41 protein-coding genes, 2 other RNA genes, 5 pseudogenes and 1 riboswitch (1 of these 49 cut by a window edge) are annotated in these 56824 nt (G+C 66.9%); of the genes and pseudogenes, 26 read left to right on the plus strand and 22 right to left on the minus strand.

All coding sequences use genetic code 11. The features are described 5' to 3' along the window. Nucleotides 1-92: 92 nt before the first annotated feature. Nucleotides 93-608, plus strand: coding sequence for a peptide deformylase (def, locus tag XarbCFBP7408_RS02525; RefSeq protein ID WP_104561106.1), 516 nt, complete (start codon nt 93-95; stop codon nt 606-608). Nucleotides 609-670: 62 nt separating this feature from the next. Here def and ettA read toward each other — a convergent pair whose 3' ends face one another. After that, on the minus strand, nt 671-2332 hold the full coding sequence (ettA, locus tag XarbCFBP7408_RS02530) for an energy-dependent translational throttle protein EttA (protein ID WP_104561108.1): 1662 nt from the start codon (nt 2330-2332) through the stop codon (nt 671-673). 226 nt (nt 2333-2558) lie between these two features. On the opposite strand from ettA, the gene XarbCFBP7408_RS02535 reads away from it, so the two are divergent. From XarbCFBP7408_RS02535 to ribD, 5 genes are all read left to right on the plus strand, one after another. Next, nucleotides 2559-3074 (plus strand): RcnB family protein, encoded by a 516-nt coding sequence (locus tag XarbCFBP7408_RS02535; protein WP_104561110.1) that lies wholly within the window; start codon nt 2559-2561, stop codon nt 3072-3074. A 183-nt stretch (nt 3075-3257) separates the two neighbouring features. After that, the gene (gene glyA, locus XarbCFBP7408_RS02540; protein WP_104561112.1) at nt 3258-4574 is read left to right on the plus strand and encodes a serine hydroxymethyltransferase; all 1317 of its coding nucleotides are present in this window, start codon (nt 3258-3260) and stop codon (nt 4572-4574) included. Nucleotides 4575-4675: 101 nt separating this feature from the next. Next, nucleotides 4676-5200: a transcriptional regulator NrdR gene (nrdR, locus tag XarbCFBP7408_RS02545; RefSeq protein ID WP_006453216.1), complete on the plus strand. Its 525-nt coding sequence runs from the start codon at nt 4676-4678 to the stop codon at nt 5198-5200. Nucleotides 5201-5205: 5 nt separating this feature from the next. Continuing rightward, the gene (locus tag XarbCFBP7408_RS02550; protein ID WP_104561376.1) at nt 5206-5682 is read left to right on the plus strand and encodes a GNAT family N-acetyltransferase; all 477 of its coding nucleotides are present in this window, start codon (nt 5206-5208) and stop codon (nt 5680-5682) included. After that, nucleotides 5679-6773: a bifunctional diaminohydroxyphosphoribosylaminopyrimidine deaminase/5-amino-6-(5-phosphoribosylamino)uracil reductase RibD gene (gene ribD / locus XarbCFBP7408_RS02555; RefSeq protein ID WP_104561114.1), complete on the plus strand. Its 1095-nt coding sequence runs from the start codon at nt 5679-5681 to the stop codon at nt 6771-6773. Before XarbCFBP7408_RS02550 ends, ribD begins: the two co-directional genes overlap by 4 nt. Nucleotides 6774-6868: 95 nt before the next feature. Here ribD and XarbCFBP7408_RS02560 read toward each other — a convergent pair whose 3' ends face one another. Next, nucleotides 6869-7492: a hypothetical protein gene (locus XarbCFBP7408_RS02560; RefSeq protein ID WP_104561116.1), complete on the minus strand. Its 624-nt coding sequence runs from the start codon at nt 7490-7492 to the stop codon at nt 6869-6871. A gap of 218 nt (nt 7493-7710) precedes the next feature. Beyond that, a riboswitch (FMN riboswitch) is annotated at nt 7711-7887 on the plus strand. Nucleotides 7888-8049: 162 nt separating this feature from the next. Here XarbCFBP7408_RS02560 and XarbCFBP7408_RS02565 point away from each other — a divergent pair. From XarbCFBP7408_RS02565 to XarbCFBP7408_RS02600, 6 genes are all read left to right on the plus strand, one after another. Further along, a complete protein-coding gene (locus XarbCFBP7408_RS02565; protein ID WP_104561118.1) occupies nt 8050-8652 on the plus strand; it encodes a riboflavin synthase in 603 nt (200 codons plus the stop codon). Continuing rightward, nucleotides 8649-9788, plus strand: a complete 1140-nt coding sequence (gene ribB, locus XarbCFBP7408_RS02570; protein WP_104561120.1) for a 3,4-dihydroxy-2-butanone-4-phosphate synthase — start codon at nt 8649-8651, stop codon at nt 9786-9788. The genes XarbCFBP7408_RS02565 and ribB overlap by 4 nt, the downstream gene beginning before the upstream one ends. A 313-nt stretch (nt 9789-10101) precedes the next feature. Then, nucleotides 10102-10566: a 6,7-dimethyl-8-ribityllumazine synthase gene (gene ribH, locus XarbCFBP7408_RS02575; protein ID WP_005997267.1), complete on the plus strand. Its 465-nt coding sequence runs from the start codon at nt 10102-10104 to the stop codon at nt 10564-10566. Then, nucleotides 10563-11042 (plus strand): transcription antitermination factor NusB, encoded by a 480-nt coding sequence (gene nusB, locus XarbCFBP7408_RS02580; protein WP_104561122.1) that lies wholly within the window; start codon nt 10563-10565, stop codon nt 11040-11042. The genes ribH and nusB overlap by 4 nt, the downstream gene beginning before the upstream one ends. Before the next feature lie 110 nt (nt 11043-11152). Further along, nucleotides 11153-12127, plus strand: coding sequence for a thiamine-phosphate kinase (gene thiL, locus XarbCFBP7408_RS02585; RefSeq protein ID WP_104561124.1), 975 nt, complete (start codon nt 11153-11155; stop codon nt 12125-12127). Between the two features lie 377 nt (nt 12128-12504). Next, nucleotides 12505-14085, plus strand: a complete 1581-nt coding sequence (locus tag XarbCFBP7408_RS02600; protein ID WP_104561128.1) for a CocE/NonD family hydrolase — start codon at nt 12505-12507, stop codon at nt 14083-14085. Between the two features lie 440 nt (nt 14086-14525). Here the strand turns inward: XarbCFBP7408_RS02600 and XarbCFBP7408_RS02605 are convergent. Next, nucleotides 14526-15470, minus strand: a pseudogene (locus XarbCFBP7408_RS02605) (DegV family protein). 116 nt (nt 15471-15586) lie between these two features. On the opposite strand from XarbCFBP7408_RS02605, the pseudogene XarbCFBP7408_RS02610 reads away from it, so the two are divergent. After that, a pseudogene (locus tag XarbCFBP7408_RS02610) lies at nt 15587-16401 on the plus strand (GH12 family glycosyl hydrolase domain-containing protein). A gap of 500 nt (nt 16402-16901) precedes the next feature. Here XarbCFBP7408_RS02610 and XarbCFBP7408_RS02615 read toward each other — a convergent pair. The 5 genes and pseudogenes from XarbCFBP7408_RS02615 to XarbCFBP7408_RS02635 all read right to left on the minus strand — a co-directional run. Beyond that, nucleotides 16902-18302, minus strand: a pseudogene (locus XarbCFBP7408_RS02615) (rhamnogalacturonan lyase B N-terminal domain-containing protein); the annotation flags it as partial. Nucleotides 18303-18399: 97 nt separating this feature from the next. Next, a complete protein-coding gene (locus XarbCFBP7408_RS02620; protein ID WP_181106150.1) occupies nt 18400-18726 on the minus strand; it encodes a hypothetical protein in 327 nt (108 codons plus the stop codon). 144 nt (nt 18727-18870) lie between these two features. Next, complete coding sequence (locus XarbCFBP7408_RS02625; protein ID WP_104561132.1) at nt 18871-19257, minus strand: DUF2809 domain-containing protein; 387 nt, start codon at nt 19255-19257, stop codon at nt 18871-18873. Between the two features lie 28 nt (nt 19258-19285). Then, nucleotides 19286-20567: pseudogene (locus tag XarbCFBP7408_RS02630) on the minus strand (amidohydrolase family protein). After that, nucleotides 20564-21963, minus strand: a pseudogene (locus XarbCFBP7408_RS02635) (amidohydrolase). Before XarbCFBP7408_RS02635 ends, XarbCFBP7408_RS02630 begins: the two co-directional pseudogenes overlap by 4 nt. Nucleotides 21964-22103: 140 nt before the next feature. Between XarbCFBP7408_RS02635 and XarbCFBP7408_RS02640 the strand changes: the two are divergent. Continuing rightward, a complete protein-coding gene (locus XarbCFBP7408_RS02640; protein ID WP_104561134.1) occupies nt 22104-22664 on the plus strand; it encodes a DUF924 family protein in 561 nt (186 codons plus the stop codon). A 520-nt stretch (nt 22665-23184) separates the two neighbouring features. Here XarbCFBP7408_RS02640 and grxD read toward each other — a convergent pair. Further along, nucleotides 23185-24111: a Grx4 family monothiol glutaredoxin gene (gene grxD / locus XarbCFBP7408_RS02645; RefSeq protein WP_104561136.1), complete on the minus strand. Its 927-nt coding sequence runs from the start codon at nt 24109-24111 to the stop codon at nt 23185-23187. A gap of 45 nt (nt 24112-24156) precedes the next feature. Here grxD and XarbCFBP7408_RS02650 point away from each other — a divergent pair, with 45 nt between their 5' ends. Both XarbCFBP7408_RS02650 and XarbCFBP7408_RS02655 read left to right on the plus strand, forming a co-directional pair. Further along, entirely contained in the window at nt 24157-24948 is a 792-nt protein-coding gene (locus XarbCFBP7408_RS02650) for a polysaccharide deacetylase family protein (RefSeq protein WP_181106152.1), read from the plus strand. A gap of 284 nt (nt 24949-25232) precedes the next feature. Next, a complete protein-coding gene (locus XarbCFBP7408_RS02655; protein WP_104561140.1) occupies nt 25233-27422 on the plus strand; it encodes a TonB-dependent siderophore receptor in 2190 nt (729 codons plus the stop codon). 943 nt (nt 27423-28365) lie between these two features. On the opposite strand, the gene XarbCFBP7408_RS02665 is transcribed toward XarbCFBP7408_RS02655, so the two are convergent. Genes XarbCFBP7408_RS02665 through XarbCFBP7408_RS02675 form a run of 3 tightly spaced genes read right to left on the minus strand, consistent with a single transcriptional unit; the run spans nt 28366 to nt 31058 of the window. Beyond that, on the minus strand, nt 28366-29037 hold the full coding sequence (locus tag XarbCFBP7408_RS02665; protein WP_104561142.1) for a methyltransferase: 672 nt from the start codon (nt 29035-29037) through the stop codon (nt 28366-28368). A gap of 57 nt (nt 29038-29094) precedes the next feature. Beyond that, nucleotides 29095-29787, minus strand: a complete 693-nt coding sequence (locus XarbCFBP7408_RS02670) for an SGNH/GDSL hydrolase family protein (RefSeq protein WP_104561144.1) — start codon at nt 29785-29787, stop codon at nt 29095-29097. Beyond that, entirely contained in the window at nt 29787-31058 is a 1272-nt protein-coding gene (locus XarbCFBP7408_RS02675) for a pyridoxal phosphate-dependent aminotransferase (RefSeq protein ID WP_024938954.1), read from the minus strand. Before XarbCFBP7408_RS02675 ends, XarbCFBP7408_RS02670 begins: the two co-directional genes overlap by 1 nt. A gap of 153 nt (nt 31059-31211) precedes the next feature. On the opposite strand from XarbCFBP7408_RS02675, the gene rsgA reads away from it, so the two are divergent. The 3 genes from rsgA (at nt 31212) to XarbCFBP7408_RS02690 (ending at nt 34483) form a co-directional block, all read left to right on the plus strand. Next, nucleotides 31212-32303, plus strand: coding sequence for a ribosome small subunit-dependent GTPase A (rsgA, locus tag XarbCFBP7408_RS02680; RefSeq protein WP_104561146.1), 1092 nt, complete (start codon nt 31212-31214; stop codon nt 32301-32303). Beyond that, on the plus strand, nt 32303-33565 hold the full coding sequence (locus XarbCFBP7408_RS02685) for a flavohemoglobin expression-modulating QEGLA motif protein (protein WP_104561148.1): 1263 nt from the start codon (nt 32303-32305) through the stop codon (nt 33563-33565). Before rsgA ends, XarbCFBP7408_RS02685 begins: the two co-directional genes overlap by 1 nt. Nucleotides 33566-33802: 237 nt before the next feature. Then, nucleotides 33803-34483 carry a type 1 glutamine amidotransferase domain-containing protein gene (locus tag XarbCFBP7408_RS02690; RefSeq protein WP_104561150.1) on the plus strand — a complete coding sequence of 227 codons (681 nt, stop codon included), beginning with the start codon at nt 33803-33805 and terminating at the stop codon, nt 34481-34483. Nucleotides 34484-34548: 65 nt separating this feature from the next. Here XarbCFBP7408_RS02690 and XarbCFBP7408_RS02695 read toward each other — a convergent pair. From XarbCFBP7408_RS02695 to XarbCFBP7408_RS02705, 3 genes are all read right to left on the minus strand, one after another. Further along, nucleotides 34549-34625, minus strand: a non-coding RNA gene (locus tag XarbCFBP7408_RS02695) — sX9 sRNA. Between the two features lie 334 nt (nt 34626-34959). Beyond that, nucleotides 34960-36879 carry an alpha-amylase family protein gene (locus XarbCFBP7408_RS02700; protein WP_104561152.1) on the minus strand — a complete coding sequence of 640 codons (1920 nt, stop codon included), beginning with the start codon at nt 36877-36879 and terminating at the stop codon, nt 34960-34962. A gap of 34 nt (nt 36880-36913) precedes the next feature. Next, nucleotides 36914-39370 carry a TonB-dependent siderophore receptor gene (locus XarbCFBP7408_RS02705; RefSeq protein ID WP_181106154.1) on the minus strand — a complete coding sequence of 819 codons (2457 nt, stop codon included), beginning with the start codon at nt 39368-39370 and terminating at the stop codon, nt 36914-36916. Nucleotides 39371-39636: 266 nt separating this feature from the next. Here XarbCFBP7408_RS02705 and XarbCFBP7408_RS02710 point away from each other — a divergent pair, with 266 nt between their 5' ends. After that, the gene (locus tag XarbCFBP7408_RS02710; protein ID WP_104561156.1) at nt 39637-40962 is read left to right on the plus strand and encodes an MFS transporter; all 1326 of its coding nucleotides are present in this window, start codon (nt 39637-39639) and stop codon (nt 40960-40962) included. Between the two features lie 223 nt (nt 40963-41185). On the opposite strand, the gene XarbCFBP7408_RS02715 is transcribed toward XarbCFBP7408_RS02710, so the two are convergent. From XarbCFBP7408_RS02715 to XarbCFBP7408_RS02735, 4 genes are all read right to left on the minus strand, one after another. Then, the gene (locus XarbCFBP7408_RS02715) at nt 41186-42217 is read right to left on the minus strand and encodes a LacI family DNA-binding transcriptional regulator (RefSeq protein ID WP_104561158.1); all 1032 of its coding nucleotides are present in this window, start codon (nt 42215-42217) and stop codon (nt 41186-41188) included. Nucleotides 42218-42573: 356 nt separating this feature from the next. Next, nucleotides 42574-43314 carry an acetoacetyl-CoA reductase gene (gene phbB, locus XarbCFBP7408_RS02720; RefSeq protein ID WP_104561160.1) on the minus strand — a complete coding sequence of 247 codons (741 nt, stop codon included), beginning with the start codon at nt 43312-43314 and terminating at the stop codon, nt 42574-42576. A 128-nt stretch (nt 43315-43442) separates the two neighbouring features. Next, nucleotides 43443-44771 carry a CitMHS family transporter gene (locus XarbCFBP7408_RS02725; protein ID WP_039519049.1) on the minus strand — a complete coding sequence of 443 codons (1329 nt, stop codon included), beginning with the start codon at nt 44769-44771 and terminating at the stop codon, nt 43443-43445. Nucleotides 44772-45004: 233 nt separating this feature from the next. Then, a complete protein-coding gene (locus XarbCFBP7408_RS02735; protein WP_104561162.1) occupies nt 45005-46198 on the minus strand; it encodes an OprO/OprP family phosphate-selective porin in 1194 nt (397 codons plus the stop codon). 239 nt (nt 46199-46437) lie between these two features. Between XarbCFBP7408_RS02735 and XarbCFBP7408_RS02740 the strand changes: the two genes are divergently transcribed. From XarbCFBP7408_RS02740 to XarbCFBP7408_RS02755, 4 genes are all read left to right on the plus strand, one after another. Then, nucleotides 46438-47139, plus strand: coding sequence for a response regulator transcription factor (locus tag XarbCFBP7408_RS02740; RefSeq protein WP_104561164.1), 702 nt, complete (start codon nt 46438-46440; stop codon nt 47137-47139). Continuing rightward, nucleotides 47132-48517: a sensor histidine kinase gene (locus XarbCFBP7408_RS02745; protein ID WP_104561166.1), complete on the plus strand. Its 1386-nt coding sequence runs from the start codon at nt 47132-47134 to the stop codon at nt 48515-48517. The genes XarbCFBP7408_RS02740 and XarbCFBP7408_RS02745 overlap by 8 nt, the downstream gene beginning before the upstream one ends. Beyond that, complete coding sequence (locus tag XarbCFBP7408_RS02750; RefSeq protein WP_104561169.1) at nt 48517-49578, plus strand: ABC transporter substrate-binding protein; 1062 nt, start codon at nt 48517-48519, stop codon at nt 49576-49578. Before XarbCFBP7408_RS02745 ends, XarbCFBP7408_RS02750 begins: the two co-directional genes overlap by 1 nt. Before the next feature lie 176 nt (nt 49579-49754). Continuing rightward, a complete protein-coding gene (locus XarbCFBP7408_RS02755; RefSeq protein WP_024938967.1) occupies nt 49755-50393 on the plus strand; it encodes a response regulator in 639 nt (212 codons plus the stop codon). On the opposite strand, the gene XarbCFBP7408_RS02760 is transcribed toward XarbCFBP7408_RS02755, so the two are convergent. Further along, nucleotides 50362-51447, minus strand: coding sequence for a DUF1460 domain-containing protein (locus tag XarbCFBP7408_RS02760; protein ID WP_258071991.1), 1086 nt, complete (start codon nt 51445-51447; stop codon nt 50362-50364). The two genes, XarbCFBP7408_RS02755 and XarbCFBP7408_RS02760, sit on opposite strands and share 32 nt — an antisense overlap. Before the next feature lie 88 nt (nt 51448-51535). Continuing rightward, nucleotides 51536-54181: a hybrid sensor histidine kinase/response regulator gene (locus XarbCFBP7408_RS02765; protein WP_104561174.1), complete on the minus strand. Its 2646-nt coding sequence runs from the start codon at nt 54179-54181 to the stop codon at nt 51536-51538. A 109-nt stretch (nt 54182-54290) separates the two neighbouring features. On the opposite strand from XarbCFBP7408_RS02765, the gene XarbCFBP7408_RS02775 reads away from it, so the two are divergent. Continuing rightward, nucleotides 54291-54366: non-coding RNA, sX9 sRNA (locus XarbCFBP7408_RS02775), on the plus strand. Nucleotides 54367-54482: 116 nt separating this feature from the next. Here XarbCFBP7408_RS02775 and XarbCFBP7408_RS02780 read toward each other — a convergent pair. Further along, a complete protein-coding gene (locus XarbCFBP7408_RS02780) occupies nt 54483-55655 on the minus strand; it encodes an OprO/OprP family phosphate-selective porin (RefSeq protein WP_104561176.1) in 1173 nt (390 codons plus the stop codon). Between the two features lie 286 nt (nt 55656-55941). On the opposite strand from XarbCFBP7408_RS02780, the gene XarbCFBP7408_RS02785 reads away from it, so the two are divergent. Further along, nucleotides 55942-56824, plus strand: partial view of a dicarboxylate/amino acid:cation symporter gene (locus XarbCFBP7408_RS02785; protein WP_046344222.1) — the 5' portion only. 491 nt of this gene lie beyond the right edge of the window; the window shows 883 of its 1374 coding nt (coding positions 1-883); the start codon lies at nt 55942-55944; its stop codon lies beyond the right edge, outside the window.

The following is a 56824-nucleotide window of genomic DNA, read 5'->3' on the forward strand; positions in this document are numbered from 1 at the left end:
GTAAGCAATGTTCGATGAGGGCAAATTGTGCTGGCGTGATCTCCATGTCCAATAGTTTAACCTCCCCAGCCACTAGCGTTAACAGGACCTAGATGATTCGCGAGATTATCCGCATGGGCGACAAGCGCCTGCTGCGCGTGGCGCCGCCGGTGACCAACCTGGGCAGTGCCGAGCTGCGCGCGCTGGTGGCCGACATGTTCGAGACCATGGACGATGCGCGTGGCGTGGGCCTGGCCGCACCGCAGATCGCGGTGGACCTGCAGCTGATGGTGTTCGGCTTCGACGCCAGCGAACGCTATCCCGACGCGCCGGCGGTGCCGCGCACCGCGTTGGCGAATGCGCAGATCGAACCGCTGTCCGAGGAAATGGAAAACGGCTGGGAGGGGTGTCTGTCCATCCCCGGCCTGCGCGCCGTCATTCCGCGTTATCGCCACATTCGCTACCGCGGCTTTGCGCCGGACGGCAGCCCGATCGAGCGCGAGGCCGAAGGCTTCCACGCACGCGTGGTGCAGCACGAGTACGACCATCTGGTCGGCCGCCTGTATCCCTCGCGGATCGAGAACTTCGCCACCTTCGGCTTCGAAGACGTGCTGTCCTACGAGCTGTAGGCCATCGGTGCCGCAGCTGCACCCGGATGTGACAAGGGCGCCTTGCGGCGCCCTTGTCGTGCTTACTTGAGCGCCTTGAAGCGCAGGCGCTTGGGACCTGCGTCATCGCCCATGCGGCGGCGCTTGTCTTCTTCGTACTCGCGGTAGTTGCCCTGGAAGAACTCCACGTGCGAGTCGCCTTCGAACGCCAGGATATGCGTGGCGATGCGGTCCAGGAACCAGCGATCATGCGAGATCACGAAGGTGTTGCCCGGGAACTCCAGCAACGCATCTTCCAGCGCACGCAGGGTCTCGATGTCCAGGTCGTTGGACGGTTCGTCGAGCAGCAGCACGTTGCCGCCCTGCAGCAGGGTCTTGGCCATGTGCAGGCGGCCGCGCTCACCACCGGACAGCGAGCCGACCAGCTTCTGCTGGTCCTGGCCCTTGAAGTTGAAGCGGCCGATGTAGGCGCGCGACTGGATCTCCACGCCGTTGATGTTGAGGATGTCCAGGCCGCCGGCGATCTCCTGGAACACGTTATGGTTGCCTTCCAGCTTGTCGCGGCTCTGGTCCACGTAGGACAGCTGCACGGTCGGGCCGACCACGATCTCGCCGGAATCGGGCTTCTCCGCGCCGGTGATCATCTTGAACAGGGTCGACTTACCGGCACCGTTGGGGCCGATGATGCCGACGATGGCGCCGGGCGGCACGATCATCGACAGATTGTCGATCAGCAGGCGGTCGCCGAACTTCTTGGAGACGTTCTTGAACTCCATCACCGCATTGCCCAGGCGCTCGCCTGGCGGGATGAAGATCTCGTTGGTCTCGTTGCGCTTCTGGTAGTCCACCGACTGCAGTTCTTCCAGGCGGGCCAGACGCGCCTTGCCCTTGGTACGGCCGCCCTTGGCATTCTGGCGCGACCATTCCAGTTCCTTCTGGATCGCCTTCTGGCGTGACTTTTCCTGGTTGTCTTCCTGCTTGAGGCGTTCGTCCTTCTGGGTCAGCCAGTCGGTGTAGTTGCCCTTCCACGGAATGCCGCGGCCGCGATCCAGTTCCAGGATCCACTCGGCGGCGTTGTCGAGGAAGTAGCGATCATGCGTGACCGCCACCACGGTGCCGGTGTAGCGCGCCAGGAACTGCTCCAGCCATTCCACCGATTCGGCGTCCAGGTGGTTGGTCGGTTCGTCGAGCAGCAACATGTCCGGCTTCTGCAGTAGCAGCCGGCACAACGCCACGCGGCGCTTTTCGCCACCGGACAGCTTGCCGACCACCGCCTCCCACGGCGGCAGGCGCAGCGCATCGGCGGCCACGTCCAGCTGGTTTTCCAGGGTGTGCGCATCGCCGGCGGCCAGGATCGCTTCCAGGCGTTCCTGTTCCTTGGCCAGGGCGTCGAAATCGGCGCCTTCCTCGGCATAGGCCAGGTACACCGCATCCAGCGCAGCCTGGGCCTGCAGCACGTCGCCCACGCCTTCCTCGACCGCTTCGCGCACGGTGTGCTCGGGGTTGAGCTGTGGTTCCTGCGCCAGGTAGCCGACCTTGATGCCGGCCTGCGGGCGGGCTTCGCCCTCGAAATCGGTGTCCACGCCGGCCATGATCTTCAGCACCGTGGACTTGCCGGCGCCGTTCAGGCCCAGCAGACCGATCTTGGCACCGGGGAAAAAGCTTAGCGAGATGTCCTTGATGATCTGCCGCTTGGGCGGGACCACCTTGCTGACGCGGTTCATGGTGTAGATGTATTGCGACATGGGTGCTCCGTGGACGCAGGCAGCCCACCGGCCGGGGCCGGAGGCAGCGGAAAAGGGATTGCGCCGATTATACGGGCAAGCGGCCCGGCCCGCGGCGGCGATGCGGCGGCTAAACGGCAGCTTACTTACCACCTGAATGGGCGTTTTCGTAATCGATTCCAGCAAGAATGCGTTAAGGCGGTCAGCGCCTTAATGAAATTGCGACATCGCAGACAGGAGCAATCCCATGAACCGCAAACGCATCGTGACTGTTGTGCTTTCCTCCATCCTGGCGCTGGGCTCGGTGGCCCCGGCAGCGTTTGCCGACGACTGGGGTCGCGGCCACGACCGTCGTGGTCATGACCGCGACGATCGCCGCGACCGCGATCACCGTGGCAATTGGCGCAACGACCGCCGCGACTGGCATGACGATCGCCGGGCCGACCGCCGCGATGATCGCCGCTATTACAGCAACGGCTACCGCGAGGGGTATCGCGATGCCCGCTATCAGGACCGTCGCTACGACCGCAACCGGGTCTATGTCTACGATCGCCCCGGCTACTACCGCGCCGGCCCGCCGCCGCGCCCGTACTGGGCCCGCGGCCAGCGCTACCACGGCCCGGTCTACGTGATCAACGACTACGATCGCTACAACCTGCGCCGCCCGCCGTATGGCTACCGGTGGCAGCGCGATAACACCGGCAACCTGCTGCTGGTGGCCATCGCCACCGGTGTGATCGCCGACCTGGTGCTCAACAACTAGGCCTCGGCGCTGGCTCGGCCAGCGGGCAGGGCATCCGCAAAGGCGCACTCCGGTGCGCCTTTGTCGTTCAGGGCGGAACCCGCCATGGCGCGCCTGGCCTCGCCAGCGTCTCAATTGGTCACCTGTCCATGCGGGGGCTTACAATCTGCGCCCCTACTGGCAACAGCTGCCCCGGAGCTCTGCATGTTCTCGCGCGACGTTCGACTGGAAACCTACGACCCCGAACTGGCCAAGGCCATTGCTGCCGAAGCCGGCCGCCAGGAGGATCACGTCGAGCTGATCGCCAGCGAAAACTACTGCAGCCCACTGGTGATGGAAGCCCAGGGCAGCCAGCTGACCAACAAGTACGCCGAAGGCTACCCAGGCAAGCGCTACTACGGTGGTTGCGAGTTCGTCGACATCGCCGAGCAGCTGGCGATTGAGCGCATCAAGCAGGTGTTCGGCGCCGACTATGCGAACGTGCAGCCGCACAGCGGCTCGCAGGCCAATCAGGCGGTGTATCTGGCGCTGCTGCAGCCGGGCGACACCATTCTGGGCATGAGCCTGGCGCACGGCGGCCATCTGACCCACGGCGCCAAGGTCAATGTTTCCGGCAAGTTGTTCAACGCGGTGCAATACGGCGTCAACGAGCAGGGCCTGATCGATTACGACGAGGTGCAGCGCCTTGCGACCGAGCACAAGCCGAAGATGGTGGTGGCCGGTTTCTCTGCGTACTCGCAGAAGATCGACTGGGCGCGTTTCCGCGCCATCGCCGACAGCGTCGGTGCGTATCTGTTCGTGGACATGGCGCATGTGGCCGGCCTGGTCGCCGCTGGCGTGTATCCGAGCCCGCTGGAGCATGCGCACGTGGTCACCTCGACCACCCACAAGACCCTGCGCGGCCCGCGTGGCGGCATCATCCTGGCCAAGAAGGCTGACATCGATCCGGTCGATGCTCCCCTGCATGAAATCAGGCAAGCACGCGGGACTGATATCGAGTTCGAAGAGCTGCAGAAGAAGCTGCAGTCGATCGTGTTCCCCGGCATCCAGGGCGGCCCGCTGATGCACGTGATCGCGGCCAAGGCGGTAGCGTTCAAGGAAGCGCTGGAGCCGCAATTCAAGACCTACCAGCAGCAGGTGGTCAAGAACGCGCAGGCCATGGCCAACACGCTGATCACGCGCGGCTACAAGATCGTGTCCGGCGGCACCGAAAATCACCTGATGCTGGTGGACATGATCGGCCGCGACGTCTCCGGCAAGGATGCAGAGGCCGCGCTCGGCAAGGCGCACATCACCGTCAACAAGAACTCGGTGCCCAACGACCCGCGCTCGCCGTTCGTCACCTCCGGCCTGCGCCTGGGCACCCCGGCGATCACCACCCGCGGTTACCTGGAGCAGGACAGCATCGACCTGGCCAACTGGATCGCCGACGTGCTCGACGCGCCGAGCGATGAGACCGTGCTGGCGAAGGTGCGCGACGCGGTGACTGCGCAGTGCAAGAAGTATCCGGTGTATGGCTGATACGGGAATGGGGAATAGGGAGACGAGAATGGTAAAAGCAACGCTGCGATAGCCGTGCTGTTCCGATTCCCCATTCCCCTCTCCCTATTCCCGGACGCCTGATGCACTGCCCCTTCTGCCAGCACAACGACACCCGCGTGATCGATTCGCGGGTGTCCGAAGACGGGACGACGATTCGTCGGCGTCGCGAGTGCGAGGCGTGTGGCGAGCGTTTCAGCACCCTGGAGACGATCGAGCTCAAGCTGCCGACCGTGGTCAAGAGCGACGGCGGGCGCGAGGCGTTCGATGCGCGCAAGCTGCGCACCAGTTTCGACCGCGCGCTGCAAAAGCGCCCGGTGTCCGAAGAACAGATCGAAGCGGCGGTGCGCGCGGTGGTGCATCAGTTGCGCATGTCCGGCGAGCGCGAGGTCGGCTCGCTGCGGGTGGGCGAATACGTCATGGTCGAGCTGCGCAAGCTCGATCATGTGGGCTATGTGCGCTTCGCCTCGGTGTACCGCAGCTTTCAGGACGTGGCCGATTTTCGCGAGGAAATCGAAAAGCTCGAGCGCGAGCTCCCGGTCGGCATCGAGCAGCTGCCGTTGCTGGAAGCGGCGCTGGAGCGCGCCGGCAAGCCCGGCAAGCGGTGAGCGCGATGCGCATCGCGTGCGTGGCCGACACGCCGCAGCTGCTGCCCGCCATTGCGCAGGCGCATCTGCAGGCCTTCGGCAGTCTGTTGCCGGACTGGAATTTCGATCAGGCCTTGAGCGAGTTGCGCAGCCACACCCGCGACGGGGTGATCCCGACCACGTGGGCGGCGCTCGATCGGGCGCAGTGGCTCGGGTCGGTCAGCCTGCTGGACAACGACGATTCGCGGATCCGGCAATGGTCGCCATGGCTGGCGTCGCTGTACGTGCAGCCGCAGGCGCGCGGGCAGGGCATCGGCGAGGCGCTGGTGATGCACTGCGTGCAGGCCGCCGCGCGCATGGGCGTGCCGGCGTTGTATCTGTATTGCCAGCCTGCACTGGTCCCGTTTTATCAGCGGCTGGGCTGGCAGACGCATGCAGAATTACTGCTGGGGCCGATGCAGATCGTGGTGATGTGTATCGAACCGCAAGCGGCAACGCAATGAGCGCAACGGCCGACGACCATCGCTGGATGGCACAGGCATTGCGCCTGGCCGAGCGTGGCGCCTACACCACGCGCCCCAATCCGATGGTTGGCTGCGTGATCGTGCGCGATGGCGTGTGCGTGGGCGAGGGCTTTCATCAACGTGCCGGCGGCCCGCATGCGGAAGTGTTCGCGCTGCGCGCGGCCGGCGCGCTGGCGCGTGGCGCCACCGCCTACGTCACGCTGGAGCCGTGTGCGCACTACGGACGCACGCCGCCGTGTGCCCTGGCCTTGATCGATGCCGGCGTTGCGCGTGTGGTTGCGGCGATGGCCGACCCGTTTCCGCAGGTCAACGGCGGCGGGTTTGCGCTGCTGCGCGAGGCCGGGATCGAGGTGCTGAGCGGCGTCCTGCAAACACAGGCGCGCGCGCTCAATCGTGGGTTTCTGTCGCGGGTGGAGCGTGGGCGGCCGTGGTTGCGGGTCAAGCTCGGCGCCAGCCTGGACGGACGTACGGCGTTGGCCAGCGGTGAATCCAAGTGGATCACCGGCGCCGATGCGCGTGCGGATGTGCAGCGCTGGCGCGCGCGTGCGGGCGCGATCCTCACCGGTGCCGGCACGGTGCTGGCCGACGATCCCTCCATGACGGTGCGGCTGGGCGATGACACGCCGGTCGTGCCGCCGCTGCGCGTGGTGCTCGATGCCGGGCTACGGACGTTGCCATGCAGTAACCTGCGTCAGGGCGATGCGCCCACGCTGTATCTGCATGGCGAGAATGTGGCCGCGCCGGCGCTGGACGCTGCGCAGTTCCTTGCGATGCCGTTGCATGCCGGCCGCTTCGATCTGGCGGCGGTGTTGGCCCTGCTTGGCGAGCGCGGCATCAACGAGGTGCAGGTGGAAGCCGGCGCAACGCTGAGTGGTGCGCTGCTGCAGGCCGGGCTGGTCGACGAACTGCTGGTCTACATGGCACCGCTGCTGCTGGGCGATACCGCCAGGCCACTGCTGGCCGGGCTGGGCATCGAGACGATGGCGCAGCGCGCCGCGCTGCAGCTGCTGGATGCGCGCCAGCTGGGTCAGGATCTGCGTCTGCGCTATGCGCCGGTTGTTCCCGGGTGAGCGCTGCATGGCGCGCCCGATACCGCGCGGCTGCACCGTTGCGCGCATGAAAAAGGCCCCGCATGCGGGGCCTTGGTGTATCTGCGACGCGCCGATCAGAAGCTCGCGCGCACGCCGACCTTGTACTGGTTGGCGTTGTCGACGAACTGTGCTTCGGCGACCAGGCCCCAGGTGCGGGTGAAGTTGACCTGACCACCCAGAGTGCCGACGAACTCGCCTTCGTCCACGTCGCTGCCGTCGATGTAGCCGGCCTTGATCCAGGCTTCGGTCCGCGGCGAGGGCTTGCCGCGCAGGCCCAGGTTGGCGAAGCCCAGGTTGGTCGAATCGGACGCCTTGTCGATCGAACGGCCACGCAGGCGCAGATCGGATTCGACCTTGGTGCGCAGCACGCTGATGTCGGCGGTGAACTCGACGCGCTCGGTCATTTCCTGGCGGTAACCGATACCCAGCGTGGCCTGCTGCAGGGTGCCGTCGATCACGAAGCCGCTGCCGAGGTTGTAGTCCTTGGTGGCACGCTCGTAGCTGGCCAGCAGGTAGACCGGCTGGGCAATCTGCCAGGAGCCGCGGATGTAGCCGCCATCGATGTCGTCGGACGCGTCGTCGACGTTGATTTCGGTCCGGTTCCAGCCGCCTTCGACATAGGAATAGCTCAGGCCTTCGGCCGCGGCGGCAAACGGTGCGGCGGCCAGCAGGGCAGCCAGAATCAGGGTGTTACGCATTGGATGTCTCTCTCCGAATTGATGTCCGTGTCTCCGTCCCGTTGCGGGAAGGAAAATGCGACGTCTCCCGTCGCGGCGACTAAATTAACAGATCCTTCACAACGCTGGATATGGGGGATTTCCTGACATGACGCAGTGTCCTGCCAGCCTGCGCTCGCCCCCGGCCATCGCGCCGGTGTGCCCTGTTAGACTTTGCGCACCGGTTCGCCGGTACTCACGAACGTCTTCAGGGCGGGGTGCGATTCCCCACCGGCGGTAGGCATGCGCAAGCATGCGAGCCCGCGAGCGCTTGCACGCAGGGTTGAGCGGATCCACGCGAAACCCCTGCCGCAAGGTCAGCAGATCCGGTGCGATGCCGGGGCCGACGGTTATAGTCCGGATGAAAGAAGACGGCCAACGCGCAGCCTTGCGGTTGTGCGCGCGCCTGTTTGCCTTGTGGCGTTTTTCGCTCAACTCCTGCGAGAAACGACTATGTCCCTGCGTTACCCGTCGCGCCGCGTCGCGATCTTCCACCGCACTCCGTCCGCGCTGTCCTCGTCAAAGACGGAGGTGCGCTGATGTTTACCGGAATCATCGAAGGCGTCGGCAAGCTGGCGGCGCGCCAGCCGCAGGGCGGCGATGTGCGTTTCACCTTCGCCACCGGCAACCTGCCGTTCGAGGCGGTGCAACTGGGCGAGAGCATCGCGGTCAACGGCGTGTGCCTGACCGTGATCGCCTTCGATGCCGGCAGCTTCCAGGCCGATGCCTCCAACGAAACCCTGTCGCTGACCACGTTGGGCGCCTTGCCGGAAGGCGCGTTGCTCAACCTGGAGCGCGCGATGCGCCCGACCGACCGCCTTGGCGGGCATCTGGTCAGCGGACATGTCGACGGTCTGGGCCAGGTGCAGTCGGTGCATGGCGATGCACGGGCGCAGCGCTGGCGGTTTGCCGCGCCGCCGGCGGTGTTGCGCTATGTCGCCAAGAAGGGCTCGATCTGCGTGGACGGCGTCAGCCTCACCGTCAATGAAGTGGACGAGGACGGCTTCGAGGTGGCGTTGATTCCGCACACGGTGGCCAACACCGCGTTTGCGCAGACGGCGGTTGGGGCAGCGGTGAATCTGGAAATCGATCTGGTGGCGCGCTACGTCGAACGCCTGCTCGGTACGCGGGGTGCGGCATGAATTTCGCACCCGTTCCGGAATTGATCGAGGAACTGCGCGCCGGCCGCATGGTGGTGATCGTCGATGACGAGGATCGCGAGAACGAAGGCGATCTGATCATGGCCGCCGAGCTGGTCAAGCCGTCGGACATCAACTTCATGGTGACCCACGCGCGCGGGCTGGTGTGTCTGTCGCTGACCCGCGAGCGCTGCGCGCAGCTCGGCCTGGCGCCGATGGTGCGCAACAACACCGCGCAGTTCCAGACCAACTTCACCGTCAGCATCGAGGCGGCCGAAGGCGTGACCACCGGCATCTCCGCCTACGACCGCGCACACACCGTGCGCACCGCGGTGCGGCCGGATGCCAAGCCGCAGGATCTGAGCCAGCCGGGGCATATCTTCCCGTTGATCTCGCAGCCCGGCGGCGTGCTGACCCGCGCCGGCCACACCGAAGCGGCCAGCGACCTGCCGATGCTGGCCGGGCTGGAACCGGCCGGCGTGCTGGTGGAAGTGCTCAACCCGGACGGCAGCATGGCGCGCCGCCCGCAGCTGGAAGTGTTCGCACGCGAGCACGGGCTGAAGATGGGCTCGATCGCCGACCTGATCGCCTACCGCCTGGCCAACGAGCACACCGTCGAGCGTGTGGACGAGCGCGAGATCGGCACCGAGTTCGGCGCGTTCACGCTGGTGACCTACCGCGACCGCATCGCCCACGACCTGCACTTTGCGCTGGTGCGCGGCACTGCCGATCCGGCCACGCCGACGCTGGTGCGGGTGCAGGTGGAAAACCCGCTGGCCGATCTGCTGCACTGGCAGCGCGACGATTTCGGCGTGGCGGCCACCGATGCCTTGCGTGCGATCGCCGCCGAAGGGCAGGGCGTGATGGTGGTGCTGTCGGCACCGCGCGACAGCGACTCCTTGCTGGCGCGGCTGCGCCAGCAACCGGAGGCGGCCACCAACGCCAAGGACGTCAGCCAGTGGCGGCGCAACGGGGCCGGGGCGCAGATCCTGGCCGAACTGGGCCTGGGCAAGCTGCGCGTACTGGGCACGCCGCGCCGTCAGGTGGGCCTGGCCGGGTTCGGGCTGGAGGTGGTGGAGTACCTGGAATGCCACCCCGGCGAGGGCATGCGCTCGGTGCCGCCGTCCGCCGTCCCCTGAGCGGGCTGCGAGCCGTGAGCGCAGCCCCGCCGACGCGTCCCGACGGTGCCGGCCAGGGCCGACGCTGATGCTCGGCCGGCACTGCGCAACCGTGAGCTGCCGCGGTGCGTGTGCCGACACCGCGGTGGCCCCGGTGTCGGCTACCGGTTCCAGCGTCGGGCTACGCCAGCGGCAGCGCAGTCGGCTGTTTGCCATTCCATCGGTTCTTGAAGCCCGTGGCCGGGCCTGCTCTAGCGGACCTGGCCGGCACGCGGCGGCCGGGCCCGGGCCCGGCAGCTGTTAAACTTGCCGCCCCCTCGAGTTGCCGACCCGCATGACCCACTACGAAGGCGATCTCCGCCCCACCACCGCGCGCTTTGCGATCATCGCCAGCCGCTGGAATGCCCGCATCACCGACGCGCTGGTCACCGGTGCGCGCCAGAGCCTGGCCGGCAACGGCATCGGCGAGGACGCCATCGACGTGATCCGCGTGCCGGGCGCCTGGGAAATTCCGATCGCCGCCAACCGCCTGGGGCAATCCGGGCAGCATGCGGCGATCATCGCGCTGGGCTGCGTGATCCGCGGCGACACCCGCCACTACGAACACGTCGCCGACCTGTGCGCCGAAGGCCTGATGAGCGTGCAGTTGCAGACCGGCGTGCCGGTGCTCAACGGCGTGCTGGCGGTCGAGCGGGTGGAAGATGCCGAGGCGCGTGCCGGTGGCAGCCATGGCAACAAGGGCGAAGAATGCGCGCTTGCGGCATTGGAACTGGTCAATTTGATGGAGTTGTTGCCATGAGCAAGTCCGGTGGACATGCCCGCCACGTCCGTCGCGACGGCATCGACCCGGTGCTGCGTTCGCGCGCGCGTCGGCGTGCCTTGCAGGCGGTGTATGCCTGGCAGATTTCCGGCGGGTTCGCCAAGCAGGTGATCTCGCAGTTTGCGCATGAGCAGGCGCACGAAGTGGCCGACCTGGCCTATTTCGAAAACCTGGTCGAAGGCGTGCTGAGCAACCGCGCCGAGCTGGACACCGCGCTGAGCCCGTACCTGGATCGCGGCGTGGAAGAGGTCGACGCGATCGAGCGTGCAGTGCTGCGCCTGGCTGCCTACGAGCTGCTGTATCGCCAGGACGTGCCGTACCGCGTGGTGATCAACGAAGCGATCGAAACCGCCAAGCGCTTCGGCTCCGAGCACGGCCACACCTACGTCAACGGCGTGCTGGATCGCGCCTCGGTGGAGTGGCGCAAGGTGGAGTCGGGCGCTAGCGGCGCCTGAGGCGCTGCGGGAATGGAGAGTCGGGAATGGGGAATCGTAAGAGCACCATCTCCGATATCTCCTGACGCGCTTTTGCGATTCCCGATTCCCTTCTCCCGATTCCCGCCCACATGCCCGAATTCGATCTAATTGCCCGTTTGTGCGCGCGCGTCGCGGCACGTGCGGATGTGCCGTTGGGGATTGGCGACGATGCGGCCCTGCTGCAGCCGCCGCCGGGCGAGCAGCTGGCGATCACCGCCGATACGCTCAATGCGGGCGTGCATTTCCCGCACGAGACGCGTGCCGAGGATCTGGGCTGGAAGACGCTGGCGGTCAATCTGTCCGACCTGGCCGCGATGGGCGCGCAGCCGCGCTGGTGCACCCTGTCGCTGTCGTTGCCGCACGACGATGCCGCATGGGTCGACGCGTTTGCCGATGGATTCTTCGCACTGGCCGATGCGCATGACATTGCGCTGGTCGGCGGCGACACCACGCGCGGGCCGTTGGCGTGTGCGGTGACCGCGATCGGCAGCCTGCCACCGGGTGCGGCGCTGCGTCGCGATGGCGCGCGTGTGGGCGACGACGTCTGGGTCACCGGCGCGCCGGGTGAGGCGGCGGCGGCGTTGTCGCTGTGGCAGGCCGGCCAGCTGGACGTGACCTGCGCGGCGGCCGATCCGTTGCACGAACGGTGGCGCGGCCGCCTGCTGCGCCCGCAGCCGCGCGTGCAGGCCGGGCTGCGCCTGCGTGGGCTTGCGCACGCCTGTGTGGACATCTCCGACGGCTTGCTGGCCGATCTGGGCCATCTGTGCGAACGCAGCGGCGTGGGCGCGCAGCTGGCGCTGGCGGCACTGCCGGCGATGCCACGCAGCACCGGGGTCAGTGCGCTGCAATGCGTCGGCTGGCAACTCGGCGGCGGCGACGACTACGAACTGTGCTTCACCGCCGCCGTGCAACACCGCGACGCGGTGGCGCAGGCGATGGACTTCGCCGCAGTCGCGGTGACGCGTATCGGCCAGATCGTCGCCACGCCGGGCGTGGTGGTCCACGACGCCGACGGCAACCCGTGGCAGCCGCCACAACGCGGATATCAGCACTTCGTGGGCTGAGTTGAGCGCGCGGGAAGCGTTGCGTGGGCGTGCTGCAGTGCAGCCAACGTCTGCGGGCCGGGATCGGCCAGACGATAAGCACACGCTGTCTTCAGTTGCGGGCCGGGCCCGCGATTGCGGCGCACCCGCCTCCCGCCTCCCGCCTCCCGAATCCCGCCTCCCGCCTCCCGAATCCCGAATCCCGAATCCCGAATCCCGAATCCCGAATCCCGAATCCCGAATCCCGAATCCCGAATCCCGAATCCCGAATCCCGAATCCCAGCCCTTGAACCATACCGTACCGTCTTGTACGGTCGCGACATTCTCCCCCAGAACCACGGATGCATGGCAGTTGCCGCTGGGCCATCCTGGCCCGGCCTTGCGTGGGAGAGATCCGCATGAACAAGCGTTGGATCGGAGGCATCGCCGCATTGGCGTTGCTGGTGGCATCGGCGTCGGCGGTGGCAGGCGCTTTCAGCAAGACCTACGAACGGATTCCCGGCTGGGACGGCGCGCCGATGGGCGCGTTGGTCCTGGTGCCGCAAGGGCAGGGCAGCGGGCCGTTTCCGCTGATCGTGATGCCGGCCAGCTGGTCGTTGCCGAATCTGGAGTACCTCGGCCGCGCGACCCAGTTGGCCAGCGATGGCTACGTGGTCGTCAGCTACACCTCGCGCGGGTTCTGGGATTCGGCCGGGCAGATCGATATCGCTGGCGCCGACACGGTGGAAGACGTCAGCGCGGTGATCGACTGGGCGCTGGCGCATACGCCGGCCAATGCGAATGCGATCGGCGCGTCGGGCATCTCGTACGGTGCGGGCATCAGCCTGCTGGCGGCCGAGCGCGATCCGCGCATCAAGGCCGTGGCTGCGCTCAGCGGCTGGGCGGACCTGGAAGCGTCGCTGTATTCCAACCGCACCGTCAGCCAGCAAGGCGTTGGGCTATTGGTCGGTGCCGGCGCGTTGACCGGACGTCCCGGCCCGGATCTGGCGCAGATCAGCACACGGGTTGCCGTTGGCGATTACGACGGCGCCGTGCAGGGCTTCCTGCCGCAGGCCGCGTCGCGCAGCCCGGCGAGCGATGTGGCCGCGCTCAATGCGCGTGGCACGGCGGTGCTGCTGGGCAATGCCTTCAACGACGGGCTGTTTCCGCCGAACCAGGTCATCGCATTCTTCAACCAGTTACGCGGGCCCAAGCAGTTGCTGCTCAGCCAGGGCGATCACGCCACCGCAGAACTGCCGGGCGCGCTTGGCCTGCCCAACGAGGTCTATACGGCGACCACGCGCTGGTTCGATCGTCATCTCAAGCAGCTGCGTAACGGCGTGGACAGCGAAGCGCCGGTGCGGTTGTCGCCGCGCGCGGGGCAATGGCTGGAATACGCGGACTGGGCGTCGGTGCAGCAAGGCAACACGCGCCTGGGGTTATCCGCACCGGCCGGATTGCTCGGCCCCACCGGCGGCCTGATCGGCGGCACCGCCAGTGGCTGGCAATCGCGCATCGCCACCGATGTGCCGACGTTGGCCGATTCGGGCGTGGTCCTGGTCAGTGGCCTGTTGCAAGGCATCGGCGTACCGGTCACCACCTCGATTCCGTTGGTCAATCGCATCGGCGCGGCAGTGTGGGTGGGTGCGCCATCGAACACGCTACGGCGGCTGGCCGGCAGTCCGTCGCTGCGCGTGACCGTGGTACCCAGCCACTCGCAGGTGAGCCTGTTCGCCTATCTGTATCGCATGGACGCGTTAGGCGTGGCGCAACTGATCACGCATGCGCCGTACTCGCTGCGCGGGGCGACACCTGGCCAAGCAGTGACGCTGGATTGGCCACTGCAAGCAGTTGCTGCGGAGATTCCGGCAGGGCAGCGCCTGGTGCTGGTGATCGACACGCAGGACGTGCGCTACACCGATGCCAGCGATGGCGGCGGCACGGTGACGTTTACCTCGCCGGCGGCAACGCCATCGGTATTGAACGTGCCGCTGCGGTAACGCTGCGCGGGGCTTGCTCGGATGGCGCCGCGTCCGGTCATCGTCCAATGCAAGCCTAGCAACGCGCAAGCTCTGGAAAGTATCGATTAACTCTCTGGTGCGGTGTCCTCGCCGCTTGCGGGATCCTTGGCGGCATGGATGCCGCCCACTGAGCTTCCAGGGATGGATTCACAGTGTGGCTCACGCCGGCTCTCGACACCTACGCTGCCACATTCCGAACAGATAAGGCGCTTACGCGGCATCCATGCCGCGTAAGGTCCCGCGACGGTGAGCGGGCAAGGACCTATCGAGATGGTCGGTGTGCGCGGGCAAGCAGGGCATGACATGTCGAGATGGTCGGTGTGCGTGGCTGTCTTTGGAGATCCGGGGTGCGCGGATAGGCCAGCTGTAGATCGGCGTGTCCCGAGACCGGCGGGGACGCCGCGCCCTCGGCCATGTCTTCAGGCCGAAAACGTATGCGGTTCGGCCGCAAATGCCACGGCCAGTGCGCCCTTGCCGACGTTGACCATGCCGGTCAGGCTCATCACGCTTTCGAACAAGTCCACGTTGTGGGTCTGACAGGCGCTTTGCAGGGCGGCGTAGCCGGGCAGGGCGTGCAGCTCGGCCAGTTCGCCGCCGTAGCCCACGCAGACGGTCGGTGTCATCAAGCCCTCGCGGACCTTGCGCACGCTGAAGCCGAACAGCTTTTCGGCCGACGGCTCGAAGCCCTTCAACTTGGCCACCGGCTCGGTGACACCGCGGTAGGCGCGCAGCACTGGCTTGATATCCAGCGCATTGCCGAGCGCGGCACCGATCAGGCCCACGCTGCGATCGCCCTTGGTGCGTGCACGCGCACGCAGGTACTAGAGATCGCGCGGAATCATGTAGCCGTAGGTGTGCTCGGCCAGGTGTTCGAGCCGGCTGCGGATTGCCGCCACGCCCTGACCCTGCGCGCGCAGGCGTACCGCTTCCACTGCGGTGATGCCCTGGCCGGCGAACAGGTTGAGCGTATCGATCACGCGCAGCGCGAACGGCGAGGTGTGGCCGGCGGCCTGCCGGATCGGCTTGTAATCGTTGAGGATCGCGAAGCTGGCCTGCATCGCGTTATCGAAGATCTGGCTGCGCAGCTTGGAGATGGTCAGGCAGAACACGTGGTCGTAGTCGATGACCAGCCGTTGCAGGAACAGGTCGCGAATCTGGTTAACAGAGAACGGCGTGGTTTCCGCTTCGTGTCCGCGCTCGGCCACATGCGCCTGCAGAAAGCTCAGCGTCGCTTCCTGATCGCGGTGATCGGCCAGCACCGCTTCGCCGATGCGTACGCTGATCGGCAATACGATGACGTTGTTGCGTTGAATGAAGTCCTGCGGCAAATCGCAGGCACTGTCCACCACGATTCCGATGCGCATCGTCGCCCCCTCCGGCTGTTGCGTGATCTGTAAGGGTCCGACGCGACCGCTGCAAAGCGGCTCTCGACGCTGCCGCACCGGCATCGCCGCGCTGAACTTACTCGGAGAGAGTCAACATGCAAAACAGCCAATCCAGCATCCTCGCTCAGACCGGCACTCGGGCGCCGACCACACGGCGGCGCGCATCGCGCTGGTGGACGGCTGCACTGGCCGTGGGTCTGGCCGCCCTGGCGCCGGCGGCGCTGGCCGGTCCCTACAAGATCTTCGGCAACCACTATGCGTGAGTCAATAATTTCAACGACCCCAACAACATCATCCAGGGCACGTTCGGCACCGGCAGCACGCCGGAGCTGACCGTCACCTTCAACTTCGCCGACTACAACCTCTATGGCTACCTGGCGATCGTGCGCGGCTGGCATTACGACTGGAACCCGACCAGCGACACGCTGTTTCCGCGGCAGATTTCCTCGTTGAGCAAGATCCCGCTCAAGTTCACCTACAGCGCCGGTGGGACCAATCTCGCGGGTGATTTTGCCTACGACATCTTCTTCCGTTGGGATACCGCCAAGGGCAACCCGCAGCTGGAGGTGATGATCTGGTGCGACCACAACTCCTGGCCGATCGGCACACTGACTGCCAGCAAGGTGATCACCGCGGGCGGGCGCACCTTCGACCTGTGGGAGGGCTTCAACTCCGGTGCCGGCTATTACGTCTGCACCTTCATCCCGACCGGCACCGCCGGGCAGGCCACGCTCAAGACCAGCGGCAGCCTCAACGTGGATGCCAAGCCCTTCCTCAACTGGCTGCAGACCAACCGGTCCAAGGATGGCGCTACAACAACAGCATGTATCTGCATGCAGTCGAAGCGGGTTTCGAAGTGGTGCGCGGCAATGGCTGGGCCAAGGTGAGCGCAACGCTGGACGCGCAGTAAGCACGATGCCCATCGGCGACATGGCCGAGGGTGCGTCATTAGCGTAGAGACCGGCGTGCAGCACACCGCACGCCGGTGATCGCACCTGCGGCGCTGGCCTGACAATCGTCGACGATTGCAGGCCGCTCGAGAGCCAACGAGGTGGCATGTGCGCGACGCATGCATTGCATGCCTCGCGTCCTGGTTGCCGACGGCTCGCGCAGCGGATCGACTGACGGCAGTCGGGCAGGCCGAGTCAGCGCGCAGGTCATGTGCATGGCGACGTGCATCGACCGTGCAGTGTGAGGGCCTGCCGCTTCCGGAATCTCATGCGCCGCCGCAATCACCGCACGCAGTTGCGCGCGGTGATTGCCATATCGGTGTGGCTGGCGCTGCCATCGCCAGCTTTGCACACGTGCCGGGCGAGTGCGGGCAGTGCCACGGTCTCTGCAATGGGTGCGAGGCGTTGTTACGTGCAGCCCTTGCTTGTCCGACCACCGCTCGCTGGATCGGCGGATTGCTTACAGCACCACCAGCTGGATACTGTCGAACACCACAGCCGGACTGAGAAAGCCATTGTCCGCCGATCCCGAGGCAATGCCGATCTCGATCCGGTTGCTGCCCGATTGCAGCGCAGATGCCGGGATGTCCACCTCATACAGCGTGTTGTTGCCGCGCCATGTGCCGCGGGTGATGCCGCATGTCCTGGGTTGCGTAGGCGCGGCCGGCACCGGGCCATTCCAGCGCGCATTGACGCTGATCTGCGGGCGCGCGCCGACCTGCGTCAGCGGCACGAAGATGCGCAGGCGATAGCCACGCACTTCACTCGAGCCCAGGGTGAAGTCGATACGGGTCGGGGTGTTGATGCCGCGCCATTGCACTGCCGGAAAGCTGCCCGCACTGCTCGATCCAACCGTGTAGGTCACCGGGGTCCAGCGCATGCGCTTGTCGGATGGATGCGCGCGTGGCAGCAGATCCGCATGGCGGAAACCGGCCGGCGTGCCATCGGCCGTGCCGATCTGCCATTTGACGGTCCCCGGCAGCACAACCGCTTGCAGCGCCGCTTGCGTGGTCGCGTTGGCGTGGATCTCCACATCGCGTTGCGCGACTTCCAGTTCGTTCTGATAGAGCGTCATGCGATAGCGTCCCGGGCGCACGCCGGCGATCTGGTAATCGCCGCTGCCGTTGGCAGTGGCCCAGTATTGGGCCTGGTCGTTGCGCAGGCCGATCACGGCAGGCTGGCCGGACAGCACGCCACTCACCCGGCCGCTCAGCGCGCCACGCCCGTCGCTGGCGAGATAACCGGTCAACCCCAGCGTTGCATCGACGAAGGCGATGTCCAGCTGTGCGCTGGAGGGCGTCCCGCCATCGGTGAACAGCAGCCCGTACACCCCATGCAGGCCACCGCAGAATGCCTCGGTCTGGGTGTGATCGGAATACATGTAGTTGTAGAGCTCATGCGTCACGCGGGTTTTCTGGGTGGCGATATCCTTGAAAAACGGTCCACCGGAACTGCGCTCGCGGTTACCCATCAGCATGAATACCGCCACGCCCGAACCGCTGACGCCGTGCACTTGGTCGTCCATCATGCGCCGCGCCGAATAGAACTTGGAACTGGTGCGTCCGTCCGGCAGCAGGAACACGTCCTCGCCTTCCACCGGGCTGCCGACATTGGAGTCCGGCTCCTGCTGCGCATTGGGCAGCTTGGCAACGTTCAAGCGGGTGACAAAGCGCAGCTCGCCGATCGGCAGCAACGTCGGTGCATAGGTCGCCATGTAGATCGCGTTGCGGCCCTTGCGCGCGATGTAGTACTGAGTCAGGTCGCCGGCCTTGGCCGAAACCACGATCGTGGCGTCCACCACGCGCGACTCCACACTGGCGCTGCCCAGGCCCGAGGCGATCTGCGAGCCCTTCGACTTACTGCGATGCGCAGGCATGCGGGACGACGCCAGGGCATTGCGGTGCGCCAGCCGGGCAAGCGCCCTTGCGCATCAGTGCGGCCGCGCTTGTCGTGCAGCGTCAGCCCGGGGCGTCGCGCGCCGAGGCGATGGCGACCATCCACTGTTCGCGTCTGCCGATCACGAAACGGTGCTCGCCGCCCTCGTGCAGCTGCACCGCCAGCGAGGTCGGCGCCACCGGCAGCAGGCCGAACAGGCGCGTCCAGCGGGGGTGCATTGCTGCGATCTGGCGCAGGTGCACGGTCAGCGAGCGGGTCTGTATGTCGTAGGGATGCGGCTGGAAGTGCAGCGCATCGGCGGTCAGGATCAGCCGCCCGTCGACCGCTTCCAGCCCGCGCAGCAGGTTGGCCTGCGCCTGGCGCAGTACGACGCGATCGATCGAGCGCAAGCCGCCTCCTTGAAACAGCGAGGTCACTGCGACGCAGCGGCGGCGCGGGCACGCCGTTGCTGACGCTGCCGAGACCGGAGGCCAACGCTGTCGATCAGTGCTGATAAGGAAACGGAAGACATGCGGTAGGCCCGAAGGAGTGCATCAGTGCGGCGTTCGTCGCCGGGAAGACGCAGCGACGCGGCACGATGCCATATCGCCGATGTACGCCACCCCGCCGCCGACCAGATACATCAGCAGATCGTGCACGGTGGCGGTATTACCCAGTGCGATATAGGCCGCGCCGCCCGGGCGCAACCCGAGCCGGTCGGCCAGATGCAGTGCCTGCAGGCCTTCGATCAGGCACCCGATCGCCACCGCCAGCACGCCGCGCACTCCGCAATACACCAGGGTCACCGCCAGCACATCGCCCAGGCTGCCGCGCACCCAGGGCCCGCCAAGCATGCCAGCGCCGATCGCCACTTCGATGACAAACACGGCCAATGCGATCAGCAGGTAGGTGCAGCGCACGCCCCACGCCATGCGGGTCATCGCGCTGCCGTGCGCGCGCCGCTCCCGATCACTTCAGATGGGCCCGCGGCAACGCGCCGGCCGATTGCATGTAACGCTCGCGCAGCTCGGTCTGGCGTGAGCGCATCGGCATGTCGCGACCGCCCAGCCACACCTGCTCGGCGTAGTGGGCGACATCCAGCGGGTCGCCTTCCCACAGCACCAGGTCGGCCTGTTTGCCGACCGCAATGCTGCCGATGCGATCGGCCACGCCGAAGATCTCCGCCGGCACCCGGGTCAGGCCGGCCAGGCCGGCTTCCCACGGCAAGCCGTTGGCCACCGCATTGCCGGCCAGCTGGCGCTGCTTGCGCGCGTTATGCGAGGCATCCCCCACTCTGGGCAAAGCTGACCTCCACGCCGGCCGCGCGCAGCCGTGCGGCGTTTTCCAGCGTCGCGCCGATCTGGTCGAAGGTGGACGGCAGGTCCGCCAGCGCGTCCACCAGCACCGGCACCCTGGCCTGTGCCAGTTGCGGCGCGAGCTTCCAGGCCTCGGCGCCGCCGGCAATGGCGATGCGCACCTTTTCGCGCTGCGCCCAACGCAGCAACTGGCGGATGTCTGCGGCACGCTCCACCTGCACCACGATGCGGCCTTGTCCGGCCAGGTAAGTGGCCAGCACGCGGCGGCCGACCGGGGTCAGCAGCGCATGCGGCGAGTCGGCCGGCACGCGTCCGCGCGCTTCGGCCACCAACTGATCGAGCAGCATCCATTGCGCGGCGAGCGAACTGCCAGTGAGATCGGACGCGGCCGCACCGATGCGGATGAACAAGGCATGCGGGCCGAGCGGGTCCGGACTGCCGTCCAATCGCACCACGCCACCTTGCCCGGCGATGAAGGCACCGCTGGTGGTCGCGCCCAGCGCGGTGAAGCCGATGCCTTCCACGCGCGCCACCGGCACCAGCACCGAGTCGGGGTTGTAGGCCAGGGTGACGTCGAATTCCGGACGCATCGGCTGGTCGCTGAGCTTGACGCCGCTGTCCACGGTGCTGTCTTCGCCGGAGACTTCTTCGATGCCGATCTCGGTGATGCCGCCGAACAGGGCCGGCGTCAGCGGGCGGCCCCTGGCCTCGACCACGCGGCCATCGGCCGGCACGGCCAGGTTGCTGCCGATCGCGCGGATCACGCCGCCCTGCACCAGCACATCGGTATTGCGCAGCGTGCCTTGTGCGGTGGCGGTATGCACGGTTGCGCCACGGATCAGCACCTGCTGGCCGAATGCGGGCAATGCAAGCACGGCCAGGACCACTGCAGAGATCGCGCGCAGACGCGGACGCATTCCGGTCGTGCGGCTCATCGCGCCAGCTCCTGGCCGAGCATGAAGTCCGACACCGGCTGCAGGCGGCGATCGTGGCGGTCGTCCACCTGCGCGCCATCGATATAGACCTGTTCGGCCAGCGCGTAGGAGCTGAAGGGATTGCCGTTCCACACCACCATATCGCCCATCTTGCCCGGCTCCAGTGCGCCGGTCTGCTGCTCGATGCCAAGCGCCTTGGCGGCATTGCTGGTGAGCCAGCGGATCGCACGCTCGGGCGGAATCTCCATTCCGCTGCGGCGCGCGTTGGCGAGCACCTTGGCCGCTTCCTGATTCAGGCGCTGGATGCCTTCTTCCGAATCCGAATGCACGATGGCGCAGCTGTTGGCCGGCCTGTCGACCAGCGCGACGTTTTCCTGGATGCCATCGAAGGCTTCCATCTTGAAGCCCCACCAGTCGGCCCACAGCGCACCGCAGACGTTGTCCTGCGCCAGCCGGTCGGCCAGCTTGTAGGCCTCCACGCCGTGATGGAAGGCGGCGATGTGGAAGCCGACTCCTTGGACAGGTCGAGCATGGTCGCCATCTCGTCGGCGCGGTAGCAGTGGATATGCACGCGGATGTCGCCGTTGATCGCACCGGCCAGCGTGTCGAGCTTGAGATCGCGTTTGCCACCGGCATCGCCGCTGCTGTCGTTGTCGCCGCCGCCGCTCCACCAATGGCGCTTTTTCGCGGTCTTTTTCTTCGGCGCAGTCTTCTGCAGATACTCGGCCGCATCGATGAAGGCGGCGCGGTAGCCGGCCACGTTGCCCATGCGCGTGCCGGGGCCGCCCTTCTGGCCGTACACGCGCTTGGGGTTCTCGCCGCAGGCCATCTTCAGGCCCCAGGGGGCACCGGGAAACTTCATGCCCTGGTAGGTGGTGGAGGCGACATTCTTGAGCGTGACGCCGCGCCCGCCGATCAGATTGGCCGAGCCGGGCAGCACCTGCAGCTAGGTGACGCCACCGGCCAGGGCGGTGCCGAAGCCTGGATCCTGCGGCCAGATCGAATGCTCGGCCCAGACGTTCGGCGTCACCGGGGCGGTCATCTCGTTGCCATCGCTGTGCGCGCTGACGCCGGGGCTGGGATACACGCCCAGATGCGAGTGCACGTCGATGATGCCGGGGGTGACCCACTTGCCGGTGCCGTCGATGCGGCGCACATCGGCCGGCGCCTCCAGCCCGCGCCCGACCGCGGCCACCTTGCCGTCGCGCAGCAGCACGTCGGCGTCGTCCAGCCGCTGGCCGGTGCCGGTGAGCACGGTGGCGTGCTGGATCAATACCGGAGCGGACGCGAGCGCGCGATAGGTGCTGGGGTAGGGATCTTGCACGAAGCGCGATGCCGCAGACGCAGGACCGCACAGCACGGCCGCGCCGAGCGCGGCGAACAGGATGGAACGCATGGATTTCCCCGGTGCAACGAAAACGTCAGCCGCAAACCTAGCGGCCGGCGACATGCTTGCCAAGTGCTGCACGCTCGCCGGCGGCGGGCTCGTCACATGCGCCGGTGCATGCTGTGCGGTATTCGTCAGGGAATACGTCGATGATCGTCAAATCAGAGCGCAACAAACAAGCCGATGTGGTGCTGGCTTTCTGGGAGCTGGCCGGCTCGGCCCGTTGGTTCACGCACAACGATGCATTCGATGCCAACTTTCGCCAGCATTTCAGCGAGCAGCACTTCGCGGCGGCGCGCGGCGAGTATGCGCACTGGGTGGAGCGTGCCGAAGATGCGCTGGCCTTGCTGATCCTGCTCGACCAGTTTCCGCGCAACGCGTTCCGCGGCAGCGCGCATGCCTACGCCACCGATGGCCTGGCGCTGTCCAACGCCAGGCAGGCAATCGCCAGCGGCTTCGATCAACAGGTCTCCGCGCAGTTGCGGCTGTTTTTCTATCTGCCGTTCGAGCATGCCGAAGATCTGCAGGAGCAGGCGCGTTCGGTGCAGCTGATCACCGCGCTGGACGATGCAGAAACCACGCAGCGGGCAGTGGAGCATCAGCAGATCATCCAGCGCTTCGGACGCTTCCCGCATCGCAATGCGGTACTGGGGCGCGAGACCACCGCCGCAGAGCGGCAGTTTCTCGACGAGGGCGGATTTGCCGGCTGAGGCAGGGCGTGGCGGCCTGCCGCGGTTGCACGCGGCTGCGGCTTTCCCACGCTGCGCACGCGGGGATGGGCATGCGGATCGTATGGAGCGATCGGCAGGGATCGGTCGACGACTCACCTGCGCACGCTGTCGAGCGTTGATCGACAGCGTGCAGCTGTGCAATCACACCGACGGCCTCGCAGCGGTCGGATAGTCCGGGGTGCCGGTCCTGGCCGGCGATTGCAGGTCGGAACGACCGCACGTGCCGGTTCGGCGGCCTGCGGCCAGCGGCAACAGTGCTGCCAGCGCGAGGGGGAGAGCAGGCGGGTGCAGTGCTGCGACATCCCTGCGCATGGCGCTCCATGAAAAAAAACGGACGCTCCGTGGAGCGCCCGTTTCGGGATGTGCACTGTCGCAAACGCGGCTAAAAACCCGGCCGGCGCTGTTGGCGGGCCATCGCCGGGCGCGGATGGCGCGCAGCAACCGCAGGGCCTGCGCGCCGGGTGCGGGCTCCCGCCACCGGCTGTGCCGTCTGGCTTGCTCAGTACTTGGCCACGCCGTTGTCCACCTCGTCCGACCAGGCGTCGATGCCGCCGGTGACGTTGTAGACGTTGCTGAAACCCAGGCCGCGGAAATGTTCGGCTGCCTGCAGGCTGCGCCCGCCGCGATGGCACAGGAACGCCAGCGGGGTGTCCTTGGGCAACTGCTCGATGGCGGCGCGCTCGTCCGCGTCCAGCGTGCGGAACGGTGCGGCCACCGTTGCCAGCGCACGCTCGTCGGCCGGGCGCACGTCCACCAGGGTCAGCGTACCGGCCTTGATGCGGTCGTCGGCATCGCGCACCGACAGCTCCTGCACCGGTTTGGGCGCATTGGGGTTGTCGATGGCCAGGCCGCGGCCGCGGATGTCGTCCACCCAGTCGATGGTGATGCCGTCGGCGCGGCGGGCGCTGGCCAGATCGAACTGCACGCGCAGGCCGTTGGACTCTGCCGCAATGGCGTTCGGGTTGGTCGGCGCCAGCTGGAAGTTCGGCTGGAAGTTGGCGTCGATGGCCAGCGTCAGCGAGGCATCCGGCGCATCGGCCAGCGCGCCCTTGAGCATCTCGACCGCGGCCGGGGTGATGGTGATCCTGGGCGGAGTCCGGTCGGGTGCCTGCAGGCCAAGCATGCCGCTCAGCTCGCCGCTGTCGGCCATCTGCAGGATGATGTCGCTGCCGCCGATCAGCTCGCCGTCCACGTACAGCTGCGGAATGGTCGGCCAATCGCCGTAGGCCTTGATGCCCTCGCGGATCTCCTGGTCGGCCAGCACGTTGACGTGGGCATAGTCGATGCCCAGACCGTCCAGCACGCCGACCGCCTTGGCCGAAAAACCGCACTGCGGCATGCCGGGCTGGCCTTTCATGAAGAGCACCACGCGGCTGGATTGCAGCAGCGTATCGATGCGGGAACGCAGGGCGGGATCGAGGGACATGGCAGTACTTCGGTCAGATCGTGGAGTCCGGGCATTCTACGCCGCATGGCATCATGCGGCATGACCACGCTTCAAACGCTGTATCGCATCCCCTCGCACCCGTACCGCTGGGTGGGCCTGCTGGCCCTGTCGCAGGCGGCGGTGGCGCTGCTCTGGTGGCATCTTGGCTGGGCCTGGGGCGTGCCGGCGCTGCTGCTGTCGCATGCGCTGTTCGTGGTGCCGGTGTTCCTGCCGCGCGCGCGGCTGTACGCGCCAGTGTTGGCGCGCCTGCCCGGGCGGGCGCCGCAGGTGTGGCTGACCATCGACGACGGCCCCTCCGACGACACCCCGGCGATGCTGGATCTGCTGGACGCCTTCGATGCCAAGGCCACGTTCTTCGTGGTCGGCGCACGCGCCGAGCAGCGTCCTGAACTGGTACGCGAGATCGCGCGCCGCGGGCATGGCATCGGCAACCATAGCCATACCCATCCGCAGGCCTGGTTCTGGGCGCTGGGACCGCACCGCATGGCGCAGGAAATCGGCCAGGCGCAGCGCGTGCTGGCCACCATCACCGGGCAGGCGCCGCGGCTGTACCGCTCGGTGGTGGGCATGACCAATCCCTTCGTCGCCTCGCCGCTGCGTGCGCACGGGCTGACCCGCGTGGCCTGGAGCGCGCGCGGTTTCGACGGGGTGCGTTGCGAGCCGCAGGCCACCGTGGCGCGCATCGTGCGCGACCTGCGCCCCGGCGCCATCGTGCTGCTGCACGAAGGCGCCGCGCACGGCCACAACCTCACCATCCTGCGTGGCGTGCTGGAGGCGATGCATGCGCGCGGCCTGGCCGGGCGGCGTCCGCTCTGAGGTCCTGCGCACGGCGTGGCCGATGGCGTGGAAGCAGAGCGTGCGTTGCCGGATCCATCGTCCCTGTCGGCGGAAACGCTCTGGTGCGACGCGTCTTTTGTTCGCCGGATTGCCCGGAGCCAGCAGTCCCGAGCCCGGCATCGACCGCGCATGTATTGACAGCGATTTAACGCGGATCGAACATGCGCCCCCAGCCAGCAAACGGTGCGCGCCTTCCGAGGGCGCTGCCGACGCCAGCCTCACTAGCCGTCATCGACGGCCATACTCGCTCTTGAGGCTGACCCATGTCCCATCGCATCGTCCCTGCGCGCACGCTCACGCGTGCGGATTTCCGTTCGTCGCAGCTGCCGCTGGCGTCCTCCCTGCTGGCTTTGGCCTGCGCATGGCCATTGGCGGCTGCGGCGCAATCGAGCACGCGCGACCCGGTCGATCTGGACCGTCTGCAGATCGAGGCACACCGCGGCGCCGCGACCGAAGGCAGCGACTCCTACACCGCCGATGTGGCGCGCAGTTCGACCAAGCTGGAGCTGTCGCTGCGCGAGACGCCGCAGTCGGTGGTGGTGGTGACGCGCCAGCAGATCGTCGACCGCAACCTGCAATCGCTGCAGGACGTCACCGACACCGTGGCCGGCTTCAACTCGCCGACCTGGGACACCGAGCGCACCTACATCACTGCGCGCGGCTTCGAGGTGGACTACTACCGCATCGACGGCATTCCTACCGACTACACCGGCGATGTGCAGCAGAACATGGCGATCTACGACCGGGTGGAAATCATCCGCGGCGCCAATGGCCTGACCACCGGCGCGGGCAGTCCGGCCGCGTCGATCGACCTGGTGCGCAAGCATGCCGACAGCGATGTGTTCACCGGTCGGGTCGATCTGTCGGCAGGGCGTTGGGACCGCTATCGCGGCACCGTCGACCTGCAATCTCCGTTGAACGCCGCCGGCAACGTGCGTGGACGGGTGGTTGCCAGCTACGAGGACAAGCAGTCGTTCCGCGATTACTACAGCAAGCAATCGTCGCTGTTCTACGGCATCGTCGATGCGGATTTCAGCGATGCCACGCGCGGCTACATCGGCATCAACAAGCAGCGCAACGACGGCCGCGGCACCACCTGGGGCGGGGTGCCGGCGTATTTCAGCGACGGCAGCCGCACCAATTTTGCACGCTCGGATGCGTTCACGCCGCGCTGGGCGCGCGGCGTGGCCGACACCACCAATGCGTTTGCCGGCCTGACCCGTCGCTTCGACAACGGTGCGCAGCTGCACGTGGAATATTCGCATCAGCGCTTCGAAGCCGATTGGAAGTCGGTGCTGTTCGGCTACTTCGATTACCCGGACCGCCAGACCGGCCTGGGCCTTGCCAACACGTTTGGCGGGCGCTATCCCGCACTCACGGCGCAAAACAGCCTGGATGCCTATCTCAGCGTGCCGCTGACCTGGTGGGGCCGCAACCACGAACTGGTCGCTGGCGCCACCTGGATGAACCGCAACGTGCGCAGCTGGTCCAACGGGCCGCAGCCGCCGCAGGTGCTGACGGCCGAAAGCGTCTACGCATGGACCGGAACCATGGCGCAACCGCAATGGACGCCGCTGGTGAAGGGCGAAGAACGCGACGTGCGCCAGGTGGCTGCCTACGCTGCCGGCCGTTTCAGCCTGACCGACGCACTCACGGCCATCGTCGGCGCACGCGTCACCGACTGGAAGAACACCGATCAACTGGTGCCGGCCAACACCTACGAGCGTCGCGGCCGCACCACGCCGTACGCCGGCCTGATCCTGGACGTGGACGACCATCATTCGCTCTACGCCAGCTACACCGGCATCTTCAAGCCGCAAAACAATCGCGACCGCAGCGGGCGCTATCTCGCCCCGCTGGAAGGCAACAGCTACGAGGTCGGCGCCAAGGGCGAATACCTCGGCGGCCAGCTCAACGCGGCGCTGGCGGTGTTCCGTATCGAGCAGGACAACCTGGCGGTCAACGACCCCGGACAATTCGTGCCCGGCACCACCAATCAGGCCTTCCTGGCGGCCAAGGGCACGGTCAGCCAGGGGGTGGAATTCCAGCTCGACGGACAGCTGTCCGAGCAGTGGCGGATCGCGTTCGGCTTTGCCCAGTTCGATGCCAACGATGCCAGCGGTGTCGACGTCAATCCGACCAGCCCGCGTCGCGAGGCCACTCTGTTCACCAGTTGGCAGACCGGCCCATGGCGCGTGGGCGGTGGCCTGAGCTGGCAGTCGGCCATCCACGAATTGATGTCCGGGCCACAGGGCACAACGCAACGGCTGACCCAGGGCAGCGTGGTGTTGGCCAATGCGATGGCACGCTACGACATCAGCCAGGCATGGTCGGCGCAGCTCAACGTGCGCAACCTGTTCGACCGCAAGTACTACGCCAACATCGTCTATCAAAGCCAGTTGATCTACGGCGACCCGCGCGATGTGGAGCTGACGCTGTCCTGGAAGTTCTGACCTTGCTCAAGACGACAGGCTTTGGCGGTATCGATGCCGCCATAGGTCCTGCGACGGTGGGCTAACCAAGCCTTTGCCTGCATCCAAACGGCGCGTCGACTCGGTGACTTGGTTGTCCCGAAGTGATTGGTCGGCGCGGATGGATCAATTGTAGAGCGGCTGCTCTGCGACTCGCTGCAGGGCCCTTGCCCGCCCACCCTCGCAGGACACGCCGCAAGTACATCCCTGTAGGCTCTTACGCGGCATCCATGCCGCGTAAGGTCCCGCGACGGTGGGCGGGCAAGGACCAGTCGAGATGGTCGGTGTGCAGGGCCTTCAACAACGCAACCTACAAATTCTCTGGCGCGGTGCCCTTACCGATTGCGGGACCGTGTGGCGGCAAGGATGCCGCCACCGAGCCTCCATGGACGGATTCACGGCGTGTCCCGCGAGCGGTGAGGGCGCCGCGCACTCGGCGAACTAGGCCTTTGCCTGCATCTAGACAAAGCGGCGGCTCGATGAGTTGGTTGTCCCGAAGTGATTGGTCGGCGCGGATGGATCAGTTGTAGAGCGGCTGCTCTGCGACTCGCTGCACGGCCCTTGCCCGCCCACCCTCGCAGGACACGCCGCAAGTACGTCCTGTAGGCGCTTACGCGGCATCCATGCCGCGTAAGGTCCCGCGACGGTGGATGGGCAAGGGCCAGGCGAGATGGTCGTGTGCATGGCCTTCAACAAGGCAGCCAGCGGATTCTCTGGGGCGGTGGTGCACCGACCTTGAACAACGTGGCCCGGGATCATCCGCATGACGTCAACAGCGGCTGTCAAAACGACTGCGCGGCCGGTGCCCGGTGCGGCATTGCGACGCGTCCACGCCGGTTACTGCGTGCCGTCCACATCCATCCGGCGACCGCGCGTTACGTCTTGTCAGCCGTTCTGAAGCGAGCCAGGCACATTGTGCACGGCCTCAGCGCGGCTCGGCCACGATCAGCCAGTTGTTGAATGGCGTGTTGCCGTACAACGGCGCAAACCTCGCGCGCAGACCGGCAGCGTCCAGCTGCGCCTGCAGGCTGTCGCGGGTGGGATAGCTGCGCGGCATGCGCTGCATCCAGCCGCTCAGATGTGCCAGCACGTCGGTCACGCGGCTGGTGCGGCCACGGCTGCTGGTATCGCCCAATGCGCTGCGGATCACCAGCTTCGCGCCCGGCGTCAGCATCTGCGCCACGCTGCGCAGCAGGCTGGCCTGCATGTCGGCCTGCAGATACTGCAGCACGTCCAGAATGGTCACGCTGCCGCGGTGTTGCGGCCAGGCCACGCTCAGATCGACCACCGCGAACTGCGTATTGCCCAATGCCGAGCGCTGCGCGATGTGTTGCGCGCGTCGGATCTTGGACGCGTCCACATCCACCCCGTGATACGCCAATGCCTGGCCATCGGCACGCAATGCGTGCGCGAGCAGGCCCAGCCCGCAGCCCAGATCCAGCACGGGCGCGCGGGTGCTGCGCAACTCGGCCAGCACGCCCGGATACAGCGGGTCGGTGCGCAGCTTGGCCTGGGTGTAGTAATAGTCGTAGCGATTGCCCAGCGGATGCGGCGGCAAAAACGCGCGCGCGATCGCCAGCGCCTGCGCGCGGCTCATGGGTTGGGTGGCGGTGCTGTGCAATGTCGTTCCTTGGCAATGAGGCTTGGTGCGCGGCTAGCCTGGGGCCTGCTGACGCGATTGGGGCTGCCCACGCGTGGCGTGGTCCATCCCGCTCGCGTTGGCAGCCGCTACCGCATCGCGCGCCGCTGGCAGTGCCAGTGCGGTCCAGCGCGCATACATGGCGCCGGAGGGATGCAGGCCATCGTCGACCAGCATGTCGGCAGCGTCGCCGCCATCGCGGCTGGTGGCGGTGATGTCGACAAGGCGCACCGAGCGCGCGGCGCAGCGTTCGGCAGCTACGCTGTTGAAGGCGTCGATCTGTGCGCCGATCAGTGCCGCATCGCCGCCTTGCGCATGCGCAAACGGGGTCAGCCCCCAATCCGGAATCGACAGCACGAACACGCGTGCCGCAAGCCCGCCGGCGAACCCGATCGCACGCTGCAGCAACGCATCGAACTGGCTGCGGTACGCGTCCAGCGAGCGCCCGCGGTATTGATTGTTGACACCGATCAGCAGGCTCACCAGCTCGAACGGCCCCTGCGGCGCAGCGGCATCGAGACCGGCCTGCAGCTCGTCGGTGGTCCAGCCGGTGGTGGCGATGATCTGCGGCGGCGCCACGTTCCAGCCGTAGGCACGCAAACCGTCGACCAGTTGCACCGGCCAGCGCTGCTCGGGGGCGACGCCTTCGCCGATGGTGTAGGAATCGCCGAGCGCCAGATAGCGCAGCGGCGTGCCGGCCGCCGCCATCAGGCCACGCTGCGCGACTTGAGCGGCACGACCTTGGTGACCGCCTCGGCGCGGCGCGCCAGCGCACGGTCGATACGTGCGAACACATCGCGCATCACCGGCGCTTCCGGCATCAGGGTCACGCGGAAGTGGTGGCGGTAAGGCACGTTGAAACTGGAACCCGGCACCACCAGGACGCCTTCCTCGTTCATCAGGTCGAGCGCGAATTCGTGATCGTCGAAGTTGCGCGCGGCCGGGCCGACCACCGCAGGGAACGCGTACAGCGCACCGGCCGGCGCCACCAGCGACAGGTGCTCGCTGGCCGCGCAGGCCTCGATCACCGCACGGCGGGTTTCGTACAGACGGCCGCCCGGCGCGCACAGCGCCGAGATGGTGTCTGGCCCGTTGACTGCCGCGTCGATGGCGTACTGGCCCGGCACGTTGGCGCACAGGCGCAAGGCGCCGAGCAGGTCCATCGCATTGCGCAGGTCGTTGATGCGCGACTGCTCGCCCGACAGCAGCGCCCAGCCCACGCGCCAGCCGCAGGCGCGGTGCACCTTGCTCAGGCCGCCGAAGGTGATGCACGGATGCGCACCGGCCAGTGGCGCCACCGGCACGAAGGCGGCGTCGTCGTAGAGCACCTGGTCGTAGATCTCATCGACCATCAGCAGCAGGTTGTGCTTGCTGGCGATGGCCACGATGCGCTCCAGCAGTTCGCGCGAATAGCTGGCGCCGCTGGGATTGTTTGGATTGATCAGCACGATGGCGCGGGTACGCGAGGACACCAGCGTCTCGATTTCCACCGGATCCGGCTGGAAGCCGTTTTCCGGAGCGCAGCGGTAATACACCGGTCGGCCATCGTTGAGGATGGTGGCGGCCGACCACAGCGGATAGTCGGGCGAGGGCACCAGCACTTCGTCACCGGGGTTGAGCAGCGCACGCAGCGACAGGTCGATCAGCTCGCTGACGCCGTTGCCGACGAAGATGCGGTCCGGATGCGCATCCGGGTGCTGGCGCCGCGCATACGCGGTGGCGATCGCCTCGCGCGCTTCCGGCAGGCCCTGCTGATGGGTGTAGGGATCGGTGCGGCCCATGTCGTCGGCGATCGCGCGCTGCAGATGCTCCGGCGCACGGAACCCGAACGCGCCTGGATTACCGATATTGAGCTTGATCAGCTTGCGGCCCTGCGCCTCCAGCTCCCGCGCTCGTCGCGCCAGCTCGCCCCGGATTTCGTAGCGGACTTCGGACAGACGCTCGCGGATGGCGAGCGGCTTTTGCGGGGCAGTGGACATGCGACGGGCCGGTTGTAGGCGTGAGGCTTGGCATGGTAGCGGAAATATGACAGGCGGACATGCTTGCATCGGCAACGATGCCAAGGGGCGCTTCAGCCCGGGCGCAACGCCCGATTGCACAAGCCACTGCGGCCAGCCGGCTAGAATCGCCCCATGAGCATTGTGTCCCCCGATTACCCCACCCTCCAATCCATTGGCTGGCCCTGGCCTGGCCCTGCCGAGGATCCGGCCTGGCAGGCGCTCTTCGCCGCGCATCCGCAGGCGCTGCCGGCGCGGGTGGTGGAGCAGCATCGCACCGGCTATGTGGTGGCCGATACGCCGGAGGCCGGTCTCAAGGCCGAATCGTTGCCGGAGTGGCAGCGGCCGCGGTTTCCCAGCCATGAGCGGGCGTCGGTGGGCGATTGGGTGCTGATGGAGGGCAAGCGCATCGTGGCCTTGCTGCCACGGCGCACCTCGATCAAGCGCGGTGCGGCCGGCGAGCATTACCACCAGCAGGTAATCGCGGCCAACATCGATACGGTATTCATCGTGTGCGGGCTGGATGCGGACTTCAATCCGCGCCGCATCGAACGCTACCTGCTGCTGGTCGGCGGCGGCGGTGCCGAACCGGTGGTCGTACTGACCAAGGCCGACCAGACCGAATACGCCGAGGACGCATTGGCGGTGCTGGAGGAACTGGAAGCGCAGAACATCCCGTTGCGCGCGGTCAACGCCAAGGATCCGGACAGCGTGGCGGCGCTGCGGCCGTGGCTGGGCGATGGCCGTACCGCGGTGCTGGTGGGCTCGTCCGGTGCCGGCAAGTCGACGCTGACCAATACCCTGCTCGGCACGCAGAAGATGAAGACCAATGCGGTGCGCGAGAACGATTCGCGCGGCCGGCATACCACCACCCATCGCGCGTTGATTCCGTTGCCGTCGGGTGCCTGCCTGATCGATACGCCCGGAATGCGTGAGCTCAAGCCTACCGGCGAAGAAGATCTGGCCGAGGGCGGCTTCTCCGATGTGGAAGCGCTGGCGGCGCAGTGCCGCTTCAACGATTGCGCGCATATCGCCGAGCCCGGCTGCGCGGTGCGCGCGGCGATCAAGGCCGACTTGCTGGATCCGGAGCGGGTTGCCAACTACATGAAGCTGCGGGTGGAAGTGGCCGCAGCGGCCGAAAAGCTCGCCACACGCCTGGCGCAGAACAACCGGGGCAAGGGAGCGGGCCGGCGGCCTGCCAGCGTCGACCGCAACGGACGCCGCTGATGCCATCGCGCAAGGGGCCGCCGGACATCGTCCACCATGCGGCGCTGGATGCGCGCCTGGTCAAGGCCGTACGCGGCGTGCGCCTGCTCGCCCTGGCCAGCTGGCCGCGCGCGCTGCAGGAGCCATTTCTGCTCAGCGTGGCGCGTGGGCAGCCGGAATTGCCGCAGGTCGACTACCCATCGCTGGATTTCGGCGACACCCGGCGCGAACTGGCCGCCATTGCCAGGGACGCCGACCCGCATCATCCCATCGGCGCGTACCTGATCGATTCGGCGCATAGCTGGGGCCTGGCGGCCGGCCTGCTGGAATCGCTGGGCACCCGCGCGGTCAGCGATTACTCGGCGCAGCTGTTCGGCGTGCCCGACGACCCGATGCCGGGCAACGGCCCGAGCACGCGCGAAGCGGCGCGGCACTTCATCCAGATCGCGCACGAGCTGGACCGCGAATTGCTGGCGCCGGAAGAACAGGTGCCTGTGTCGGCAACGGCGTTACGCATGCAGTTGCAGAACGATCTGGACGCGTTTTTCGAAGGGCGCGTCATCACCGTCACGCTCGATCCGGATCTGCTCGCCAAGGCGGCCGCCGGCGCGCACCGCATCCGCTTGCGCACCGGCGCGACGTTCAGCGATTACGACCGCGCGCAGCTGTTCCATCACGAAGCGCTGGTGCATTCGCTGACCGCACTCAATGGCCGTGCGCAGGTGCATCTCCCCAGCCTGGGGATTTCCTCGCCGCGCACGACTGCCACGCAGGAAGGCTTGGCCACATTCGCCGAGCAGATCACCGGCAGCATCGATATCGAACGCATGAAGCGCATCAGCCTGCGTATCGAGGCGATTGCGATGGCGCGCTCGGGTGCGGACTTCATCGAGGTGTTCCGCTATTTCACCGCAGGCGGGCAGAGCGCGGCGGAGAGTTTTTCCTCGGCGCAGCGCGTCTTCCGCGGCGTGCCGACCTCCGGCGGCGGCGCCTTCACCAAGGACACCGTGTACCTGCGCGGGCTGGTGGCGGTGCACACCTTCTTCCGGCATGCGCTGCAGCGCGATCAGCTGCAGCTGTGCCGTTACCTGTTCGCCGGCAAGATGGCCCTGGGCGACGTGGCGCGCCTTGCGCCGTTGTTCGACAGTGGCGTGCTGGTCGCCCCGCGCTGGTTGCCGCCGTGGGTGAGCCGCGTCAGCGGGCTGGCCGGCATGCTGGCGTTTTCGTTGTTCGCCAATCGCATCCGCATGGATCAGCTGCAGCCACCGGCGATGAACGTCTGACGCCTGCCGAGCAAGTTGCGCGAGGTTGCCGCGCCAGCGCGGTGGCACAGCGACGCTGCCGCAGACGCGGGTCGGGTGACGAGGCAAAGTACGTGACGCATGCCTGGCATTGCATTGCTACCAGTGCAAGGCACTGAACCGTAGGCATCGTGCCGACGCGTTCTACACGATGCTGCAACGGGCTGCAGCGGACACTGATCGCCTTGCCCGCAATGGGCCATGTCACGAGGCGATACGATGAAAATCCTGATGGTGCTCACTTCCCACGACCAACTCGGCGATACCGGCAAGAAGACCGGTTTCTGGCTGGAGGAATTTGCCGCGCCGTATTACGTGTTCAAGGATGCCGGCGCAGACATCACCCTGGTCTCGCCCAAGGGTGGCCAGCCGCCGCTGGACCCCAAGAGCGACGAGCCCGATGCGCAAACCGAGGCCACCAAGCGCTTCAAGCAGGACACCGACGCACAGCAGGCATTGGCCAGCACGCAGCGCCTGGCGGACGTCAAGGCCGATGACTTCGATGCGGTGTTCTACCCGGGTGGCCATGGCCCGTTGTGGGACCTGGCCGAAGACGCAGATTCGATCGCGCTGATCGAAGCATTCGCCGCGGCCAACAAGCCGCACGGCCTGGTCTGCCACGCACCGGGCGCGCTGCGCCGGGTCAAGGGCAGCGATGGCAAGCCGTTGGTCAACGGCCGCCGCGTCACCGGCTTCACCAATAGCGAAGAAGAGGGCGTGGGCCTGACCAAGATCGTGCCGTTCCTGGTCGAAGACGTGCTGACCGAACTTGGCGGCCGCTACGAGAAGGGCGCCGACTGGGGCGTGCATGTGGTCACCGATGGCGTGCTGGTCACCGGCCAGAACCCGGCTTCGTCGGAGAAGGCTGCCGGGGCGTTGCTTGAGTTGTCGAAGCGCTGATTCTGGTTGTCGTGTTGGCGATGCATGAAGGCCACCGGAAGACATCGCCACGTTTGATTTGGAGCGGCCAACAAGACGGAGCAAGTAGTCGTCAGCTAAGGTGCGGACGTCGCGGAGTAACCGGAGTGTACGCGTGGTACATACCGGTGCCGAGCGGCAGCCGCACCTGTCTGACGGTAAGTGCAGTAGCTTTTTAGCGTCCTTCGCCGTGTACTTTAAAAGCGCCGCATCGTTCAACAACCGGAAGCAATCCGGTGCTCGCAACCAAACGAACCGGCCATGCTGACTGGTCCTTGTCCGCCCACCGTCGCGGGACCTTACGCGGCATGGATGCCGCGTAAGAGCCTACACGGACGTACTTGCGGCGTGTCCTGCGACGGTGGGCGGGCAAGGGCCCGGCTGCCAGGCCACAGATCGTCCGCCCTAGCCGCAGATGGTGCGCCCTGCAGGCGCGCGACAAACCTGCACAGTCGCGTTCAAGCAGTACGCTCCAGCCAGCGCACTGCATACGCCGGTAGCACCAGCCGCAGGTCATCGCTCAGCGATTCGGCAGCCGTCTCGCCGCCATCCGCCACCACCTTCCATCGGCCATCTCCGAGCGCGGCAAGCGCCACCGGCAACGGTTGTTCGCCGAAGTTGTGCACCGCCAAGAAGCGATCGCCACGCGTCAATGCAAACAGGCGCGCATCGCCCAGCGCAACGCTCCCCAGCGCCTGGTCGGCAGCCAAGGCGGGCAGCGCGGCACGTTGCCGGATCAATCCACGTAGCCGGCGATACACCGTGCCGCTCAGGCTGGCTGCATCTTCGCGCTGTGTTGCAAGCGGCCAATCCATCGCCGGGCGATGCAACCAGCGACCTTCGTGCCGACGCTGCGGATCGTCGCGGTAGCTGCCGTCGTTGGGCAGGGCGAGTTCGTCGCCCATGTAGATCAACGGCACGCCCGGCATCGCCAGCGCGATGGCATAGAGCAACACCAGTCGATCCACCGCCATGCGCAACGCCGCCGCATCGCCCGACGCCTGTGCGGCCTGGATCCCGGCCAATGCCGCGGCCATGCCGTTGGTGCCGTGCACGCCGTCGCCACTGCTCTGGAAGCTCTCGCCGCGCGCGTAACTGCCCGGCACCTCATTGGCATAGAAGCGCGCGACCTCGCGCAGTGCGAATGGCGGCTGCGCGGCGTTGCCGGCGGCTTCGTGTTGCAGCACGTTCCAGCCGATGTCGTCGTGGCAGCGCACATAGCTCAGCCAGGCGCAGTTGGCCGGCAAGGGTGGGCTATGCGCGATGACGTTGTGCAGGATGTCGCCGCGTTGCAGCGCCAGCGCCGACCAGCCGGCCGCCATCAGCGTGCTGTGATAGGCCAGGTGGCATTCGTGGCCCTGGTCCTCGCCACTGCCGAAGTAGGGCGGCAATTGCGTCATCGGCACGATGGCTTCGGCCTTCATCACCACCGACGGCGCAACGATATCGGTGACCGCGCGCAGCGCCACCAGCAAGGTATGCGCCTCGGGTTGATTCATGCAGTCGGTGCCGGTGCGCTTCCACAGATACGCGGTGGAATCCAGGCGGAACGCTTCCACACCCAGATTGGCCAGCTGCAGCATCGCCAGCGCCATCTCGCCGAACACCGCCGGGTTGCTCCAGTTCAGATCCCATTGATAGGGATAGAACGTGGTCCACATCCACTGGCCGGTGGCGTCCACCCAGGTGAAGTTGCCGGGTGCGGTGTGCGGGAAGACCTGTCCCAGCGTGGCTTCGTACTGGTCGGGCTGCGTGCGATCGGCGAAGTGATGATAGTAGTCGAGATAGCGCGCATCGCCGGCCCGCGCCGCCTGCGCCCAGGCGTGGTCGTCGGCGGTATGGTTGAGCACGAAATCCGCGCACAGGCTGATGCCGGCCTCGCGCAGGCGTGTGGTCAGTGCGACGAGATCGTCGTTGCTGCCCAGGCTCGGCTCCACCTGACCGTAATCGCTGACCGCAAAGCCGCCATCGTTATCGCCGGCGCGCGCGTGCAGGAACGGCAGCAGGTGCAGATAGCGCACACCCAGCTCCTGCAGATACGGCACACGTTCGGCCACGCCTTGCAGCGTGCCGGCGAAGCGGTCCACGTAGGCGCTGTAGCCCAGCATGTGCTGCCCGCCGAACCAGCCGGGCTGGCGCGTTGTGTCGAGCTGTTGCAGTGGCTGTGGCCGCTGTTGCGCGCTGCTGCCGAGCGCGCTCAACCACCGCGTCAGCCACGCCGCATGGTCCGGGCGTTGCCCATATAGCGCTTGCAGCGCGTCGAGCAGACGCGGCGCGTGCCGGTCGAAGCGCGGCAACAGCGCGCTCGCTCGCTGCGCATCCAGGGGCGCGGCAAAGGCCGCGCGCAATGCGGTGAAATCGCTGGGGGAGGTGCTCATCGGCAAGCGCCGGGACGAACCCGGCGAGGGGTCCTTAGAAGTCGTAACGCAGGCTGATGCTGGTGGTGCGGCCGGCAATCGAGCGCGCGCGGATGATGCCGTTGGCCGGGATGCTGGCTTCCTCGGCCTCGGTCAGGCCGAAGGTGTTGAACAGGTTGTTGACGTTGAGCGCCACGGTCAGTGCGTCGGTCACGCGGTAGTCGCCGAACAGGTTCACCTGCGTATAGCCCGGCATCTTCAGCTGGTTGGAGTCCTGGGTGTAGGCATCGGTGGTGCCGATCAGGTTGACGCCGAACTGATAGCCGTCGCCGCGATAGCTGGGCGTCAACTGCCACACCACATCGGCCTGGCGACGCGGCACGTTGCCGGTGTTTTCCGGAGTGATCTGGTCCTTGGAAATCTCCGCATCGGTCCAGGTCAGGCCGCCGTTGACGGTGAAGCCTTCGTAGCGGTAGCTGGCTTCCAGTTCCACGCCGTGCGCCTCGTAGCTGCGGTTGAAGAAACGCTGGCTGGTGACTTCGAAGTTCTGTTCCTCGGTGCGTGCCGAGAACGCGGTGGCGAACAGGCTCAGGCCGTCGCGGCGCCACTTCAGGCCCGCTTCGGCCTGGCGGACCACGTTGACGCCTTCATCGGAGGAGACCGAGCCGTCGTCGCGGACCACGCCGAACAGCAGGCGGTCGGCATTGGCGCGTGCGCCGCGGCTGATGCGCGCGAACGCGCCCAGGTCGTCGTTGATCAGGTAGTTGCTGCCCAGCGAATACGACAGGTAGTTCCAGTCGTAATCCACCGGCCGTGCGTTGGCGGTGTCGACGGTGGCCACGCGCTGTTCAACCGGCTGGATCACGCCATCGCCGTTGACGTCCAGGTTCTGCGCGATCGCGGTGCCGGCATAGCTGCCGCGTGCATCGCCGATGTCGTAACGCAGGCTGCCATCGATGCTGAACTTGCCGCTGTCGAAGGTCAGTGCGACGTACGGCGCGTTGACGTCGTAGCGCACGTCGTAGCTGCGGGTGATGCAGCAATCGCCCCAGAACGGGGTGCCGTACGCATACAGACCGTTTTGTGAGCGCGACACGCCGCCGGCATCGACCACGTTGAGCAGGCGCGAGTCGCGGCCCAGGCTCTGCACGTAGGAGTTCCAGGTCCAGTCCATGTCGATGGTCTGGCGCGAGCTGTAATAGCCCATGCGCAGGTTGAGCGTGCGGCCGTCGCCGCCGAACTCGCGCGAGACGCTGAGGTCGTTGGTGACGTTGCCCAGGTCGTTGATCGCCACGTTGAACAGATGCGTGCGGATCGCGTTGCCGGTGTAGGCCTGGCCGGCGTCCGGGCCGCTGGCCTGCACCAGTTGCGCGCCGGCGCCGCCGATGGACGCGGCGAGCGTGGCGGCATCGGTGACCTCGGCCGGGAACGGGCTGACGAAGCGGCCGCTGTTGTCGGCGATGCGGAACTTCTCGCTCAGGTTCCAGCCGTTGCCCAGGTCGAACCAGGCCTCGGCGCCGATGGTGCGCGAGATCGGGTGCATGCCGTCGCCCAGGTCGGTGCGGCGCGGCTGGTTGTTGCCGTCCAGGCCGACATCGGTGCGGAAATCGCGGCTGTACAAGGTGTCGTTGCCCGGGTCGAAGCCGGCAAAGCCGCCCAGGTCCGGCGAGCGGTCGCGGCCACGCACGGAGGTCGGCACCGGCAGATAACCGGCGGCGCGATCGTTGAGGTATTTGCCGTAGACGCGCACGTAGCCGTTCTCGAACAGGCGGGTCAGGTTGGCCTTGAGCTGGCCGCCCTTGTCGGTGGTGTAACCGGCATCGCGCACGCCATCGCCCTGGCGGAAGAAGCCGCCGATGTTGAACTGCCAGTTTTCCGCGAACGGCGCGCCGTAGTCGAAATCCACGCGGGTGTTGTCGTAATCCAGGCCGCGGCTCACGCCGACGCTGCCGCCTGCGGTGTCGCCGGTCTTGCTGATGAAGTTGATGATGCCGCCGGGCGCGTTGCTGGTGAACGTCGATGCCGAGCCGCCGCGGATGGCTTCGATGCGGTCCAGGGTAAAATCCGAGCGCAGGAAGATGTCCGAGTTGCCGAAGGCGATATCGCCGAATTCCATCACCGGCAGGCCGTCTTCCTGCAGCTGCAGGAACTTGGCGCCGCCGGAGGCGACGGGGAGGCCGCGCACGGCGATGTTGGCGTTGCCTTCGCCACCGCTGGATTCGGCGCGGATGCCGGGGATGTTGCGGAAGATTTCGGCGGTGCTGCGCGGCGCCGATTGTTCGATCGCCTCGGCGCCGACGGTGCTGACCGACACGCTGGACTTCAGCTTGGTGGTGGCGGTGGAGGTGCCGGTGACGAACACCGAATCCAGGTTGACCGCGGCGCTGTCGGCGGCCGGCGGGGTGACGGGTGCGGCCGTGGTCGCGTCCTGCGCCAGCGCGGCAGGCGCGCACAGGCAGGAGGCGACCGCGCAGGCCAGGGCGTGCAGGCGCAGGGTGTGCAAGGTGGGCATTGCGGTTCTCTCTCTCACGGATGGTGGTGTGCCGACGCCTGCATCGTCCCCTCCCAGGGAGTGGCCGTGTGGCCTGCAGTGCGAGCGCAGTAATACGCTCCAGTACAATCGATTGCAATCTTGCGCTGCAGCATCAATCCACGGCGCGAGAGCTTATGTCTCGACAATCGAAACGTGTTGCGGCGCAGCGTTACAATCGATTGCAAGGACGGCAGGGTACAGTGCGCTGCGGCCGCTGGGAGCCGCACCGATGCCCAGGGTTCTGCATGTCGTCGACCGCCACTCCGTTCTCCTTCGCGCGCATCCTGGCGCTCAACGCCGGCTTCTTCGGCGTGCAATACAGCTTCGGCCTGCAGCAGAGCAACATGAGCCCGATCTACAACTATCTGGGCGCCGATCACGCGAGCCTGCCGTACCTGTGGCTGGCCGGGCCGATCACCGGGCTGGTGCTGCAGCCGTTCGTCGGTGCGTGGAGCGACCGCTCGGTCACCCGCTGGGGCCGGCGCATGCCGTACATGGTGCTGGGCGCGCTGGTGTGCAGCCTGTGCCTGCTGGCGATGCCGTTCAGCACTGCGCTGTGGATGGCGGTGTGCCTGCTGTGGATCCTGGATGCGGCCAACAACGTGGCGATGGAGCCATACCGTGCGCTGGTCAGCGATGTGCTGGCGCCACCGCAGCGGCCGCTGGGCTATCTCACCCAGAGCGCGTTCACCGGCCTGGCGCAGACGCTGGCCTACCTCACCCCGCCATTGCTGGTGTGGATGGGCATGAACGAGGACGCCGCTAATGCGCACCACATTCCCTATGTCACCATCGCCGCCTTCGTGATCGGCGCGGGGTTTTCCGCGGCCTCGATCCTGCTCACCGCGCGCAGCGTGCGCGAGCCGGTGCTTGCGCCGGCAGAGATCGCGCGGATGCGCCAGACCGGTGCCGGCCTGGGCGCCACAGTGCGCGAAATCTACGGCGCCCTGCGCGCGATGCCGCCGACCATGCGCCAGCTTGCGCCGGTGATGCTGTTCCAGTGGTACGCGATCTTCTGCTACTGGCAGTACATCGTGCTGTCGCTATCGACCAGCTTGTTCGGCACCACCGAAGCCGACTCGCATGGCTTCCGCCAGGCCGGCCTGGTCAATGGGCAGATCGGCGGGTTCTACAATTTCGTCGCCTTTCTGGCTGCGTTTGCGATGGTGCCGGTGGTGCGTCGCATCGGCCCCAAGTACACGCACGCGGCCTGCCTGGTCGCGGCCGGGATCGGCATGTGGGTGTTGCCGGGCATCCAGGACCGCTGGCTGATGCTGCTGCCGATGATCGGCATCGGGCTGGCCTGGGCCAGCATGATGGGCAACCCGTACCTGATGCTGGCCGACAGCATTCCGTCCGAGCGCACCGGCGTGTACATGGGCCTGTTCAACCTGTTCATCGTGCTGCCGATGCTGATCCAGATCGTCACCTTGCCGCTGTATTACGAGCGCCTGCTGCACGGCGACCCGCGCAACGTGATCAAGCTTGCCGGCGCACTGATGCTGGCCGCCGCGGTAGCGATGCTGTGCGTGCGCGTCCGCAAGCCGAAAGTGATCCTGACAGATTCTTAGGAATACCTAGCTGACGTCGCCGGCTGCCTGCCCCCCTCATCCGCCCTTCGGGCACCTTCTCCCGCAGGCGGGAGAAGGAAGCGGGCTGTCGGCTGGTATCTCCGAATCGGCAATCGGCAATCGGCAATCCGCAATCCCAATCCCAATCCCAATCCCAATCCCAATCCCAATCCCAATCCCAATCCCAATCCCAATCCCAAATTCCGGATCCCGAATCCCCGCTTCACGCCGACTCGCGCACCACCAGCTTCACCGGCATTTCAACCGATTGCACGGCTTCGCCGGCAATCAGCGCCAGCAGCCGGTCCACCAGCAATCGTGCGGCCAGGCCCAGGTCCTGCCGCACCGTGGTCAACGGTGGCTGGCTGTAGGCCGCCAGCGGAATATCGTCGAAGCCCACCAGCGAGATGTCCTGCGGCACGCGATGCCCGGCCTCGACCAGGGCGCGGATGGCGCCGACCGCGATCACGTCGGAGGCGGCGAACAGCCCGTCCGGCGGATCGGTCTTCTTGAGCATGGCGCGGGTGAGGCGATAGGCGTCTTCGCTGAGGAAGTGGCTGCGCGCATGCAGGCGCGTATCGAACTCCAGCCCGTGCCGCTGCAGCGCATGGCGATAGCCGGCAAAGCGCGGGGCAACCTCGGGCAACTGGTCGTCGCCGAGAAAGGCGATGCGCTGGCGGCCGCTGGCGATCAGATGGTCGGTGGCCAAAGCGCCGCCCTGGAAATTGTCGCTGCCCACACTGATGTACGATTGCCCGTCGATGCGGCTGCCCCAGACCGCCATCGGCAAGCCATCGCGCGCGGCTTCGTCCAGTGCGGCATGTTCGGAACTTTGCCCCAGCACGATCACGCCATCGGAGCGGCTGCCGCGCGCGAGTTGTTCCACCCAGCCGTCCTGATGCCGGTCGAGCTTGGACAGCAGCATGCTGTAGCCGCGCCCGGTCAGTTCCTCGGCCAGCAGCGCCAGCATCGTCATCATGAAGGGGTCCGACAGCGGCTGGTCCAGCGCATGCATCATCGGCACCGCCACGCTCACCGTGTTGGAGCGTTTGGCGCGCAGGCTGCGCGCGATCGGATCGACCTGGTAGCCGGCATCGGCGGCAATCTGCTTGATGTACGCACGCGTCCGCTCGGCCACCACCGGGCTGCCGGCCAGGGCACGCGACACGGTGGATTCGGACACGCCCGCCATGCGGGCGATGTCGGCCATCTGCGGGCGGGCACCCGGCGTGGCGCGTTCTGAAGGTTTGGCCATGGCAGCGCAGTGCGGAAAAACCCGAGTGTAATCAGTTCGCGCTGGAGGCGGGTTGATCGACGCAGTGGCGCCCGCTTGTGCGCGCTGGTCGAGCGCAATTCCGCACCTGCATGCAGGCGTCGGGGCGGAAGGCGGGCATGACAGCGGCCGCGACGCGCGCAGCGATTCGGAGCGGTGAGGCATCAGAGCAGCGGGGCATAAGAGCGGACAAGCTTCACCGTGGTTATCGAAGACCGCGCTCACCGCCCGGCCGGCGCGCTCGGTACGCGAACCGGCATGTACCTCCCGCGCACTACGGCGCCGGGCGTGGCGCTGGCGGCGAGCTGACGCTGCGTGCCACCTGCTGTCAGCGGCTCTCAGCCCATGTACAGACCACCGTTGACCGCATAGTCGGCGCCGGTCACGTAGGCGGCCTCATCGGAGGCGAGCCAGGCGCACAGCCCGGCGACTTCGGCCGGTTTGCCGAGCCGGCGGACCGGCACCGAGGTGGCCAGGCGGTCGAGCACGTCGGGCGGGAAACTGCTGATCGAGGCGCTGGCGATATAGCCCGGCGAGATGGTGTTGACGGTGACCCCGCGCGAGGCCACTTCCTGCGCCAGGGCGCGGCTGAAACCATGCATCGCCGCCTTGGCGGTGGCGAAATTGATCTGTCCGATCTGGCCCTTGTGCGCACTGACCGAGCCGATGTTGACGATGCGTCCCCAGCCGCGCGCGGTCATGCCGTCGACCACTTGCTTGGTGATGTTGAACAGGGAATGCAGGTTGCTGGCGATCACCGCGTTCCAGTCGTCGCGGCTCATCTGCCGGAACAAGGTGTCGCGGCTGCCGCCGGCGTTGTTGACCAGCACATCGATCTCGCCGACCTCGGCCTTGACCTTGGCGAACGCGGCCACGGTGGACTCCCAATCGGCGGCATTGCCTTCGGAGGCGACGAACTCGAAGCCCTGCTCGCGCTGCTCGCGCAGCCAGGAGGTCTTGCGCGGCGAATTGGGCCCGCAACCGGCGACCACGGTATGCCCGCTGCGCGCCAGCTTCTGGCAGATCGCGGTACCCACACTGCCCATGCCACTGGTGACGTATGCGATGCGAAGTGTCATTGCTTGAACTCCTTCGGAGTTGGGATTCGGGATTGGGGATTGGGGATGAGGGGATTCGTAACAGCGGGCATTGGTTCGCTCTGGCTTTGGCGAATCCCCAATCCCGAATGCCGAATCCCGGCGCGCGGCTAGCGCGCCAACGGAAACAGGCCAAACAACAACCCGCCCGCCAACATCAACAGGGAGATCAGCACCGCCCACTTCAGCGTGAAGCGTTGATGGTCGGCGAAGTCGACCTTGGCCAGGCCGACCAGCAGATAGGTCGATGGCACCAGCGGGCTGAGCAGATGCACCGGTTGCCCGGCCAGCGAGGCGCGCGCCATTTCCACCGGGGTGATGCCGTAGTGGCCGGCGGCCTCGGACAGGATCGGCAGCACGCCGAAGTAGAACGCGTCGTTGGACATGAAGAACGTAAACGGCATGCTGACGATCGCGGTGATCACCGCCAGATACGGGCCCCAGCTGTCCGGGATCACCGCCAGGAAGCTGCGCGACATCGCTTCGACCATGCCGGTGTTGGACAGGATGCCGGTGAAGATGCCGGCGGCGAAGATCAGCGACACCACCGACAGCACGTTACCGGCGTGATTGACCAGGCGGCGGCGCTGCTCGGCCAGGTTGGGGTAGTTGATCATCAGTGCCAGCGCAAAGCCGATCATGAACAGCACCGGCATCGGCAGCACGCCGACCACCAGCGCGGCCATCAGCGCCAGGGTCAGGAGCAGGTTCACCCACAGCAGCTTGGGCCGCTTCATGTCCTCGGTGTCTTCCACGCGCGGCAGCGCATCGCTTTCCTCGGGGATGCTGGTGTCCAGCCAGTTGCCGTCGGCGGGCAGGCGTACCACGCCCAGGCGGCGCCGTTCGCGCATGCCCAGATACCAGGCCAGCGTGAGGATGCCGGCGATCGCCATCGCCATCGCCGGCACCAGCGGCACGAACACATCGGCCGGATCCACATGCAGGGCGGTGGCGGCGCGCGCCGTGGGGCCGCCCCACGGGGTCAGGTTCATCACGCCGCTGGCCAGGATGGTGACGCAGGTGAGGTTGAGCGCGTTCATGCCCAGGCGCTGGTACAGCGGCAGCATCGCGGAGACGGTGATCATGTAGGTAGTGGAGCCGTCGCCGTCGAGCGAGATCAGCATCGCCAGGATCGCCGTGCCCATCACGATCTTCAGCGGATCGCCCTTGACCAGGCGCAGGATGCGGCCGACCAGCGGATCGAACAGGCCGGCATCGATCATCACTCCGAAGTAGAGGATGGCGAACATCAGCATCACCCCGGTGGGCGCGATCTTCTTGATGCCGTCGAGCATCATCTCGTTGATGCCGGTGCCGAAGCCGCCCAGCAGCGCGAACACGATCGGCACCGTGATCAGAGCCACCAGCGGCGACAGCCGCTTGCTCATGATCAGGTACATGAAGGTGATCACCATTCCGAAACCGAGCGCGGTCAGCATGCGGGCGAATCCTTTGAGGCGTACAGCAGGGGGGAGAGTGGAGCACAGCGCTGCAGGTGGCGTGCAGCGGTGACGAGGCGGGGGTGTACAGGCAATCGCTGCTGCACGCAGGTTGCGCAGCGGAGGCAGGGCGATGCGCGCGGGAGCGACGACGTTGCGACGCGTCGCACCGATGTACGCAGCGGACATGCGTGCATCACTTTCCCTGATTGCTGGCGCAATGCAGCTGCGCATCAAAAGTCGTACTGAAAACGGCCGGTCACCGCCAACGTGTGGTCGACCACCGCATCGACCATGCGGTCGCGGTTGCGGCTGTCGATCACATTGAGCATCACGCGCAGGTTCGGCTTGAAATACCAGTTGCCGCCCAGCGTCCACGACTGCGTGCTGGCGTTGATGAAATCCGGTTGGCCATCCAGATGCTGATCGCCGCGCATGTAGTCGTAGCGCAAGGCCAGCTCGAACGCGCCGGAGGGACGATTGGGCGTGGCGATACGGCTGAAACGGCCGGTCTTGCGGTCGTAGCCGCGCGACTCGCCGGTGACGAACCAGCTGACCAGCCCGTAGCTGGCCAATAACTTGGCATGCTGGGAGCCGTCGTCGAGCAGGCCGCCGCTGAATTCGCTCTGCCACGACCACGGGCCCAGCACTTCGGCATATTCCAGCGACCATTTGTCGAAATCGGTATCGCGGCCATCGGCAAAGCGCGCCAGGGTGATGCGGCTGTTGTTGGCCAGATCGTTCTCCGGGCGTGGCCGGATCAACAGGGACGCCGCGCCGCCGCTGCCCGGATGCGAATAGCGCTCGTGCGCCAGCGAGATGCCCAGGTGGCGTAGCCGCGCCTGGCCCATTTCAGGCGCGTAGGTCAGGCGCGTGCCGAGCGCACCGCCCTTGGTCGAGGAATTGTCGATGCTTTCCAGGCTGTAGGCTGCGGTGGACCAGGTCGCATCGGGGCGATTGGTCTGCCAGGAGATCGCCTTGCGATAGATCGGTGCCAGCGTGGTGGAGGCATAGCCGCGTTCCAGGAACGGGCCGTAGTTGGAGCCGGTGCGATCGTCCAGCGAGAAGTACTGCTTGAACTGACCGACCGTCAGCGTGCCGGCGGAAAATTTCCTGGCGACATACACATCGCGCGCCAGGATGCCGCGGCTGCCGGATTCGTACTGCAGGCCGGCGAATTCCGCCTCGGCCTTGTAGGTGAAGCCGTAGAACTTGCCGGCCACATCCAGCCATACGCGACGGAACTGGGTGTCGTTGCGCTCGGGCGTACCACGGTCGTCGTTGTCGAACATGGTGAAGTCCCAGTGCACGCGCCCGCCCACCTCGGCGGTGACCGGGCCATCGCCCTCGGCCGCATGCGCCGCCGGTGCCAGGCACAGCGCGGCGCAGGTGGCGAAGACGCGCAGACGCAAGGTGTCGTTGCTCACAGACCCTCCCAGGTACATGTGTGAATCACGTTCAGCGATGCACCGCACAAGCACGCTGTGGCGCGTTGGCAGCAGCCTAGTCCGGTGAAGCTGTCATGGACCTGTCAGGGCGGGGGAATCGGCAATGGAGAATGGGGAATCGCAAAAGCCCAAGAGCTTTTGTCCGCGAGGGCTGTTACCTTCCGGCCGCGGACAACCGCTGTTCCGATTCCCGATTCCCCATTCTCGATTCCCCGCCCATGCGCCTGCTGCTAGTCGAAGACAACGCCGATCTCGCCGATGCCATCGTGCGGCGCATGCGCCGTAGCGGGCATGCGGTGGATTGGCAGGCCGATGGGTTGGCCGCGGCGAGTGTGCTGCGCTATCAGAGTTTCGATCTGGTGGTACTGGACATCGGCCTGCCCAAGCTCGACGGGTTGCGGGTGCTGGCCGGGATGCGCGAGCGTGGCGATACCACGCCGGTGTTGATGCTGACCGCGCGCGATGGCATCGAAGACCGCGTGCAGGCGCTGGATGTCGGCGCGGACGATTACCTCGGCAAGCCGTTCGATTTCCGCGAGTTCGAAGCGCGCTGCCGCGTGTTGCTGCGGCGCAATCGCGGCCAGGCCAGCGAGGTGGTGCAGATCGGCGGGTTCGTGTTCGACAACGCGGCGCATACGCTGATGCTGGATGGCGTGCCGATCGAGCTGCCCAATCGCGAATATCGCCTGTTCGAAATCCTGATCGGCCGGCTCGGGCAGGTGGTCGGCAAGGACGAGATCGGCAATGGCTTGTTCGGCTTTGACGACGATGCCGGCCCCAATGCGATCGAGCTGTATGTCGGTCGGTTGCGACGCAAGCTGGCCGCTGCGCCATTGCGTATCGTCACCGTGCGCGGTGCCGGCTACAAACTGGAAGAAGCCGATCCGCATGCGCCGGTGGAGCCGGGCGTCGATGGCTGAGCCGCTGACGGTGGCACCGTCGATCCGGCGCACCTTGCTGCTGTATCTGGGCAGCCTGTCGGTGCTGGGCGCGGTGGTGCTGTTCTTTGCCGCGCGCGACTATGGCGAGCGCGCGGCCAACCGCTCCTACGACCACCTGCTGGTGTCCTCGGCCCTGTCCATCATCGACAGCGTGGCGCTGGTCGGCGGCGACTGGCAGGTGGATCTGCCGTATGCCTCGCTGGACCTGCTCGGCATGGCACCGGAAGACCGCGTGTTCTACCGCGTGTTCGATGCGCAAGGCCGCACCATCACCGGCGAAGAGAGCTTGCCGTTGCCGGCGCGCGCGCCCGGCGACGAGCGCCCGGTGCTGTTCGATGCCGACTACAGCGGCGAGCCGGTGCGCTTTGCGGTGGTGATGCATCGGGTGGCATCGGCCTCCGGGCAGGGCGAGGTGCGCGTGCAGGTCGGTCAGACCCGGCGCGCGCGCGATGCGGTGGCACGCGATGTGGTGCTCAACGCACTGGTGGCAATCGGCGTGCTGTCGCTGCTCGCCCTGGGCCTGGTGTGGCTGGGCGTGTATCGCGCGCTGCGCCCGTTGCAGCGTATCGAGCGCGACCTGTCGCGGCGCGAGCCCTCCGACCTGAAACCGCTGAGCGTGCCGGCGCCGCAGGAGATGCAGTTGATGGTGACCGCGCTCAACCGCTTCATGGCGCGGCTGTCGTCCAGCAACGAAACCCTGCGCGCCTTCATGGCCGAAGCCGCGCACCAGATGCGCACGCCGCTGGCCGCCTTGCGCGCGCAGGCGCAACTGGCGATGGACGACGACGACCCGCGCGAGATGCAACGCAGCCTGGTGGCGATCGAGCGCAATGCCAGCCACATGAGCCGGCTGCTCAATCAATTGCTCAGCGACGCCAGCGTGATCCACCGCGCCAACCTGCAGCGCTTTGCCACCGTGGACCTGGCCGAAGTGCTGCACCAGGCCTTGCACGAGGCCTTGCCGCGCAGCGACGGCGCCCCGCGCGTGCAGCTGGCGATCGACCCGCAACCGGCACTGTTGCGCGGCGATGCATTGCTGCTGCGCGAGGCGCTGAAGAACCTGATCGACAACGCCTGCAATTACGGTGCCGGGGCGCCACTGCAGGTGGCGCTCACCAGCGACGGCAGCCATCACGTGCTGACCATCGCCGATCACGGCCCCGGCATTCCCGCCGCCGAAGCCGAGCGCGTGTTCGAACGTTTCGTCCGCGGGCCGGATGCGCCGGCCGGCGGCGCGGGGCTGGGGCTGGCCATCGTCAAGCGCGTGGTCGAAGCGCACGGTGGGCGCATCGATCTGAGCAACCGCGTCGGCGGCGGGCTGATCGCCTCGTTGCATTTTCCTGGAGGGACGCGGTGATGCGCGTGCTGTTGCTGATGGTGGTCTTGCTGGCGCCGGTTGTTGCGCGTGCCGCGCCCGGCGATGTGCGGGTGTTTCCCGCGCATGGCCCGAAGCAGGCGCAGTTGCGCGTGCAAGGCTCCACCGATCTGGAAGTGTTCGGCGCGGTCATCCAGGACTACCAGCGCCTGCATCCGGGCACCGAGGTGATCTACGAGGACGTGATCGCCTGGGACATCTACGCGCGCTATCTGCATCCGGGCACGGCCACGGCTGCCGCCGACATGCTGATCAGCGCCAGCATGGACCTGCAGACCAAGCTGGTGAACGACGGCCACGCGCTGGCGCATCGCTCCGCGCAGACCGAAGCGTTGCCGGCGTGGGCGCAGTGGCGCCACGAAGTGTTCGGGATCAGCTACGAGCCGGTGGCGATCGTCTACAACACACGCAAGCTGGCGGCCGCGCGGGTGCCGCGCACGCGCCGGCAATTGCTGGCCTTGCTGCGCGCGCCCGATGCGCCGCTGCGCGGCCGGGTCGGCACCTACGATGTCGAGCGCAGCGGCGTGGGCTATCTGTTTGCCACCCAGGACGGGCAGGTCGGCAGCATTGCCGGCGCGTTGCTGGCCGCGTTGGGGGCCAACCAGGTCAGGCTGGAAGAACGCACCGGCACCTTGCTCGACCGCGTCAGCCGTGGCGAGCTGCTGCTGGCCTACAACGTGCTCGGCTCCTACGCGCAGACGCGCATCGACGCCGGCGCCCCGCTGGGCATCGTGCAGCCGCAGGACTACACGCTGGTGGCCTTGCGCACGGCGGTGATTCCCAGGACCGCGCCGCACGCGCCGGAGGCGCGCAGGTTCCTGGATTACCTGCTCTCGCCACGCGGCCAGCAGGTGCTCTCGCGCGAGGCGCGGCTGATGCCGATCCTGCCGGCCGCCGGCGGCCGTGGCGGCCCGGCGCAGCCGCCGTTCCGGCCGATCCCGCTCGGCCCCGGCCTGCTGGTGTATCTGGACAAGCTCAAACGCCGGCAGTTCCTGGATGCCTGGCGGGCCAGCACGCAGCCGCCGCGCCAGGGCGAGCGATAACCACCAGCGCGACGGCTGCGCGTCGGCGCGGCGTGCGCTGCCGGCCCTTGCGTGCAGGGCGTGGAGGCGGCGGTTCCACGCCTGCTGGCTGCCCGACAGGCCCGGTGCCTGCGCAGCGGGGCGGGCTGGATGCCCGGGCGCGGGAAACCGACGCAGCCATGTGCCAGACTTGGCGCATGGCCGATCTCACCATCCTCGTCGCCGACGACCATCCGCTGTTCCGTGCCGCCGTGATCCATGTGCTGCAGCAGACCCTGCCGCAAGCCGATGTGGTGGAGGCCTCCAGCGCCGCCACGCTGAGCGCGATGCTGCGCTCGCACCCGCAGGCCGAGCTGGTGCTGCTGGACCTGGCGATGCCGGGCGCACGCGGCTTTTCGGCGCTGTTGCATGTGCGTGGCGAGCATCCGGACATCCCGGTGGTGGTGATCTCCTCCAACGATCACCCACGCGTGATCCGGCGCGCGCAGCAGTTCGGCGCGGCCGGCTTCATTCCCAAATCCACCCCGGCCGAATCGATCGGCACCGCGGTGGCCAGCGTGCTGGAGGGCGGCACCTGGTTCCCGCCGATGACCGCCGAGCGCTCGGAGGCCGACGCGCAACTGGCCTCCAAGCTCGCCCAGCTCACCCCGCAGCAGTTCCGCGTGCTGCTGAGCCTGGCCGACGGCCTGCTCAACAAGCAGATCGCACACGAACTGGGGCTGGCCGAGAACACCGTCAAGGTGCACGTCACCGCCATCCTGAAGAAGCTGGATTGCTACAGCCGCACCCAGGCGGCAGTGCTGGTCAAGGCGCTGGAGCCGGAAGGCGAGGGCTGATCGCCCCTCGCCAGGGCCTGTAGACGACGATGCCCTGCGTGCGTGCGACGTACTCCATGAACGGCGAGTCCACAACCTTTTCGTTCTCCGGGCGCGATGAGGCATTGCGCAGCACCGGACCCCGGTCGGTCCTGACGAAGATGCCGACATGGCTGACATCCAGCCCGGGCGCCGGCGAGTACCTGCCCACATAGTCGCCAGTGCGCAGTCGCCGGACGACAGTGCCATCCACATCGGCGGCGGGGATGTAGGTGATCGATCGCCGTACCAGCGGCAATCCAGGCAGATAGTTGCTGCCGTCGGCCTTGAGATTGAGCGTCTTGTCCACTCTCGCGGCCTTGGGGCTGAGCGTTGCGGTGATGTCGTCGGCAAGCTGGTAGGGGCGTGCGACCCAGTCCGAAAAGAAATGCTTGCGCGAGGTGAAACCGACGATGCCATCGACGTAGCGGGTGAGGATCACGCGATCGACGAAGTCCTGCTGCGAATGGGCGTGGCGCGCCGCTTCGACATAGTCCAGATAGGTGAAGCAATCCAGGCCCCTGAAGTCGATGATCAGCCGCTCCGGCGTGGTGGCCGAGCCCTGCAGCATGTCGGCCTGATACGGCGTGCCGAGAAATTCCGCCGAAAGCCGCTTGATCAGATGGCCGGAACTCAAACCGCGATGCGTGGATGCCTCTTGCAGCACGCGGTCCAATGTCTGCAGCGTGTACGGGTCCATGTCCGCGCGCACCGGGCCGGGGGGCTGCACGGTCGCCGATGGCGTGGACGCGTGTACGGGCATATCCGCCGCGCACCCGGCGGCGAGCAACGTGGTCAACATCACAGCGGCAGGCCTGAACATGGCGGCTCCAATTTTCTGGCGGAGAAAAAATCGGCAGGTGAGCTGTACACGATGCAGACGTGAGCAGCAGGAGACGCAAGCACTGTAGCGCCATCGCGAACGCGCGCCTGAAGCGGCACGCACTTCGGTACGCTGAAACGATCCGGCGAAACCCGGCCAGATCACGCAGGGCCAGAAAATCGCTGTACGGGACGTGCGTGGCCGATGCGACATCGTTCGGCCTCTCGGCGCGATGCAAGCCGGAATCGTCGCTACATGGCAACCGCAGGCCTTGCCTGCCTGTCGCTGCCGACTGTGCAGCTCAGCCGCGCCGCAACACCATCTGGGTCACCAACGCGCGCAGCGCGGGCGGGCGCACCGGCTTGGCCAACAATCCCCAGCCCAGGTCGAGCGCATGCTCGCGTAGCGCCGGGTCGGCTTCGGCGGTGACCAGGATCACGCGCGGCTCGCGTTGCCAGCGTTGCACCAACTGCGGCAGCAGCATGGGGCCGTAGTGCTCGCCCATGCGCACATCCAGCAACAGCAGCTCCGGCACCTCGTCGGCGTTGGCGGCGGCCAATGCCGCGTCGGGGCCGCCGGCAAAGTCCACACGGCATTCCCAGCGTTCCAGCAGGGCGCGGCTGGCCTCGCACACGCGCGGGTCGTCGTCCACGCACCACACCCGGCAGCCGTGCAGGATCGGGTCGTTGGCGTTGTCTGCGCTGGTGGTCGGCGGCGGCAACTGCCTGACGATGGCCGCGCGCTCGCCCAGCGGCACGGTCACCGAAAACACGCTGCCGCTGCCCAACGTGGAACGCAGGCCGATGCGGTGGCCGAGCAGCCGGCCGATGCGCTCGACGATGGCCAGGCCCAGGCCGGCGCCACGATCGTTGGCCACGCCGTCGTCCAGGCGCCGGAACTCTTCGAAGATCTCTTCCTGCAGGGCCTCGGGGATGCCGGGCCCCTGGTCGTGCACCTCGATGCGCAGCCAGCCGCCGCGGCGACGGCAGCCGATCAGCACGCGCCCACGCGGGGTGTAGCGGATGGCGTTGGACAGGAAGTTCTGCAGGATGCGCCGCAGCAGGTTTTCATCGCTCAACACCACCGCCGAAGTGGGCACCCAATCCAGCACCAGGCCGCGGTCTTCGGCAAGGATGCCGAACTCGCGCGCCAGCGTTTCCAGCAGCGGGGCGATGGCGAAATCGCGCACCTGGGTCTTCAGGCTGCCGGCCTCCAGCCGCGAGATGTCCAGCAGGCTGTTGAGGATGGCGTCCTGCGCGGCGAGCGCGCCTTCGATATTGTCGACCACGCGCGCGCTGCCGGTCTCGCGCACCTGCCCGCGCAGCACCGAGACGAACATGCGCGCGGCGTTGAGCGGTTGCAGCAGGTCGTGCACGGCGGAGGCGACGAAGCGGGTCTTGTAGCGGTTGGCGCTCTCGGCCTCGCGCTTGGCTGCGGCCAGGTCACGAGTCCGTTCGGCCACGCGGTGTTCCAGTGCATCGGCCAGCGAGCGCAGTTCGCGCGCGGCGTTCTTGTAACTGGTGATGTCGGCATAGCTGGTGACGAATCCGCCGTCGGGCAGCGGATTGCCGCGGATTTCCAGCACGGTGCCGTCCTCCTTCTCGCTCTCGCGCATATGCGGTTTGCCGCTGCGCAGATGATTGAGGCGGCGTTCGATCGCCGCTTCGATCGGCCCTGGTCCGAGCAGGCCGCGGCGTGCGTTGAAGCGGAACAGGTCTTCGATCGGCCGGCCGATCTTCAGCAGTTCGGGCGGGAAGCGGAACAGCTCCACATAGCGCGAATTCCACGCCACCAGATTGAGCGCCTCGTCGATCACCACCACGCCCTGCGGCAGGTGTTCCAGGCTGCGGCTCAGACCGGCATTGGCCTGTTGCGCGGCGGTGACCACGCCATCCTGCGCGGTACGCAGTTCTTCGGCGTGTTGTTGCAGCAGCCTTTCCAGCTCGTGCCGGCTGCGCTGGCGCAACGCGGCCAGGCGCCGCCGCTGCTGCACGAACAACCACAGCAAGGCCAGTGCCAACCACGCGCCCGCCGCGGCAATCGCCGCGGCGCGGCCGGCCGCCGCGCTGGCGCGGGTGTCGTGCAGCAGATGCAGGCGCCAGCCGCTTTCGGGCACCTCCAGGGTCTGCCATAGCACCGGGCCGGCGAGCGGCGGGTCGCTGACCTCGGCCAGCACGCCGCCGTTGCCGGTCCGCTCGATCAATCGTCGCTGCAGCGGCAGCAAGTCCTGGTCGGCGTATTGGCGGGTGCTGCGCAATTCGCTGCGGTCGCGCAGGCTCAGCGGGGCCAGCATGCGGTAGCGCCACTGCGGCCGGCTGGCCAGGAACACCACCGCGTGTGCGTCGGAGGCCAGCACGATGTCCGGGGTCTGCAGCCACTCGCGTTCCAGCGCGGCCAGCGCGATCTTGATCACCACCACGCCCTGCACCTGGCCGCCGGCGTCGACGATGGCCTGCGACAGGAAATAGCCCGGCTCGCTGGTGGTCATGCCGATGCCGTAGAAACTGCCGCTGCCGTTGGCCAACGCCTGCTGGTAATACGGGCGGAACGCATAGTCCACGCCGACGTTGCTGCGCGGCGCCTGCCAGTTGCTGGCCGCCAGCGCCACGCCGTCGTGGTTGATCAGGGTCAGCGTGGACGACTGGGTGACGTTGTTGGCGCGTTCGAGTTTGCGATTGAGCCGCTGCACCTGCTCGGGCGACAGCGGGCCGGACACCGCCGCGCGCAGTTCCGGGTCCAACGCCAGAATTTGCGGCAGCGTGCGATAGCGGTCGATGCGCTGCTGCAGCGCCTGCGCATACAGGCGCAGCTGCCGGCGCACGGTGGCGCTTTCCTCGTGCAGCGCGTTCTGTTCGACGAAGTGCCCGGCCGCCAGCATGGCCACCAGCATGCCGCCCAGCACGATGGTCAGGGTGAGCAGCAGGCGGCGGCGTTGTGATGCGTACATGGCCGCAAGTATGGCGGTCTGTTGCCGAATCGCGCAGCCATCGCCTTCGGGCAGCCAACAAGACGACGGCGCTCACCGCCATGTTGGCGCGGCCAGTGCTCGGTGCGGCATGTACCACTCGCACACTCCGGCTCCTGCGCACCGTCCGCAGCCACCTGACGACTGCTCGCTCTGTTTTGTCAGGCGCGCTTGCCGCGCACTGGAAAATGCCGAAAACGACAACGGCCGCGCCCGTGAACGGATGCGGCCGTGTCGGAAACCTGCTGCCGTCTGCGCTGGCAGCAGCGCGCTTCAGCGCTGCTTAGAACTGCACCTGCGCACGCAGCTCCATCACGTGCGGGGTTTCATGCACGCCGTTGCGCGTGGCATCCACCCAGCTGTAGTTGGCCTGGAACTTGAAGTGGCTGGTGAGGTACCAGTTGGCGCCGATGGTGGTGTCGTGCTGGCGGCCGCCGCTGACGCGGTTGTCTTCCAGATCCAGGCGGCTGTAGCGGGCGGTCAGCTCGACCGCGCCGTAGTCGTGCGCCGGCTTGATGTTGCCCGGTACGCCGCCGGCATAGCTGCGCGACTCGCCGGTCAGCGTCCAGGTGCCGTAGAGGTATTGGCCCTGCGCGATGTAATGCGGCAGGTTGTCGTTACGCGCCACCTCGGCGCGCAGCGCTTCGCTCTGCAGCGAGAACGGGCCGTGGATCCACACCGCTTCCACACCGGCGCGTATCACGTGGTCCACATCGAGAATGGTGCCGGTGTCGATCAGGCGCACGTCGGTGAGGCCGGCTTCCGGGCGGGCACGCAGGCGCACGCGCGGGCTGAACGACACGCCGCGGCCGTCGCTGAAGCCGCGCGGGTTTTCCACCGAACCGGCCAGGCCCAGGTGCAGCACGTTGCCTTCGGCCTTGAACGGGGTCCAGGCGGCATGCACGGCCTGGGTGGTGCCCGGGTTGTCGCCCTGCAGGTCCTTGCCGCCGTAGGCGCCGGCCTGCAGCAGGTACTGCTGGCGCTCCAGCGTCCATTCCACGCCGGTACGACGGCCCTGGAACACCGCCTGGATCGGCAGGCCCAGCTCCATGAAGCTGCCCGCACGCGAGCTCTGCACCGCTTCCAGACCCACCGGCACCTTCATGTAGCCCAGCCGCACGCGACCGTAGTCCTGGCCGAACAGGGCCTTGGTCTCGACCCGGAAGAACACGTCCAGCCACAGCTTGGACTCGAAGTCGAAATACACCATGGCGTCGTAGACGCCCTTCTTCTTGAGGGTGGCGCCGAATTCCTTGCGGCGGAAGTCGGTGCGGTCTTCCAGGCGGTCGTCGCCGGAGAAGTTGTTGTCGTCGTAGGCGTAGTTGCCGGTCAGGCCGAGCTCGGTGCCATCCCCGAAGGTGTACTTGGTGGGCCAGTTTTCCAGCGAAGTGGCCGCATTGGCGGCAGCGGGCGCGGCGGCGATGGCCAACGCGAGAACGAGCGGATTGAGGCGCATAGGTGTGGTCTTCGGCAAGGAGAAGGGGCCGGGCGTCCTGCCATGGCGGTCGCACTGAACAGCTTCAGCAAGCGCGCAGGTTCCGGGGGGCCAACAACACAGGAATCGGTGTCTGCGTTAAACGGAATTAACGGCCGGTGGTGGCGCGGCTGAAGTGTAAGGCGACGTTCAGCCCGGGGACAGTGCGTAGTACCAATGGGCTATCGGCTCGGGCTGTGACGTACGGCCAGAATGCCCCCACCGGGTGCCTGCTCAGGCACCCTCTATGTTCCCTCGGAGTGGCGTCATGCACATCAGCAAGCCTGCCGGCCCCCTGCCGGCGCCCGTCCCGTTTTACCGTCAGCTGTATTTCCAGGTGGTGGTGGCGATCGTCCTGGGTGCCCTGCTGGGCCACTTCGAGCCGGCCTTCGCCGAAAGCCTGAAGCCGCTGGGCGATGCCTTCATCAAGCTGGTGAAGATGATCATCGCCCCGGTGATCTTCCTGACCATCGTCACCGGCATCGCCGGCATGACCCACCTCAAGACGGTGGGCCGGGTGTTCGGCAAGGCAATGGCCTACTTCCTGTTCTTCTCCACGCTGGCACTGGTGGTGGGCCTGATCGTGGCGCACGTGGTGCAGCCCGGCGCCGGCATGAACATCAATCCGGCCGATCTGGACCAGAGCGCAGTCAAGAGCTACGTCGAGAAGTCGCACGACCTGACCCTGGTCGGCTTCCTGATGGACATCATTCCCAACTCGTTGATCGGCGCCTTCACTGGCGACCAGGTGGTCAACGGAAAGCTGACCGGGCCCAACATCCTGCAGGTGCTGTTTGTGGCGGTGCTGTTCGGTGTCTCGCTGGCCCTGGTGGGCGAGCGCGGCAAGCCGGTTCTGCACTTCCTGGAAGCGCTGATCGCCCCGGTGTTCAAGCTGGTGCATATCCTGATGCGCGCCGCGCCACTCGGTGCGTTCGGCGCGATCGCCTTCACCATCGGCAAGTACGGCGTGGAATCGCTGGTCAACCTCGCCTGGCTGGTGGGGTCGTTTTACCTGACCTCGTTGTTGTTCGTGCTGGTGATCCTGGGCCTGGTCTGTCGCCTGTGCGGCTTTTCGGTGCTCAAGCTGATCCGCTACCTCAAGGCCGAACTGTTGCTGGTGCTGGGCACCTCTTCGTCGGAGTCGGCGTTGC

Origin of the sequence: Xanthomonas arboricola pv. guizotiae (assembly GCF_002940205.1) — a bacterium.
GTDB lineage: Bacteria > Pseudomonadota > Gammaproteobacteria > Xanthomonadales > Xanthomonadaceae > Xanthomonas > Xanthomonas arboricola_C.

What these genes read in the sequence shown, in the direction of transcription:
- ribH (WP_005997267.1), top strand. Translation starts at nt 10,102, where the DNA reads ATGACCCACTACGAAGGCGATCTCCGCCCCACCACCGCGCGCTTTGCG.
- def (WP_104561106.1), top strand. Translation starts at nt 93, where the DNA reads ATGATTCGCGAGATTATCCGCATGGGCGACAAGCGCCTGCTGCGCGTG.
- XarbCFBP7408_RS02665 (WP_104561142.1), bottom strand. Translation starts at nt 29,037, where the DNA reads ATGAGCCGCGCGCAGGCGCTGGCGATCGCGCGCGCGTTTTTGCCGCCG.
- XarbCFBP7408_RS02690 (WP_104561150.1), top strand. Translation starts at nt 33,803, where the DNA reads ATGAAAATCCTGATGGTGCTCACTTCCCACGACCAACTCGGCGATACC.
- nusB (WP_104561122.1), top strand. Translation starts at nt 10,563, where the DNA reads ATGAGCAAGTCCGGTGGACATGCCCGCCACGTCCGTCGCGACGGCATC.
- XarbCFBP7408_RS02675 (WP_024938954.1), bottom strand. Translation starts at nt 31,058, where the DNA reads ATGTCCACTGCCCCGCAAAAGCCGCTCGCCATCCGCGAGCGTCTGTCC.
- XarbCFBP7408_RS02755 (WP_024938967.1), top strand. Translation starts at nt 49,755, where the DNA reads ATGGCCGATCTCACCATCCTCGTCGCCGACGACCATCCGCTGTTCCGT.
- rsgA (WP_104561146.1), top strand. Translation starts at nt 31,212, where the DNA reads ATGAGCATTGTGTCCCCCGATTACCCCACCCTCCAATCCATTGGCTGG.
- thiL (WP_104561124.1), top strand. Translation starts at nt 11,153, where the DNA reads ATGCCCGAATTCGATCTAATTGCCCGTTTGTGCGCGCGCGTCGCGGCA.
- XarbCFBP7408_RS02670 (WP_104561144.1), bottom strand. Translation starts at nt 29,787, where the DNA reads ATGGCGGCGGCCGGCACGCCGCTGCGCTATCTGGCGCTCGGCGATTCC.
- XarbCFBP7408_RS02780 (WP_104561176.1), bottom strand. Translation starts at nt 55,655, where the DNA reads ATGCGCCTCAATCCGCTCGTTCTCGCGTTGGCCATCGCCGCCGCGCCC.
- ribB (WP_104561120.1), top strand. Translation starts at nt 8,649, where the DNA reads ATGAATTTCGCACCCGTTCCGGAATTGATCGAGGAACTGCGCGCCGGC.
- XarbCFBP7408_RS02725 (WP_039519049.1), bottom strand. Translation starts at nt 44,771, where the DNA reads ATGCTGACCGCGCTCGGTTTCGGAATGGTGATCACCTTCATGTACCTG.
- XarbCFBP7408_RS02560 (WP_104561116.1), bottom strand. Translation starts at nt 7,492, where the DNA reads ATGCGTAACACCCTGATTCTGGCTGCCCTGCTGGCCGCCGCACCGTTT.
- XarbCFBP7408_RS02650 (WP_181106152.1), top strand. Translation starts at nt 24,157, where the DNA reads ATGGCATCATGCGGCATGACCACGCTTCAAACGCTGTATCGCATCCCC.
- XarbCFBP7408_RS02685 (WP_104561148.1), top strand. Translation starts at nt 32,303, where the DNA reads ATGCCATCGCGCAAGGGGCCGCCGGACATCGTCCACCATGCGGCGCTG.
- XarbCFBP7408_RS02550 (WP_104561376.1), top strand. Translation starts at nt 5,206, where the DNA reads ATGCGCATCGCGTGCGTGGCCGACACGCCGCAGCTGCTGCCCGCCATT.
- XarbCFBP7408_RS02565 (WP_104561118.1), top strand. Translation starts at nt 8,050, where the DNA reads ATGTTTACCGGAATCATCGAAGGCGTCGGCAAGCTGGCGGCGCGCCAG.
- XarbCFBP7408_RS02705 (WP_181106154.1), bottom strand. Translation starts at nt 39,370, where the DNA reads ATGCCCACCTTGCACACCCTGCGCCTGCACGCCCTGGCCTGCGCGGTC.
- XarbCFBP7408_RS02535 (WP_104561110.1), top strand. Translation starts at nt 2,559, where the DNA reads ATGAACCGCAAACGCATCGTGACTGTTGTGCTTTCCTCCATCCTGGCG.
- XarbCFBP7408_RS02740 (WP_104561164.1), top strand. Translation starts at nt 46,438, where the DNA reads ATGCGCCTGCTGCTAGTCGAAGACAACGCCGATCTCGCCGATGCCATC.
- XarbCFBP7408_RS02655 (WP_104561140.1), top strand. Translation starts at nt 25,233, where the DNA reads ATGTCCCATCGCATCGTCCCTGCGCGCACGCTCACGCGTGCGGATTTC.
- XarbCFBP7408_RS02710 (WP_104561156.1), top strand. Translation starts at nt 39,637, where the DNA reads ATGTCGTCGACCGCCACTCCGTTCTCCTTCGCGCGCATCCTGGCGCTC.
- XarbCFBP7408_RS02760 (WP_258071991.1), bottom strand. Translation starts at nt 51,447, where the DNA reads ATGTCGCATCGGCCACGCACGTCCCGTACAGCGATTTTCTGGCCCTGC.
- ribD (WP_104561114.1), top strand. Translation starts at nt 5,679, where the DNA reads ATGAGCGCAACGGCCGACGACCATCGCTGGATGGCACAGGCATTGCGC.
- phbB (WP_104561160.1), bottom strand. Translation starts at nt 43,314, where the DNA reads ATGACACTTCGCATCGCATACGTCACCAGTGGCATGGGCAGTGTGGGT.
- XarbCFBP7408_RS02640 (WP_104561134.1), top strand. Translation starts at nt 22,104, where the DNA reads ATGATCGTCAAATCAGAGCGCAACAAACAAGCCGATGTGGTGCTGGCT.
- nrdR (WP_006453216.1), top strand. Translation starts at nt 4,676, where the DNA reads ATGCACTGCCCCTTCTGCCAGCACAACGACACCCGCGTGATCGATTCG.
- ettA (WP_104561108.1), bottom strand. Translation starts at nt 2,332, where the DNA reads ATGTCGCAATACATCTACACCATGAACCGCGTCAGCAAGGTGGTCCCG.
- XarbCFBP7408_RS02745 (WP_104561166.1), top strand. Translation starts at nt 47,132, where the DNA reads ATGGCTGAGCCGCTGACGGTGGCACCGTCGATCCGGCGCACCTTGCTG.
- XarbCFBP7408_RS02700 (WP_104561152.1), bottom strand. Translation starts at nt 36,879, where the DNA reads ATGAGCACCTCCCCCAGCGATTTCACCGCATTGCGCGCGGCCTTTGCC.
- XarbCFBP7408_RS02625 (WP_104561132.1), bottom strand. Translation starts at nt 19,257, where the DNA reads ATGACCCGCATGGCGTGGGGCGTGCGCTGCACCTACCTGCTGATCGCA.
- grxD (WP_104561136.1), bottom strand. Translation starts at nt 24,111, where the DNA reads ATGTCCCTCGATCCCGCCCTGCGTTCCCGCATCGATACGCTGCTGCAA.
- glyA (WP_104561112.1), top strand. Translation starts at nt 3,258, where the DNA reads ATGTTCTCGCGCGACGTTCGACTGGAAACCTACGACCCCGAACTGGCC.
- XarbCFBP7408_RS02600 (WP_104561128.1), top strand. Translation starts at nt 12,505, where the DNA reads ATGAACAAGCGTTGGATCGGAGGCATCGCCGCATTGGCGTTGCTGGTG.
- XarbCFBP7408_RS02765 (WP_104561174.1), bottom strand. Translation starts at nt 54,181, where the DNA reads ATGTACGCATCACAACGCCGCCGCCTGCTGCTCACCCTGACCATCGTG.
- XarbCFBP7408_RS02715 (WP_104561158.1), bottom strand. Translation starts at nt 42,217, where the DNA reads ATGGCCAAACCTTCAGAACGCGCCACGCCGGGTGCCCGCCCGCAGATG.
- XarbCFBP7408_RS02750 (WP_104561169.1), top strand. Translation starts at nt 48,517, where the DNA reads ATGCGCGTGCTGTTGCTGATGGTGGTCTTGCTGGCGCCGGTTGTTGCG.